This window comes from Polaromonas sp. 39-63-25 (genome assembly GCF_002278925.1).
Lineage (GTDB): Bacteria > Pseudomonadota > Gammaproteobacteria > Burkholderiales > Burkholderiaceae_C > Polaromonas.
On record NZ_NCJH01000027.1, the window covers coordinates 1 to 52,405 of the forward strand.

The following is a 52,405-nucleotide window of genomic DNA, read 5'->3' on the forward strand; positions in this document are numbered from 1 at the left end:
TCTGAGCCGAAGGCGAGTTCGAGCGAGACCCCGCTTTTGTCGAGCACCGCAGGCTGCCCCGGAGCGCAGCGCAGGGGACCCAGACCATCGGGTCGCCTTTCTTTTCCTTAGGTTTCTTTGGCGAAGCAAAGAAAAGTAAGTCGCCCGCCGGGGCGAGACCCGGCTAGCTGGCGGCACTACCCCAGATCAAGCAGACATAAAAGGCAGCCAACCTTCACCGCTGATTTTCCCCCCGCATGCGATTGATCTCGGTAGGCGTCACCGCGCTCGCCTGGTGGCCCCAGGCGCTGCGCAGGTACGTCAGCAGCTCGGCCAGTTCGGTGTCGTCGAGTACCAATACAAACGGGGGCATGCCGAAGGGACGCGGGTTGCCGGCTGTGGCCGGGGCGTAACCGCCGTTGAGCACGATCTGCACGAGGTTGGCGGTGGAGTCCATGGTCACGGCCCGGTTGCCGGCCAGCGGCGGGTAGGCGCCCGGCACGCCCTGGCCCTGATCGCCGTGGCACTGCGCGCAGTGCTGCTCGTACAGCTTGGCGCCGGCAGCCGGCAGGCGGGCTGCCGCTGCGGTGGAAGTGCGGGCCACCGGCGCAGGCGGCAGCGACTTCAGGAACACGGCCATGGCCGCCAGGTCCTGATCGCTCATGTGCTGGGTGCTGTGCAGCACCACCTCGGCCATGGGACCGAGCACCGAGCCGCGCGGCGACACGCCGGTCTTGAGCAGGGCCGCAATGTGTTCCGGCGTCCAGTCGGCCACGCCGGCCTCCGACGCCGAGGTCAGCGAGGGCGCGTACCAGTTCTGCATCGGGATCAGGCCGCCGGCCAGGTCCAGCGGGGTGTTGGTGGCGCCCAGCGCATTACGCGTGCTGTGGCAGGCGCTGCAGTGGCCCAGGCCGCGCACCAGGTAGGCGCCGCGGTTCCACTCGGCCGTCTGTTGGGCATCGGGCGCGTAACGCGCCGGGCTGAAGTACAGCGCACGCCAGACCGCCAGCGCGGCCTGCGTGCTGAAGGGCCAGCGCAGGCTATGGGGCGTGTTGGGCTGCGTGGCCGGCGGCAGGCTGTGCAGGTAGGCGTAGAGCGCGTCCGAGTCTTCGCGCGTGATTTCGGTGTAGTTGGTGTAGGGGAAGGCCGGGTAAAGCAGGCGGCCGTCCCGGGAGCGGCCATTGTGCATGGCACGCCAGAAATGGGTGGGCGACCACTGGCCAATGCCGGTGCTGCGGTCGGGTGTCAGGTTGCTCGAAAAAACGGTGCCGAACGGTGTGTCTATGCCGCGGCCACCGGCGTACGGCGTGCCGCCGCGTGTGGTGTGGCAACTCATGCAGTTGCCTGCGCGCGCGAGGTAGGCGCCACGTGCTATCCGTGCCGGCAGCGCGGCCGCGGTGGCCACGGGCGTCGTGACGTTGGGTTCATCGCGCACGTTGAGCAGCCAGACGAGGGCGGCCAGTGCCAGCGCCGCTGCGACGCTGACCAGGATCCAGATGATCAGCCGTTTCATGGCCGGGTGCCCCGCGGTGCGACGGCGCTGCCGCACGCCGGCACCACCTGGCCGGCGGGCGCGGCCGGCAGGGTTGCCGCCGGTTTGCTGCTGGCCGGCAGGGGCTGGGCCGCCAACCAGCTGGTGGCGGCATGGATGTCTGCGTCGTTCATCTGGCCGACGATGTTGGCCATGCAGTCCGGCGCGTGGGCGCGCCGCTGCCCGGTGCGCCAGGCGCCGAGCTGGGCGTTCAGGTAATCGCGCGGCAGCCCCAGCAGGCCGGGAACATGGGGGGCGACCCCGGTCATGGCCTGGCCATGGCAGGACACGCAGGCCGGCAGGCGCCGCCCGGGGTCCCCTTGCAAAACGAGCGCCTTGCCGCGCCGCAACACGTCAGGCGCAGCAGCCGGCGCGGCCGGGGGCGGATAGGGCAGGTCGAGGGCCGAAAAGTAGCGCGCAATTTCCATCAGGTAGTCGTCGGTCAGGGGATCGACCAGCTGTGTCATCAGCGCGTAGTGGCGCCGGCCGTCGCGGAAGTTCAGCAGCTGGTTGTACAGGTAGCCGGCGGGCTTGCCGGCCAGGCGCGGGTAATAACCGTCGGGGCCGGCGCGCCCCTGGGCGCCGTGACAGGCGGTGCAGGCCATGGTGCGTTGGGCGATGGTGTTTTCAAAAGGCGCGGCGCCCGCCGTCCCGGCAAGCAGCCAGATGGCCGCGGCCAGCAGGTGGGTCAGCGCGGTGGAAGGAAGGAATAAAAATGTTTTCACGGAGGCATCATGCCTTGGAGCAGGGGCGCCGGTCCCAGACGCGTTGCCGATGGTGATAAGTCAGCGCAGCGGCAGCGGGCGGTCCCTGCGGGTAGGTTAGCGTTTGGGGCTGCTGCGCAGGCAGGCCAGGAAGTGGTCCCAGCTGGCCTGCAGCTCTTTCATGCGCGCACCTTTGTCGAGCACGGCGCCGCTGGCCGCCTCGGTGCGTCTGACCACCTTGGCCAAGGCGCTGGCCGGCAGCGGCCCGACCTGCTGGCGCATGGCGTCGGCCTTGAGGCGCATGTCCGAGATATCGTCCCTGACCAGCGACTTGTTGGTCGCGCAGGCGATGCCGCCCACCAGTTCGGCCATCTCTGCCAAAGCCGGGTCCAGGTACCAGACCGCCGCCGTGCCGAGCGCCAGCGCCCAGATGCGCTTGTCCCGTGTGGGTGCGACGTGAATCGACCCGGCAGCGGGTGCTGCGGTCTCCTGGGCTTGAACGGTTGCGGTTGGCGTCTTCATGGAAGTGCTGAGCTTGGCAGGCAAAGCTGAATTTTCCCTGACTTGTCCGGGGCCTGCTGGCCGGCGCCTGCAAGACCCTGTGTCACGCCTGTGCGCTTTGACGGCCAGGGCGACGCCAGCGCTTATCGCAAAAGCGCGGGCTGCTATGAAAGGAGGAGCAATGTCATGGACCTGCCAGCCAGCGGGCAAGCTGCTGGCAGACTCCGCCGGCGCTGCCATGCGGCAGGACTGTCCCGCGGCGTTGCGTCAACGCCATGCGTTGCGCTATTTCAACGGATAAATCCCTTTGGCTCGCGCCTCCTGAATCGGCTGCCACGGACCGAACTTGTGTTGCTCGGCCGAAAAGCCCGGCGTGTAGGGCGGAAAGGCCGCATCGACCGGCTTGTTCTTGCGTGCCGGGAAATCCTTTTCAAGATCGCGCTTGACCGGCCGTGGCTGGCTGTTGATGAACGCGGCCACATCAAAGGCCTGCTCATCGGTCAACACCGCGTTCAGGTGCGTGATACCGCTGGGCATATTGCCCTTGATGAAGCCTGCGGCCAAGGTGATCCGGCCCATGCCGGCGCCGTTGTTGTAGCTGTCGGGGCCCCAGAGCGGCGGAAACAGGTAACCGTTGGCATCGCCCGCCTTGCCGCGGCGCACGCCCTGGCCCTTGTCGCCATGGCAAGCCACGCAGGTGTTCGCGTAAACCTGTTTTCCGGCCACAGGGTCGGCAGCGCGCGCCAGGGTTTTGAGTTTGAGCGTGCCACCGCCCTCAAGTTTGGAGCCCACTGGAATACCGGTCGACAGAAAATGCAGATAGGCCATCATGGCTTTCATTTCTTCGCTGTCCAGCGGCAGTTTTTTCCCGTTCATGCTGCGCTCCATGCAGCCGTTGATGCGCTCCTCGCTGGTCGAAACCGCGTCTTCGCGCCCGCGGTACTGGGGAAAGCTGGCAAAGGTGCCGATCCACGGGTTGCCGAACTTTCGCCCGCCGGCTTCCATGTGGCACGAAGTGCAGGCCAGGTTATTGCCGGCATAGCGCTTTTTCACATCCTTGACTTCAGGTCCGATGTGCTTGTAGGTTTCCTCCATCAGCAGCTTGCCCTGGCGCACCGACTGGCCGTACTTGTCGTCCGGCAATTTCGTGATGTCGGGCGCTTTCCAGTCTTTTGCGCCGGGCGGGGAAGCCGCTGAGGCAGGCGCGGCAGCGCCCATGCCAGTGTCAGTGGGTGGATTTTGCGCAACAGCGAGCGAACTCATGCCGACGCTGATGGCAGTGAGGGCCAGTGCTGTGAAGAGTTTGTTAACGCGTTTCAATGCAATCTCCAAAAAAATGATCTGTAAAACTGATTCGACAATCGTATGCCCCCACCGTGCTGCCTCACCATGCGCTAGCGCAACATGGCCCGATCTGGTTACAAGATTGGCAAAACCGGCGGGGAGCCTGCGCGGGCGTGTTTTGTTTGTATAAAAATGGTCGTTTCCCCAGGCCAAACGGGCGCTGCATGCTATTGAAAAAGTAGCATTTCCGTGTCCCTCTAAAGCCTACGCGCGCCCTGCAGGGGTCCCCGCCGGCGCGCTAGCTAGGGATCAGCCAGTCCGCCATGGTTTGGTGGGTCCATAGCGGGTCGTCGTGGCACAGGTCGTGGCCGGCCCAAGGGTGCTGGCCATGATGGGCGCCCCAGGCGGCGGCCAAGGTGGCCGAGCAGGCCGGGTCTACCAGCTGGTCGGCCCTCGACGACAGCAGCAGCACCGGACAGGCTGGTGCGAACGGCAGCGCCTGAAAGCGCGCCGCAGCCAGCAACTGGCGAAGGGCGTTGGCGCTGCTGACCGGCGCGCTGCGGCGGATATGTTCCCATAGGGCAACATCGGTTTGCAGGGTGTCTGTGTTCGCGCAGGTCAGTCGGTGGATGCAGTGCTCCACGCCCGCTGCATTCTTCCATTGCGCGGCGATGCGCAGCAGTTGCGGCCAACAAGTCGGCCGCAGGCGCTGCGTCAGCGGGTTGAAGGGCCGCATGCTGGTGTTGATGAGAACCAGCCGGCTGACCTCTTGCGGATGCTGCTGCGCCCAGTCGGTTGCCACCATGCCGCCCAGCGACATCGCCAGCAGCTTCCAGGGGGGCGCAACGCCCTGCGCCTGCAGCTGGCGGCGTGCCAGCGTCATGATGTCGCGCACCGAGGCCGGCGACGCCTGGCGGTGAAACACGCCGTTGCCAGCCAGGTCCAGCGTCACGACCCGGCCGGCGTCCGGGAGGCGGGCCAGTTGCTGCGGCAAGTTGCCCCAATGCCTCGCCTCGCGGGTCAGGCCGCGCAACAGGACCCAGCTCATGGCGCCCGCCTTGGGCGCCAGTGCGCCACCGCCAGTTGGGCGAGCTGCGCGCGCCGCTCGCCCGCGGGCAGCCAGCCCGGTGCGGCGTAGGCGGCGCGTGTGAGGAAGTCCAGCAGGTCGGCATGGCGGCGCAGCACCCGCTTGACGCGGTGCGCCTTGATCGGGTTGAACATGCCGTGGCGCGAGAACAACTGGCGCGGGTTCTTGCGTATCCACAGCCAGGAGCCGAGCTCGAGTGTCATCGGCAGAAACACGTGATGGGCCGGCGCCTGGTCATAGGCGTGGTCCCAGAGATCGCCGTGCAGCAGGTACTGGTTGCTTTGCGGCTCGAAGCTGTAGTCATGGTGCGGGTGCGATTGCTCGAGCATGGTCTTGAGCGCGAACATCTCGGGCAGGTGCGGCATCAGCCGCCGCGTCTTGGCGTAGGGAAACCAGAGGCTGTCGTCAAAGCCGTAACCCGAATGGCAGTCCAGCGCCAGGCTGAAGGGCCGGCTGGCCAGCTGCTCACGCACCAGCTTCAACAGCGCCGCGCTTTCGATTTCCATGGGTGCGCCGGGCCGGCCGCAATACCAGGGCAGCAGCGGGCCGAAGGTCTGCCCGCCGGCGAGAAAAGGCACGCGGCTTTCGGCTCTCTGCGGTGCGTTGCGCATCAGGTCCACGCCGTGCGGGTTGGCGCGTTTGTGCGCCCACATGCCGCCCGGGTTGACGATGGGCATGAACACCAGCCGCACCTTCCGCAGTTGCTGGTGCAGCAGCTCGTCCCACTCGAGGCGAAACAGCAACGCCCGCATCCAGGCCAGGATCAGCTGGGTGCCGATGCGCTCCAGGCCATGGATGCCGCCGAAAAAACCGACGGCAGGTGCCCGCGGGTCGCGCGAACCGATGCCGGCGGTGTACAGCGCGAAAGACGGGCCGCGGGTGGCAATTTCGCCGACGGCCTGGATGTCGAAATGGGTGCTGCCGGCCAGCAGGATGGCCTTGAGCTCTTCGTGTTCGGCAAAGGTGGCGGCGCTGTCGGGGGTGGCCGCCAGACGGGAGAGGTCAAAGCCGCCGGCAGGCGGGCACAGAAAGTCCATGTCTCCATCCTGACACAGCGGTGTGACAAAACGATGTGCGGCGCAACCGGTTGTGGCTGGCTTGGGTTAGCTATGAAAAACATAGCTGCTTGCGCCCGCCCTTGTTGGGCTGGAGGCCGATTCTGCTCATTTTTTTTGGCCGGCGTTCAGACCGGCCGCGTGATCACCAGGTCGGACACCGGGTAGGCGACACAGGGCAGGATGTAGCCGTCGGCCTTTTCCTCGGCACTCAGGCCCGGCCACTCGATGCGGTAGACCACCCGGCCGCTGGCCAGGCGGCAGATGCAGCTGCGGCAGGTGCCGTTGCGGCAGGAGCTTTCAAGCACGATGCCGGCCTGCAGTGCCGACTGCAGCAGGGGCTGCGAGGCGAGCGCAGCGAAGGGCGGGCCCTCAGATTCCAGGCGGGCCTGGAAAACGGCGTGGTCGTCGGGGGTGGCGGGCATGGTGCCAGTTTAGGCGCTGCCGCGCAGGCGACGGCCGGTCCCAGGCGGGACAGGTTCCGGCGTGGCCGTCCGTATGATTTTCCCTTTTGGCGTTTTAGGAACCCTCAGGTGCAAACATCATTCAAGGACAAGGTCGCCCTCGTCACGGGCGGCGGCGGCGGGATAGGGCGCGCCACCGCGCTGGCATTTGCGCGGGCCGGCGCCCGTGTCGTTGTGGCCGACATCGCCGCCGATGCCGGCCAGGAGACGGTGGCGCTGGTGCGGGCCGCGGGCGGCGAAGCGAGTTTCATCCGCACCGACGTGACGCAGGCGGACCAGGTGCAGGCCATGGTCGCCCACACGGTGGCCACTTATGGCCGGCTCGATTGCGCTTTCAACAACGCCGGCATCGAGGAAGAACATCTGCGCCTGGCCGACAGCAGCGAAGCCACCTTCGACCGCATCATGGGCATCAACGTCAAGGGCGTGTGGTTGTGCCTGAAGTACCAGCTTGCGCAGATGCAGCAACAGGGCGGCGGCACCATCGTCAACACCGCCTCGGTGGCCGGCCTGGTCGGCGCGCCCAAGATGGCAGCCTACAGCGCCAGCAAACACGCGGTGCTCGGCCTGACGAAATCGGCAGCGATCGAATACGCGCGCAAGGGCATACGCGTCAACGCCGTATGCCCCGGCGTGATCCGCACCGCGATGTACGAACGCGCCGTGGCGGCCGATCCGCAGATCGGCGTGGCCGCCGCGCAGATGCACCCGCTCGGGCGCCTGGGCGAGGTCGATGAAGTGGCGGCCGTGGTGCTGTGGCTCAGTTCGGACGCGGCCTCTTTTGTCACCGGGCATGCCCACACGGTCGATGGTGGCTTGACCGCGGTATGAATGCGATCTGAATGCAGCAGGGGGCCTGGACGTATTTGCTGCGACAATCCGGGTCCCCCAACAACGATTCCTCAGCGCGTCTTTTTTCATGTCCAGCTACCAAGTTCGCCCCGCCACCGTGCGCGATGCCAAAGCCATCGCCGAAATCAACGACGTCTCTTCCCGCGCCGCCTACAAGGGGCTGGTGCCCGATGACCAGCTGGGCACGCTGGCGGTGGACAAGCGCCAGCAGTTCTGGCGCGATGCCATCGAATACATGGAGCCACAGGTGCATGTGGCCACCGACGGCGAGCGTGTGATCGGGTTTGTCGGCTTTGACCGTTCGCGCGACAAGGGAACACCGTCCACCTGCGGCGAGATCTGGGCCATTTTTGTGGACCCGGCGCATTGGGACAAGGGCGTGGGCGTGGCCTTGTGGGATGCGGCCAATGACGGCCTCAAGGAAGAAGGCTGCACCAAGGTCACCATCTGGGTGCCGGTGCGCAACGAGCGTGCACTGCGTTTTCATGAACACGCAGGCTTCAAGCGCGAGATGACCTCGCTCAAGACCGTGGTGATCGGTTCCGTCAAGCTCGAGGAAATCCGCCTCAAGCGCGACGTGGGCTGAAGCGGCTCGCCGCCGGGTTCAGGACGGCACGTCGATCACGCGTTCGTCGTCCGGAATCACCGGCATGTCTTCTTCGGGAGTCAGCGGCAGGTCGTCGGTGTCGTCCTGGCCGGTGGTTTCCTCGGGGCTGTCCTGGTGACGGCGTCCGCTGTCGCTGGCGATCGATGAGGGCATCATGTGCTCCGCTGGGTTGTGGTGGAGGCCCATGTTGCGCCGTTTGCCACAACCAGCGTTTGGAAAAAACCTTGTTCGCCTGTCAGCGCAGGCCGACAGAGCGGCGCACCGGCGCAGCGCTTGGGGCTGGTTTTTATGCACGATTTTGGCCTCCAGCCCTTGTCTGTATTGCGCAACCTGCTATGCATTGAATAGCGCCGTGCGGCCAGCAGGGCGGCGCCCGGCGTGACCGGGCTGCGCGCTGTATTACGATGACTGCTTCCATGCGCACCGCCACCGCCACCCCTTTTTTCGCATTGTTCGACACCGCCATCGGCTGCTGCGGCATCGCTTGGGGCGACGCCGGCATCCAGGGTGTGCAATTGCCCGAGGGCGGGGCGCAGCAGACCCGCGATCGCATGCGTGAGGGTTTTCCCGACGGGCAGGAGGCGCCGCCGCCCGCCGACGTGCAGGCCGCCGTTGCAGGCGTGGTGGCGATGCTGCGCGGGCAGGCGCACGACTTCAGCACGCTGGTGCTCGACATGCGCGGTGTGCCCGAGTTTCACCAGCGTGTGTATGCCGTGGCGCGCGACATCGCACCGGGCCAGACCCTGACCTACGGCGAGGTGGCGGCCCGCCTGGGCGAACCCGGCGCGGCACGTGCGGTGGGCCAGGCGCTGGGACGCAACCCCTTTGCGCCCGTGGTGCCTTGCCACCGCGTGCTGGCGGCCGGTGACAAGCCGGGCGGCTTCTCAGCCAGCGGCGGCATCCGCACCAAGCTCAGGCTGCTGCTCATCGAAGGCGCCATGCGCGGCACGCCCGGCCTGTTCGACTGACTCGCCCGTCAGCGGACCCCGGACAGCGCGGGCCAGGCCCACTGGCTCCCTTGTCCTACAGCAGGCGCCTCCCCCTCCGCACACCGTGCGGGCGCTGCATGCGGGAAAGTGCACTGTGCGCCCCAGGCCATGCCCCGCCATGACCTGGGGACACGCAGAATTTTCTGATTCGCATCGCATTCACCAAAGGACTTCACCATGGAAAAATCCACCGCCAGCGCTTACCCCGGTTCCGCCACTTCGTCGAGCGAAAGCGCCCTGATGCGCGGTGTGGACCAGGCCGGCAGCACGCTTCACCACACGATTGACAAGGTGGCAGAACCTGCCCGCAACACCGTAGACCGTGCTGCAAGCGCCGCTCACGAGACGGTGGACAAACTGGCTAGCGGCGCCAACTCGGTGGCCGGCAAGTTCAGCGACCAGGCGCACCGCCTGAGCGACGCGCCTCTGCAAGCTATCGACCATTCCAAAGCCTACATCAAAGACCATCCCCTGCAGGCCGTCGGTTTTGCCGTGCTGGCCGGTTTTGTGCTGGGTCGGCTGACCGCCAGCCGCTACTGATCAGCCGCGCCGGCAGGTCTCACACAGGAATCAGCCGCAGGTGCGTGATTTCCGAGGGCGCGCCAAAACGTTTGGGCGGCCCCCAGTAGCCGGTGCCGCGGCTGGTGTAGATCCAGAGCTTTTCCAGCCGGTGCAGTCCGGCGGTGAAAGGCTGCTGGAAGCGCACGAAAAAATTCCAGGGCCAGAATTGCCCGCCATGGGTGTGGCCCGACAGCTGCAGGTCAAAGCCGGCTTTTTCAGCCTCGTGCGCGCTGCGCGGCTGGTGCGCCAGCAACACGCGCACCGGTGCATGCGCCGGTGCGCCGGCCATGGCCGCATGCGGATCGCTGCGGTGGCTGGCGTCGAAATGCCCGGCACTGTAGTCGGCCACGCCGGCCAGCACCAGCGCCTGCTGCGCATGCATCTGGCCGTGCTGCAACACCACATGTTCATTCATCAGCACCCGGATGCCCAGGCGCTGCAGTTCATCAATCCAGGCGTGTGCGCCCGAGTAGTACTCGTGGTTGCCGGTGACAAAGTAGGTGCCGTGGGTGGACGTCAGCCCGGCCAGCGGCGCCACATGGTGGGCCAGTTCGGCCACCGTGCCGTCGACCAGGTCACCGGTCACCGCCACCATGTCTACCTGCAGCGTGTTGACCGCGCGCACGATGGCCTGCAGATAGCCGTGCTTGATGGTGGGGCCGACATGGATGTCGCTGATCTGCGCGATCGCAAAGCCGTGCAGGGCGGCAGGCAGGCCGGTGATCGGCACGTCCACCTGCACCACGGTGGCCGTGCGCCTCGCATTGACGAATCCGACCAGGCTCATGAACAGCCCGGCCAGGGGAACCGCAGCGGCCGAGCCTCTTGCCGCGGCATCGAGCGAAAAGGCCGCAGGCGCCACGGCCAGCACCGCCAGGCCGGCCAGCAGGGCCGCGTCGCGCAGCAGCGTCAGCACAAACAGCGAGGAAAACAGGCCCATGGCCAGCAGGCCGGTCCAGGCCAGGCGGTCCGACAGCGGCTGCGACTTGAAGCGCCGGGCCGTCAACCCGAGCGGCGTCAGCACCGTGGAGGCCAGCAGGACCAACCCCAGCAGCAGTTGCGCGACCGGCCAGCCGCCCAGGGCGGGAACCAGTCGGATGCCCACGTAGGCATGCAGAAAGGAAGAGAACAGCAACAGCGAAAGCGGCATGGACAGGCCTGGAAGTGGAGCGCTTGCATCAACTGGCTGCAAAGCGGCCAAATACAAGAGTCCCAGGAGTTCCAGGAGTCGCAGGAGTCGCAGACCCTAGACGCGCGCTCCGCCCCGGGCGCGGGCAGCGAAGAAAGCCGCCGTGGCAGTTGCTGCCGTCAAGGCGGTGCCCCAGAGCATGTCCACCAGCGTCAGCTGCAGCGGCCAGCCCTGCAGGGTGGCCAGGTTGCTCAGGTCATAGGTGCCATACGCCAGCAAGCCCAGCAGCGCACCCAGGGCGACCGCATGTGCCCAGCTGGACCGCTCCAGGGCGGGCAGCACGGCAAACACCACCACGCCGACCGGGTAAAGCAGGTAAAACGCGGCGGCCGGCAGCAGCAGCGGCTGCGCACGCATCAGCGGGCCTATCCACGCCTGGTACTGCTGTGGCATCAGCAGCCCGAGCCAGATGCCGTCGGCCACGACGAGAAAGAGCAGGGCGGCGAGGTAGGCGGTCAGTGTTTTTTTCATGGCTGCGGCCATTCTCGGCGGATTTGCGATGGCCGGCACCGTGATGGCACATCCCGGACGACAATATGTTTTTTCCGTTCGCCCACTTTTCAGGAAGACCCCCATGGCCAGTAGCCTGTTTGCGCTGATTGACGACATTGCCACCGTGCTCGACGATGTGGCCCTGCTGACCAAGGTGGCCGCCAAGAAAACCGCCGGCGTGCTCGGTGACGACCTGGCGCTGAACGCCCAGCAGGTCTCCGGGGTGAAAGTGGACCGCGAGCTGCCGGTGGTGTGGGCGGTGGCCAAGGGGTCTTTCCTGAACAAGGCGATTCTGGTGCCGGTGGCGCTGACCATCAGCGCGTTTGCGCCCTGGGCCGTCACGCCGCTGTTGATGGTCGGCGGCGCCTTCCTCTGTTATGAGGGTTTCGAGAAGCTGGCGCACAAATTTCTGCACAGCCGGGCCGAAGACGAGGCCCGTGAAAAAGAATTGCTGGGGGCGCTGACCGACCCCTCGGTGGACCTGGTGGCGGTCGAAAAGGACAAGATCAAGGGCGCGATACGGACCGACTTCATCCTCTCGGCCGAAATCATTGCGATCACGCTGGGCACGGTGCAGGCCAGTCCTTTCATCACCCAGGTGACGGTTCTCAGCGGGATTGCAATTGTCATGACCGTGGGGGTGTATGGCCTGGTGGCGGGCATCGTCAAGCTTGACGATGCGGGGCTCTACCTGAGCCAGAAAACTGGCGACAGCGGGGCGGCCCGCTTGCGGCGCAGCTTCGGCCGCGGCATTGTGCTGACGGCGCCCTGGCTCATGAAAGCGCTGTCAGTGGCCGGCACGGCCGCAATGTTTCTGGTCGGCGGCGGCATCCTCACACACGGCGTTCCTGCGCTGGACCATGCCATCGAAGCGCTGGCCACGCGCGCCGGCAGCGTGTTGGGCGCGGTCACCCCCTTGCTGGCCGACGCGCTGGTGGGCATGGTCGCCGGTGCGCTGGTGCTGGGCGCCGTGACGCTGGTCCAGCGTATGCGGGGCCGGTCCGCGGCCTGAACGAGAACGGGCGGCCGCAATCGCCATAATGCAGGCGGGCAGGCGGAGCCGCGCAACAAGGGCCTCCTCCGATAAAAAAATACCAGCTCGCGCGGCGAGGAGGACGTCACATCATGGTTTATCCCGGAAAATTTGCGCTGCGCCTGCGGCCCAGCATCGTGGTGCTGTTTCTGCTGCTGTCGCTGCCATTGTTCATCGCCACTGTCTGGGTCAACTACGCCACCAATGACAGCATCGCGCGCGACACCGCCCACCAGCTGATAGAAAAAGCGCGTTTCGAGACCATCACCAGCGCGACCGAACTGGTGGACCCGATCAAGTCGCTGGTCAAGGTGGCGGCCAGCCTGGGGGAAGCCGAGCCTGATTTTTTCCGCCAGGAGCGGGCTGCCGCCTACATGACCGAGATGCTGGCGCACAGCAGCAACATGAGCAGCGTGTATGTTGCATTCGACGACGGCTCCTTCCGCATGAGCCTGGTGCTGCCGACGGGCGGCCGCATCCAGGACAAGGCCCTGCCTGCGCAGGCACGGCTGGCCACGCGCTGGCTGGACCGCAAGGCCGCCGGCCCGGCGCAGGACCGTTATGTATTTTTTGATGCGCAGGGCCAGCCGGTAGGGCGTTCCGAGGCGGCGGCCGTCTACGACCCGCGCGTGCGCCCCTGGTTCAAGGACTCGGTGGCGGCGGGGCGCCGGCTCTCGGTGTCCGACCCCTACATCTTTGCAACCACCGGCCTGCCCGGCATCACCATTGCCATGCCCTTTTTTGCCGGCGGCAAGGTGGCCGGTGTGGTGGCGGCGGACATCACGCTGGACAGCTTGTCGAAGTTTCTCGCGTCGCGGCCGGTCAGCCCGAATTCGCTGAGCCTGATTGTGGATGACGACGACCGCATCATTGCCCATCCGGACGCGAGCCAGGCGATCCGGCGCGAGGACGGCAAGCTGCTGCAAAACAGCCTGTCGCGCCTGTCGAGCAAACTGCCGGCGCTGGCCGTGGCGTCACGGCCCGACAAGGACAGCGAACGTTTCACCTTTGTCGATGCGCACAGCGGCAGGGAGTACGTGGCGATGTTTGCCAAATTCCCGCCCACGGTCGGCAAGGCCTGGCGCGTCATGATCATCGCGCCGCTGGCCGATTTCTCGCGCAAGTGGACAGAGAACAACCGCAAGGTGCTGATTTTCGGCGCGCTCGCGGTGGCCTTGCAGGTGGTGCTGATCTACTTTTTATCCATGCTGATTGCCAGGCCCATCGAGCAGCTGGAAAAGAAGGTGATCGATGTGCAGAACTTTGTCTCCAGCCCTTCCCGGCGGATTCACTCCCGCATACCGGAAATCAGCTCGTTGATCCACGCGGTGAACACGCTGGATTCGACCATCCACGCGTTTTCGGCTTTTGTGCCCAAAGGCTTGGTACAGCAGTTGCTGAGCTCGAACCAGCGGCTCGAACTGGGCGGCAGCAGCCGCTTCCTGACGATTTTCTTTTCCGACATCGAATCCTTTTCCACCCTGGCCGAGACCAGCCCGGCGCAGGAGCTGCTGCTGCGGGTGTCGGCCTATCTTGAAGCGGTGACGCGCGCGGTCAACCACGAGCAGGGCACCATCGACAAGTTCATCGGCGACGGCGTGATGGCATTCTGGGGCGCGCCCGCCATTTTGACAAACCACGCTTACCACGCGTGTGTGGCCGCCCTGCGCGTGCAGGCGAGCATGCGCAGGCTCAACCAGCAGTGGGTGCTCGAGGGCCTGCGGCCGCTCAATGTGCGCATCGGCATCCACAGCGATTCGGTGCTGGTCGGCAACATCGGCTCGGCCGAACGCATGAGCTACACGGTGATGGGCGACGGTGTGAACCTCGCCTCGCGGCTCGAAGGCGCGAACAAGGAGTTCGGCACCCAGGTCTGCATCAGCCAGACGGTGTTCAAGGAAGCGGGCGAGCATCTGTGGCTGCGCCCCATCAATGTGGTGACCGTCAAGGGCCGGCGCTCCGACATGGAAATCTACGAGCTGGTCGGCATACGCGGGGGCGATCCCGAACTGGAAGCCACGCCTGAGCAGATCCGCCTGTGCGTGCTGACGCAGCATGCCTACCAGGCCTTCAGCCAGGGCGATTTCGCCACGGCCCTGCACCGCTATACTGAAATCCAGCGCGAGTACCCCGACGATCCGCTGTCCCACAATATGGCGGCGCTGTGCCGCCAGCCGCAGGCAGCACGCCGGTCCCAGGGCTTGCCGGACCCGGCCGTTTGACCGGCCCCGCATTCAATTTTCTTTTTTTTCCTTTTTTTAGGGTTGAACCATGACGCTTTCGATGTACCAGGCTTCCGTGCCCGTTTTCAAACAGATGCTCGAAAGCCTGAGCGCCGTTCTGGCCAAGGCCGAGGCACACGGCACGGCCCGCAATATCACGCCCGCTGCCTTGCTGCAGGCGCGGCTTTGCCCCGACATGTTTCCCCTGCTCCGTCAGGTGCAGGTGGCCTGCGATTTTGCAAAAAGTGTGTCGGCACGCATCGCGGGTGTGGAGGTGCCAGGTTTTGAGGACAAGGAAGAAAGTTTCGCCGACCTGCAGGCGCGTATTGCCAAAACCCTGGCGTTCATCGACAGCCTCAGCGCGGCGCAGATCGACGGCAGCGAAGCGCGCCAGATCGTGACGCAGGCCGGCACGCCCAAGGAAAAGATTTTCAGCGGCCAGTCCTACCTGCTGAACTACGGCTTGCCGCATTTCTTTTTCCACACCACGACGGCCTATGCCATCCTGCGCCATAGCGGTGTGGAGATCGGCAAGAAGGACTACATCGGCAGCTACTGAGACCTTGTTCCAAGTCGGCGGCCGCTTATTTTTGTGGCGACGGCCGGTCGGGCTGGCCAGAAGACGGCCTGGCCGATGGCCGCGGCCACGGTGCCGAGGTTTCATCCAGGTGGTTTTGCGATCCTTCGGCAAAGGGCCAGCCCTTGTGGGGCGTCGCAGCGGCTTCGTCCGCCTGCGGGGTGACGGGAAGACTTCGGGGGGTGCTGCGCGCAGTACGGGAGGCGTCAAGCCGGACCATGGGGACTCCTTCAATGAAGCAGCCAATGTAGGCCTCTTGTGCAGCGCGGCATGTAAGACGTACCCGCGTCCCTTGTAGGACCAGCGTGCAGGGGCGGCAGTGCCTGCGGTGTCAGGCCCTACACCACGGCGGCTGGCGCGCGTACTGCGCGGACGGGGAGGGTGCTCTTGCGCTGGATCAGGTCGTGTTTGCCAAACAGCTCGGCGATCCAGTCCACGAAGACGCGCACCTTGTTGCTCAGGTGGCGGTTGGGCGGGTACACCACATGCAGCGGCACGGCCCCGCCGCACCACTCGGTGAACAGCGGCTCCAGCTCGCCGCTGCTGATGTGATCCTGCACCAGGAAGGTCGCTGTGTGCAGCACGCCCAGACCGGCCAGCGCGGCGACCACGCCGGCTCGCGAATCATTGACCGACAGCAGGTGGCGGCCGTCCAGCGCGATGGTTTCGCCGTCGCGGTAATACTCGAAGCTGTACATCTTGCCGTTGCGTGGCGAGGCATAACGGATCAGCTTGTGGTTGTTCTCAAGTTCCGTGGGGTGTTTCGGTCTGCCGTGGCGCTTCAGATAGGCCGGCGAGGCACAGGACATCAGGTAAAACTCCCCGATCCGCCGGGCGACCAGTGACTGGTCGGTGATCTCGCCGCCACGGACCACGCAGTCCACGTTCTCCGCAATGATGTCGACTTGCCGGTCGCTCACGCCGAGTTCGAGCTGGATGTCGGGGTAACGCGCGTAGAAGTCGGGCAGGGCCGGAATGATCACGGTCAGGCCCAGCGATGAGGGCACATCGATCTTGAGCCGCCCGCGCGGACTGGCCTTGGCCCGCGACATGCTCGATTCCAGCTCTTCCATGTCGCTCAGCAGGCGACCGGCACGCTCGAAATAGGCCGCGCCATCGGCCGTCACAGTCACCCGGCGGGTGGTGCGGTTGAGCAGTTTGGTGTCCAGCTCCTGTTCCAGGGTCTGGATCAACCGCGTCACCGTGGCCTTGGGCATGGCCATCGAGTCGGCGGCCTTGGTAAACGTGCCGGCCTCCACGACGCGCACGAAGGCCTGCATGGCAGAAAACTTGTCCATCCGGGAAGTCCTGTTGAGCTGGGCTGCGAAGAATAGCCCGAAACATGGGGCGTTTAAGGGCCGATTGTTCCATTTCTGGAACAAAGTAAACACGCTTTGCCTATTTATTGATCTGCTGATCGCGCCTATCTTCTGCTGCATTGCAACAAAGGAGCCGCTTGCGGTTCGAGATGATGACAAGCCAGCAGCATTCCAGTCAGGCCAGCCCGAAAGCCCCGCCGCCCTGCGTGGAAAAGCAGATCGACATCGGGCAGCGCGAGCCGCTGGCGGCCCGTTTTTACGGGCGCCGGCAAGGCGCGCATGGCTCGCCGCTGGTGCTTCACTTTCATGGCGGGGCCTTTGTTGGCGGATCGCTCGAAGGTGGCTCAAGCATCGCCGGCTTGCTCGCGGCCAGCGGTGCGGTGGTGATGTCGCTGGACTATCCGCTGGCGCCGGCCCATCCTTTTCCGCAGGCTGTCGAGGCCGGTTATGGCGCCCTGGTGTGGGCCTGGAAGGCCAGACACAAGCTGGCCGGACACGACGCCCCGATGTTTGTGGCCGGCGAGGAAGCCGGCGGCAATATTGCAGCGGCCGTGGCTCTGCTTGCACGGGACCGGCATGGCCCTGCGCTTGCCGGCCAGATTCTTCTGTCACCCATGCTGGACCCCTGTCTGGGAACGGCGTCGCTGCGCGATGTCCATGCCGGTCCGGTGGGGTGCATCTGGGCCGACGGCTGGCACAGCTACCTGCCTCGACTGGAAGACGCCAGCCATCCGTATGCAACGCCGGGTTCGGTCTTTCGCCTGTCGGGTTTGCCGCCCACGCTGCTGATCACGGCCGAGGACGATCCCCTGCGTGATGAGACACAAGCCTATGCAGAACGGCTGCGCGCTGCGGGGCTGTTTGCCCACGAGGCCGTGCTGCCCGGACCGACCGGATGGCCCTGCAGCTATCTGGAGGCGGGCCATGACCAGGCCGGCTGGCCGGCGGTGGTGCGCAAGCAGTTCGGTGATTTTTTTGCCAGCATGAGCGCCGCCCAAAACGTGCAAAGCAGCCTGCTGTCAGGTCCTTGATTCCCTTGATCCGCCTTTTTTCTGTTTTTCCTTTGGAGAAAACCGTCACGCCAAAACTATTTCCCCAAGAGGTATGGGGGTTTGGCCCCTATGGCTTGACCTTGCCATCGTTGGAAGGTTGAAAGTTCACTCCTTCTTTCATTGTCAAGGACGTTTATGACCGGATTTCCTGTTGACGCCATGAACCGCGGGCGCTGCGCGGTCCCGATGGCCAGGGCCGGTTAGCCGCCAGTTGCCCGTTTTCCTGTTCGCGGTCGGGGCATCGATATGTTTGCGTTGCCCGGACGCCGAGTTCCAAATTTTCTTCTTCCCCCATAAGGTGTTCACCATGTCATTGATTCAACTACACAACAACAAGCACCGTCTCCTGGCGGTCACACTGGGCATTCTGGTCATGGCGGGCATGTCTGCCGCCGTTTTTGGTGTGTCCGGCTCCGGTGCCCGCGCGGATGTGGCCACTGCGCCCCCCGCCATGCCGGTCTCCGTAGCCACCGTCGTGCAAACCGAAGTGGCCGCCTGGGACGAGTTCTCGGGCCGTCTGGAAGCGGTGGAGCGCGTGGACATCCGCTCGCGAGTGGCGGGCACCCTCCAGGCAGTGCATTTTCGTGAAGGCGCGCTGGTCCGGAAGGGCGAGTTGCTGCTGACCATTGATCCGGCACCCTATGCGGCTGAAGTGGAGCGTGCCGGCGCACAGGTTGCGGCCGCGCAGGCGCGACTGGCCCAGGCCAAAGGCGAGCATGACCGTTCACAGCGGTTGTGGAGCGAGCAGGCCATTTCCAGGCGCGAGTTTGACGAGCGTACCAACGGCAAAGGTGAAGCCGATGCCAACCTGCGCGCCACGCAGGCCGCGCTGCAAACGGCCCAGTTGAGCCTGGGCTACACCCAGGTGAGAGCACCGGTGTCCGGCCGGGTCGGCAAACTGGAGGTCACCGTCGGCAACCTGGTGGCTGCAGGCCCAAGTTCGCCTGTGCTGACCACGCTGGTGTCGGTCAGCCCGATCTACGCGAGTTTTGATGCCGACGAACAGGTGGTGGCCAAAGCGCTGAAGGATGTAAGCGCCGGCGGCGAACGCAGGCTCGAGCGCATCCCGGTGCAGATGGGAACGGCCGCCAGCACGGACACGCCGTTTGAAGGCAAGTTGCAACTGGTCGACAACCAGGTCGATGCCAAAAGCGGCACGGTACGCGCCCGCGCTGTGTTCGACAACAAGGATGGGCAACTGATGCCCGGCCAGTTCGCGCGCATCCGCATGGGCCAGGCGACGCAAGCCACGGCGCTGCTGATCAACGAACGTGCGGTCGGCACCGACCAGAACAAGAAGTTCGTGCTGGTGGTGGGCGCCGACAACAAGGCGGCGTACCGCGAAGTCACGTTGGGCGCTTCGGTCAACGGCCTGCGTGTCGTCAAGAACGGCCTGGCGCCCAACGAACGCATCGTCGTCAACGGCCTGCAACGTGTCCGGCCTGGTGCACTGGTCGCCCCGCAGCCGGTCGAAATGTCTGCCAAGGCGGAGCTCCTTCATGCCGACAAGCCCGTCAAGGTAGCGGCGAAGTCCTGAGGGCAGCGCTTGCCCCTGCCTTTACCTGACCAAGAAGAATTGCCATGAATCTCTCCAAATTTTTTATCGACCGGCCGATTTTTGCCGGCGTGTTGTCGCTGCTGATGTTCATTGCCGGACTGATCGCGCTGCGTTCGCTGCCCATCGCCGAATACCCCGATGTGGTGCCGCCCACTGTGGTGGTGCGCGCCAACTACCCCGGCGCCAACCCCAAGGTGATCGCCGAGACCGTGGCTACGCCATTGGAGGAGTCCATCAATGGCGTGGACGGCATGCTTTACATGAGCAGCCAGGCCACGACAGACGGCGTTATGACGCTCAACGTCACCTTCAAGCTGGGCACCGACCCCGACAAGGCCCAGCAGCTGGTGCAAAACCGTGTCTCGCAAGCCGAGCCGCGCCTGCCGGAAGAAGTGCGCCGCCTGGGCATCACGACCATCAAGAGCTCACCCGACCTCACGATGGTGGTGCACTTGCTCTCGCCCAACGACCGCTACGACATGACCTACCTGCGCAACTACGCGGTGCTCAATGTCAAGGACCGCCTGGCGCGCATCAACGGCGTGGGCCAGGTGCAGCTGTTCGGCTCGGGCGACTATTCGATGCGCGTCTGGCTGGATCCGCAAAAGGTGGCTGAGCGCGGTTTGTCCGCCGGCGACGTGGTGCGCGCCATCCGCGAGCAGAACATCCAGGCAGCCGCCGGTGTGGTGGGCGCATCCCCCGGCCTGCCCGGCGTGGACATGCAACTGTCCATCAATGCGCAGGGCCGCCTGCAAAGCGAAGAAGAGTTCGGCGACATCATCGTCAAGACCGACAGGGGCGGCGCCGTGACGCGACTGCGGGATATCTCCCGCCTGGAACTGGGCGCATCCGACTACGCCCTGCGCTCGCTGCTGGACAACAAACAGGCTGTGGCCGTGCCGGTGTTTGCCGCGCCGGGCTCCAACGCCATCCAGATCTCGGACGACGTTCAGGCCGTGATGAAAGACCTGAAAAAGAGCATGCCCGAGGGCGTGGACTATGAAATTGTCTACGACACCACGCAGTTTGTGCGCTCCTCCATCGAGGCTGTGGTGCACACGCTGCTTGAAGCCGTGGCGCTGGTGGTGCTGGTCGTGATCATCTTTTTGCAGACCTGGCGCGCCTCCATCATTCCGTTGCTGGCTGTGCCCATTTCCGTCATCGGCACTTTCGCGGTGATGCACCTGTTCGGGTTCTCGATCAACGCGCTCAGCCTGTTCGGGCTGGTGCTGGCCATCGGCATTGTGGTGGACGACGCCATCGTCGTGGTGGAGAACGTGGAGAGAAACATCGAGGCGGGCCTGAGTCCGCGCGACGCCACCTACCGCGCCATGCGCGAGGTGTCCGGGCCCATCATCGCCATTGCACTGGTGCTGATCGCCGTGTTCGTGCCGCTGGCTTTCATCACCGGTCTGTCGGGCACCTTCTACAAGCAGTTCGCCCTGACCATCGCGATCTCCACCGTGATCTCGGCCATCAACTCGCTGACCCTGTCGCCGGCGCTGGCCGCTTTGCTGCTCAAGAGCCATGACGCACCCAAAGACGCGCTGACACGCGGCATGGACAAGGTGTTCGGCCGCTTCTTCGCGGGTTTTAATCGCCTGTTCAGCCGGGGTTCTGAAAACTACAGCCGGGGCGTCAAGGGCGCAATCTCGCGCAAGGCCGTGATGCTGGGCGTGTACCTGGTGCTGGTGCTGGCCACGGCGGGCCTCTTCAAGGCCGTACCCAGCGGCTTTGTACCCGGCCAGGACAAGCAGTACCTGATCGGTTTTGCCCAGCTGCCTGACGGCGCCACGCTGGACCGCACCGAAGACGTGATCCGCCGCATCGGTGATATCGCGATGAAACAACCCGGCGTGGAGCACGCGATTGCCTTTCCGGGCCTGTCGATCAACGGTTTCACCAACAGCTCCAACTCCGGCATCGTGTTTGTCTCGCTCAAGCCGTTTGACCAGCGCACCACCGCCGACCTCAGCGCCGGCGCCATCGCCGGTCAGTTGAACGCCCAATTCGGCGGCATCCAGGAAGCCTTTATTGCGATGTTCCCGCCTCCGCCCGTGCAGGGCCTGGGCACCACCGGCGGCTTCAAGCTGCAACTGGAAGACCGCGCTTCGCTCGGTTATGCCGAGCTGGACAGGGTCACCAAGGCCTTCATGGCCAAGGCCTACCAGACGCCCGAGCTGGCCGGCATGTTCTCGAGCTTCCAGGTCAATGTGCCGCAGCTCTACGCCGACATCGACCGCACCAAGGCGCGCCAGCTCGGTGTGCCGGTGACGGACGTGTTCGACACCATGCAGATCTACCTGGGCAGCCTGTACGCCAACGACTTCAACAAGTTCGGTCGCACCTACAGCGTGCGGGTCCAGGCCGACGCGCCTTACCGCGCCCGCGCCGAAGACATCGGCCTGCTCAAGGTGCGCTCGACCACCGGTGAGATGGTGCCGCTGTCGGCATTGATGAAAGTCACGCCCAGCTTTGGCCCCGAACGCGCCATGCGCTACAACGGCTTCCTCTCGGCCGACATCAACGGCGGCGCCGCGCCCGGATATTCGTCGGGCCAGGCGCAGGATGCGATCGCCCGTATCGCAGCGGAAACCCTGCCGCCCGGCATCAGCTACGAGTGGACGGACCTGACCTACCAGGAAATCATTGCGGGCAACTCCGCCATGTGGGTGTTCCCGCTGGCGCTGCTGCTGGTCTTTCTGGTGCTGGCCGCGCAGTACGAAAGCCTGACGCTTCCCATCGCCATCGCGCTGATCGTTCCCATGGGCCTTCTGGCTGCCATGCTGGGCGTGAAGCTGACCGGAGGCGACAACAACATCTTCACGCAGATCGGCTTGATCGTGCTGGTGGGGCTGTCGGCGAAGAACGCCATCCTGATTGTGGAGTTTGCGCGCGAGCTGGAGTTTGCCGGGCGTACGCCGGTGCAGGCAGCGATTGAGGCCAGCCGCCTGCGCCTGCGCCCCATCCTGATGACCTCGCTGGCCTTCATCATGGGCGTGCTGCCGCTGGTGCTGTCCACCGGCGCCGGCGCCGAGATGCGCCATGCCATGGGTGTGGCGGTGTTCTCGGGAATGATCGGCGTCACGGCTTTCGGGCTGTTCCTCACGCCGGTGTTCTACGTCGCGCTGCGCCGCCTCACGGGCAACCGCCCACTCAAGCTGCATGGCGAGGTGCCCCACGTGGAAGCCTTTGCCGGCAGTTCGGCCAGCGGTGGCGGGGCGCTGCATGCGCAGCCGGCCGCTGCCCTCAAACACCACGAATAACAAACAAGCCTCAAACAAGCCTTTATGCGCCCCATCCAGGAGTTATCACCATGAGCCGCCTTCGTTTTTCCGCCCGTTCCGCACTGGCACCGCTGCTTGCAGCGCTGGTGCTGGCCGGCTGCGCCACCAGCCCCGCGCCCATCGATCCATCCAGCCTGCCGGTGACGCCCACCCTGTTTCGCGAAAGCGAGGCCGTGGCCGCCTCGCCAACTGCACCTTTCCAGGCGCAGTGGTGGAAGGTTTTTTCCGACCCCATGCTGGACCGGCTGGTGGACCAGGCCACACGCAGCAACAGCAGCGTGCAGGTGGCCGCCGCTCGCCTCGCACAGGCCCGCGCAATTGCGGGCGCTACCGACGCCAACCATTCCGTACAACTGGGACTGGGCGCGGGCGCGGTGCGCCAGACCGACGCCAACGCGAACAACCGGCTCAAAACCCTGGTGAGCGTGGGCGCCGACCTGTCCTACGAAGTCGACTTGTTCGGCAAGCTGGCGGGGGCCTCGGATGCGGCCTCGCTGGACGCACAGTCGCGCGAGGCCCTGCTGCGCAGCACGCAACTGCTGGTGCAGGCCGACGTGGCACAGACCTATCTCAACCTGCGCGCCCTTGACACCGAACGCGCGCTGGTGCGGGACACCTTGCAGGCCTACCGCGACACCCTGCGTTTGACCGAGGTGCGTTTCAGGGAAGGCGACGTGGCCGAGCTGGACGTGGCACGTGTGCGCACCGAAGTGGCATCGACCGAGTCGGAGGCGCTGACGCTGGACCGGCGCCGCGCCGAACTCGAACATGCACTGGCCGTGCTGGTCGGCGAGGTGGCCTCCAGTTTCCAGGTCGCGCCGGCCGAATGGGCCACGGCTTTGCCGGTGATTCCGGCCGGTGTACCCAGCACGGTGCTGGTGCGCCGGCCCGACGTGTCGGCCGCCCAGAGCAGCATGCAGGCGGCGCAGGCGCGTGTTGGTGTGGCCAAGGCCGCCTGGTTCCCCGTCTTTTCACTGACGGCCAACGGCGGTTATGCCGCGCCCGAGATCGGCGACCTGTTCAGGATGTCCACCCGCGCCTGGGGTGTGGGCGCGCTGCTGTCGCTGCCGATTTTCGACGGTGGCCGACGTGAAGCGGGCGTGCAGAACGCGAACGCCGAACTCGATATCGCCCTGGCCAACTACCGCGAGCAGATCCTGGTCGCCTTCAGGGATGTGGAGGACCAGCTCTCGGCCCTGCGCCTGCTGGCCGAGCAGTCCGAAGCGCAGTCGCGCTCGGTGGCATCCAGCAGCCGCGCCACCGTGCTGTCGGATTCGCGTTACCGCAATGGGCTGGTCAGCCAGCTGGAGCTGCTGGATGCCCAGCGCAGCGAATTGCGCAACCGCCGGCAGGCGCTGCAGGTGCGCGCCGCGCAATACCTGGCCACGGTAGGGTTAATTCGCGCGCTGGGTGGCGGCTGGGCCTGACGAGGCAGATAGACGTCTGGCACGTCTGGCGTTTGCGGTGCACTGTCCGAAGGTCACCGCCTTCAATAACCGGAGAAATTTATGATTGCGTTTCAGGTAGAAAACATGACCAGTGTGCATGGCGTCAACGCCATCACCCGGGCCGTCAAGGCGGCTGACAAAATGGCGAAGGTCGAGATTGATCTGGTCTCGCACCGGGTCTGCATCGAACCCGCAAAGACCGAAGTGTCCACACTGCGGCATGCCATCCGGCAAGCGGGCTACACGCCGGTGGACATTCAGGTGGCACCGGACCATCCGGTCACGGTCCCCATGTCGGCTCATGTCAGCCTTTGGTGGGGTTAGAAGCTGCGACCCGTTCACATTCGCCGGGCATCTGTTAAAACACCGGGATGCCCTTCTGTGTTCTGCCTGTCTGTCCCCGCCTGTCCGGTCCTGAGTCGTGACGATTTTGCTCGCGCCCATGGAAGGGCTGCTCGACTTTGTGCTGCGCGACATCCTGACGCGGGCCGGCGGCATTGACCGCTGCGTTTCCGAGTTCATCCGCATCACCGACCAACTGCTGCCCGAACGCGTTTTCACGCGCATCGTGCCCGAGCTGCACACCGGCGGGCGCACGCTGGCGGGTGTGCCGGTGCGTGCCCAGCTGCTGGGTTCCGATCCGGTGTGCCTGGCCGAAAACGCCGCCCGGCTCGCCACGCTGGGGCCGGCCGGCATCGACCTCAACTTCGGCTGTCCGGCCAAGGTGGTCAACCGCCATGGCGGCGGTGCCGCGCTGCTCGAGGAGCCCGAGACGATTGCAGCCATCGTTGCTGCCGTGCGGCGCGCCGTGCCGGCGCACCTGCCGGTGTCTGCCAAGATGCGCCTGGGTTTCAACGACGACAGCAAGGCGATTGACTGCGCGCAGGCGATTGCCGGCAGCGGCGCCGACGAGCTGGTGGTGCATGCGCGCACCAAGGCGCAGGCCTACCGGCCGCCGGCCTACTGGGAACGTATTGCCGACATCCGCGCGGCGGTCGACATTCCGGTGGTGGCGAACGGCGAGATCTGGACAGTGGATGATGCACGCCTGTGCCGGCAGGCCTCGGGCTGCGAGATGCTGATGCTGGGCCGCGGTGCGGTGGCCGACCCGGGTCTGGCGCTGGCCATCCGCGGCGGCGGGGGGCACGCGGGCCTGACCTGGGACATGCTGCTGCCGCTGATCGCCCAGTTCTGGGAGCTGGTATGCAGCCGGCTCGATGCGCACTCGCGCGCCGGCCGCCTCAAGCAGTGGCTCAACTTTTTGCGCCGCCGTTATCCCGAGGCGGAGGTGGCGTTCCAGGCGCTGCGCACCATCAACCAACCGGCTGCCATCACCCGCTGGCTAGCCGAACAGGGCCTCGAAGCCGGCGTCGGGTTCGAACCGCCTGTTGCGGTAGCTCAGGCGCGTGGGGCCGGGCAGGGCCTGCTCGCGCACTGAGTGGCGCGCATCGCCGGGGTAACAGATCACCCGGTTGCCTTCGTGGTCGAAGGGCTCGGGCTGGATCACCGGTGGCCGGCGCCCGCGGGCCTCGGCCAGAACACTGTCAACACCCGCGTGGCGCGACAGATGCGCCAGGCTCATGATCTGCGGCGGCGCCAGCTCGATCTGGCGATCCCAGTACTGCTGCAGCGCATGGCGCGGGCTCAGCCAGATGCTCTCGGTGGTCTCGAAATTGTCGTGGCTGGCCACCTGGCCGCCGGGCACGGCCGCCACGAAAAAACGCGTGTCGAAACGCTTGTTGGTCACCGAGGGCGTGACGGGCGTGATCCAGCGTGACCAGGGCACGACGTTGAGTGTCTGCAGGCGCAAGGCCATGTGGGCCAGCACGGCATTGAAGCCGTGGCCTTCGCGCAGCAGCGCGGCGGCCCGGTCCGCCAGGCCGGGCAGGGCCTGGCCCTGCGCGAACAGCACACCCGACTCCTCAAAAGCCTCGCGCAGCGCCGCCACATACACGGCGCCGGCCGTGCGCAGGTCGATGCCAGGCTCGTTCAGCCCGGCATGCAGCAGGTCCAGCGGCTGGTCCAGGTGGGCGGCCATGTCCAGCTCGGCGTCGGCGGCATCGATCTTGCCGCCGGGAAACACATAGGCGCCGCCCAGCACGTCGGACAGGCCATGGCGTTTCATAAGGAACACCTCCAGGCCCGCGGGCGCATCACGCAGCAACACCACGGTGGCGGCCGGACGCGGCGGGGTGGTGACGGTTTCGAGGTTGAGTTCCATGGCGGCTTTCAGGGGGAGGCGGGACGGTCCAGTACAGTACGACCTGGTTTCCGAGGCTATCAGACTTGCGGCAGACCAGGCATCACCAACACGACAAGGACAAGCAAATGGGTATTGATTTCAAGGGCCGGGTGGCCATCGTCACGGGCGCAGGCGGCGGACTGGGCCGGCAACATGCGCTGGCCCTGGCCAGGCGCGGCGCGAAGGTGCTGGTCAACGACCTGGGCGGCGCGCGCGACGGCTCGGGCGGCTCGGTCAGCGCCGCCGACGCGGTGGTGGCCGAGATCCGCGCGGCCGGCGGCGAAGCGATCGCCAACGGCGCCTCGGTGACCGACTTTGCGGCGGTGCAGGCCATGGTCCAGCAGGCCATGGATACCTGGGGCCGCGTGGACATCCTCGTCAACAACGCCGGCATCCTGCGCGACAAGAGTTTTGCCAAGATGGACCTGGCCGACTTCGCGCTTGTGATGAACGTGCACCTGATGGGCGCCGTGCATTGCAGCAAGGCCGTGTGGGACATCATGGCGGCGCAGAAATACGGCCGCATCGTGATGACCACATCCTCATCGGGCCTGTACGGCAACTTCGGCCAGTCCAACTACGGTGCGGCCAAGATGGCTCTGGTCGGGCTGATGCAGACCTTGGCCATCGAAGGCGCGAAAAACGACATCCGCGTCAACTGCCTGGCGCCGACGGCTGCCACGCGCATGACGGAAGGGCTGATGCCCGAAGAGGTGCTGCAGGCGCTGCAGCCCGAAGCCGTGGTGCCGGCCATGCTGGTGCTGGCGGCGCAGGATGCGCCGACACGCACCATTCTCTGCGCGGGCGCCGGCACTTTCGAGGCGGCCCACATCACGCTGACCCAGGGCGTGTACCTGGGCACGGGAGAGCAGGTGCCGGAGGCGCTGGCCGCGCGGCTGGCCGAGGTGACGGAACGCGCCGGCGAGATGGTGCCGCAAAGCGGCGATGCGCAAGGCAGCAACGAGGTCGGCAAGGCCATGGCCGGCAGACTGCCGGCGTAAGACGCAAAAGCCGGATGCCAAAGATGCCGCCGGGTTCGCTGGGCAATGTTCCGACGTTTCGCCAAAGGGCGGAAGTCCGATACCTGTCTTTGTAGCGCGAACCCGGCGGGCACGGTGCCAGTGTCGTTGTGCACGGCCGGTCCGTGTTGCAGGCCGGCGCTGATGAACGCTGTAGGCCGTGTCCGGCGTGGCACCGGAAGCCCTGAATAGAAATGGCGATGGGCGCCGGGGCGCCGTGAGGCAGAGAGGCCCGCCCGCGATGACAGGTCCATTCGATACGCTATTGAATATGCAGCGCCGGGCTGCGGACCGGACCAGTCCTACAGGCGCACGCGGGTGAGGCCCACTCCAGCGGCATGAGGGCCGTCCTAAATTGGAACCAGTCGGCCCTCCGGTCGGCATACACCCCATCGCCCCTTACCGGGGTTTTTCATTCAGGAGCTACTCATGAAATTCAATCAAACCTTGACCGCTGCCGTCACTGCTGCCGCACTCGTTGCCGGCGCTGGTTTTGCCTATGCCCAATCCGGCACAACACCCGGTGCCCCCGGTGACCTGAACAGCCAGCGTGCCGCAGAGATGAAGGCACCTGACGTCAACCCCGCCGCCGGCACGACCATGCAGGCTCAGCCCGCTACCAGCAGCACGACCGGTACTTCGGTGGACAACAGCGCCACGATGCAAAGCGGCACCGTCATGCCCGAGCCCCGCGCTGATCGCAACTAAGCCTGCGTCTCCCTCATGCGCAAGGCTTTCGCAGGGACGTCCCATGTTGTCATGGCGCGTCCCTGCTTCCGTTTGCGCGTGCAACCTGACATCCCGATATGTCTGACATGACCCCGGCAGACGCTTCACCCTTCGACGCCATCCTCAAGGGGCTGGGCATGGGTTGTGCCGTGCTGGCTCTGGTGCTGCCGGGACATGTCACGTCGACACAGAGCCGGCAAAGTGCCGTCGTGTCCGCCGTGGACGGCCTCCCCCGGGTGGCAGATTTTCTGTCCCACGAGCCTTCGCTGCAAGCGCGCCAGATGGCCGACTGGGTGATGGCATCGCGCGATCACCGTGGCATGCCATTTGTCATCGTCGACAAGCAGCATGTCAGGGTGTTTGTTTTTCAACCGAACGGACAACTCAGCGGCGCCACCCCGGCCCTGATGGGTTCTGCCGTCGGCGACGATTCGGTGTCCGGCATTGGTGAGCGTGAAATGTCGGCCATCCTGCCGCACGAACGCACCACGCCTGCAGGCCGGTTCGTTTCCCTGCCCGGCGTGAACTCCTTTGGCGAAGACATTGTCTGGGTGGACTACGCGGCGGCAGTGTCCATGCATCGCGTGCGGGCGAAAGACCCGAAAGAGCGCCGGCTGGAGCGGCTCGCATCCGCAACACCGGACGACAACCGCATTTCCTTTGGCTGCATCAATCTGCCGGCCGGGTTTTATGACACGGTGGTCAAGCCCGCGCTCGGCACGCGACGCGGCGTGGTTTATGTCCTGCCTGAAACGCGGCCGCTGCAGTCCGTGTTTGGCGACCTGGTTGCCACGCGCCAGCCGTCCTGAACCGGGGTCGTGCTGTCAGACGGCGCCTACATCCCGCCCGGCCGCTGATCTGCCCACTGCAGATTAAATCCCACCCCAGCCCTTTTTAACAAAGGGCCTACTGCTATCAAAATAATCTTTTCAGATCCGGACCTGATTCGGGCTTGCCAGTTTGCGGCCTTGCCGTGTAGGATGTTTCCTACATCTTCGGGAAGAAGCCCGGTGATGTGTCGTCACAAACACACCGGGGAACTGGATGAGCATCAAGAGCCGCATGCGGCGCGCCGCGCTGGCGCTGGGAGTCCTGGCCCTGTTTGCCGCCCCCTTGGCGAAAGCGGGCACCCGAGCTCAGCCCGTGCTGGCGGCAGACTTTGCGGGGGAGGCAGCGTCTGCCGAAGCCCGCTACGCCGCAAGCCGGGTGCTGGCCGCGTCCGACCACCAGGGGCTGCCCTTTGTCATTGTCGACAAGAAAAACGCGAGGATGTTTGTGTTCGGGCCGGGCGGTCGCCTGCGCGGCGCCTCGGCCGTGTTGCTGGGTCTGGCCAGCGGCGACCACGCGGTGCCCGGCATCGGCGAGCGCGAGCTGTCGCGCATCCTGCCGGCGGAACGTACCACCCCCGCCGGGCGTTTTGTGTCGCAGCCCGGGCGTAACCTGCAGGGCGAGGAGGTGGTGTGGGTCAACTACCGGGAAGGTCTGGCGATTCACCGCTTGCGTCCCGGCAGCAGCCAGGAGCAGCGTGCGCAGCGACTGGCCTCCGGCAGTCCGGCGGACAACCGCATTTCGCTGGGCTGTGTGGTGGTGCCGGTGGCTTTTTATGAAGCCGTGGTGGGCCCGACGCTGGGCCGAAATCGGGGCGTGGTGTATGTGCTGCCGGACGACTCGCCGGTGCACGCGTTTTTTGATGCGCACTCGCAGTAAGCACCGTTCACCCGGTCACCTTGCTTGAGGGACGTTAGTTCCGGGCCTCTTTGTACGGCCGGTTCCTGGGTGACATCATGGCCTCTCCGGGCCCTGCCGCGTAAGCCACGCTGCCGCCCACCGAATCCCTGATATTGCTGCGCGTCAGGTTGACCGGCGGGCACGAGGTGTCGGTGATGGAAAACACCATGTGGCCACCGGGAAAAATCGCGGGCAGGGTCTGGTGCAATTGGTAACGCATGTCAACCGGGGCCTGCGCGGCATGGTAGATCACCTGGTTGGCGCGGTTGTAGACGGTGTAGCAGGCCAGCGCCTGGCCGCCGGACAGGGCAGGCAGCAGGGCGGCGAGGGCGTATTTCAGGGCGGTGTTCATGCGCAGGCCTTTCAAAGAGGTCATTGTCCGCCCGCAGCCGTGGCGGCAGCGCAGGCGGGTGGCCGGTTCTTGTGTCAGCCGATGCGCTGGCTGCTGCCGTGTTGCACGTTGTTTGCTATCAAATAAATAGCTTGTCCCGCAGGTGGGATATGGACCGGAGGCCGATTTGATGCTCAATCGCCGCGGTCGGCCATCAGGCGGGCGCCTGGCCTAAGGAAGCGCTGAATAAGTCCTTGCGGAGGCGCGGCAGCCGGATCGGGATGGGATGCAAGGCGGATTTCGCAGCCAATAGCTGGCTATTGGCAAGAAATTCCCGGAAGGCTGCGTGGGCTGGAAGTCGGCAGGGGCGCCCGCTGCCGCCTCCTGCTCGATGCTGGCGTCGCGTGCCGCAAACATGTTTTGCAGGTCCTTCAGGTCGCGCATCACATCGTCTTCGGCCTCATCCGCCGGCACGGCCGGTGCTGCTGCCATGACGGCTGCGGGTGCTGCAGCGGCAAGCGCAGCGGGCGCGGCGGCACGTGCCGGCGGCCCCCAGATGGCCGGGTCGGGCATGTCGGGGAAGGGGCAGCTGTCCCCGACCTTGAATTCCCAGGAAATCCCATGCAGCCAGGTCCCGGACTGTGGCTCGAACTGGGTGATCGCGGCGAGCAGCTCGTTCTGGAAAGCGAAGGCATAGGTCATCAGGCGTGCGTCCCAATGACGCAGCACCAGCCGCACGTACACGCCGGGGCCGCGGCTGCGGCTGTTGACCACCAGCATCTGGCATTCCACCCAGTCCGCCGCAATGCCATGCCTGCGCAGGCAGTCGCGCAGCAGCATCTGCACGAGCTGGCGGCGCGTGCCGTTGTCGGAGTTGTCCTCGATGGTGTGCTGGCTGTCCCGGGTGGTTGTCGCCGGCGTGCGGGCCGCCGGTTTCAGCCCGGAATCCTGACCGTCGGCCGTCTTGTTCTTCAGCCCCAGCAATCGCTCGAACACTTGTCTCATGTGGTGAACCCTTCGCGGCCGGCCCTGGCCAGAGCGCTCTGGCCGTTCGGTGCCGGCTTGTCAATTGATGGTCGTCCAAGTGGGAAGGCAAGTCAAGCATCCAGCCTGTGCAGCGCTTCTTCCTCCCACCAGGCGGCCGCAGCGTAGTAACTTTCCCACACGCAGCCGTTGCAGCCGGGGCCGCAGCAGGTCGTGGGTTCGGACGGCGGCGTCCGCGAGGCCATGCCCGCGTCGGGGCTGGCAGGGGCGGAAGATGTTGTCATGGGTGGGGCAAAGTCGTGCGCGGCCACGTCCTACCTGAGGATCAGCGTCGGGTGCTTATGTGATAGCCCGTCGGGTGCTAAAAACAGTCATCGCGATGTCAACGCGACTTCAACGCGACCTCATCACGGGCTTTTCGAAGGATTTTCATGGACAGCAGCAGCGCCGCCTGGTACGCCCAGTTGAGCAAGCCTTTTTTTGCGCCACCGGCAGGGGTGTTTGGCCCGGTGTGGACGGTTCTCTACGTCATCATCGCCATCAGCTTCGGGTTTGTGCTGCTGCAATATCTCAAGCGCCGCCTGCCGTTTCGCGTGCTGCTGCCTTTCATCCTGAACCTGCTGTTCAACCTGGCGTACACGCCCATCCAGTTCGGCCTGAAAAACAATGCGCTGGCCAGCCTCGACATCCTGCTGGTGCTGGCCACGCTGGTCTGGGCCATGGTGGCCATCCGGCAGCGCGCGCGCTGGGTGGTGGGGGTCAACATCCCCTACCTGGTGTGGGTGCTGTTTGCGACAGTGCTGCAGCTCAGCATCACCTGGTTGAACCGGGGCGCCTGAAGAAGATGCGCCAGTGCAGGCTCACAGGCCCAGCAATTTTTTGGCGTTGCCCAGGGCCTTCATCGATTCGTCGTGTTTGCCGGCCTTGTGGAAGGTCTCTCCTTCGGCACGCAGGGCCTTGACCTTGCCCATGTCGGCGGCGGCCAGTTTGGGGTTGCTGGCGAGCTTGGCGTCTATCGCCTTCATTTCATTGGGGCAGTTGTGGGCCAGGGCCAGTGACGAGGCGGTCAGGGCCGCGGCAGCAAGGATGAGTTTCATGCAATCTCCCATGTCCAATGTGCGTCAGAAAATGCTGACAGTAAATGCTAACAATGATCGCCCCGTGGCGGCAAGCGTTTGACCGCAAGGCCGGCCGGGGCATTGCCATAAAATCAGCAGCTTGCGCCCGCTGCCTGCATGCACCGACCTGCGGCGGCCGGCTTTCCCACCGACTACCGGGTTGACCCATGTCTCTTGAAGTTACCGAAGCCCAGACGGGCGAGCAGCCCGTCGCCACCATCCTGATCATGCATGGCCTGGGTGCCGACGGCCGCGATTTTGTTCCCGTGGCCGAGCAGCTTGATTTGTCCAGCGTGGGCCCGGTGCGGTTTCTGTTTCCCCACGCGCCGGTGATTCCCGTCACCATCAACGGCGGCTACCAGATGCCCGCCTGGTACGACATCCTGGGTGCCAACCTGACGGCGGGCCAGGACGAAACCGGCATGCGCCAGACCCAGGCCACCATCAACACGCTGCTGGAACGCGAGGTCTCGCGCGGCATTCCGGCCAGCCGCATCGTGGTGGCCGGTTTTTCCCAGGGCTGCGCGATGGCGCTGATGACGGGCCTGCGTTATCCCGAACGCCTGGCCGGCATCATGGGCCTGTCGGGTTATCTGCCGCTGGCGCATACCGTGGCGGCAGAGCGCAGCCCGGCCAACGAAGGTCTGCCGATTTTCCTGGCGCACGGCAAGCGCGACGGCGTGGTGCCGCTGGCCGCGGCCACCGGGGCACGCGAAGCGCTGACGGCATTGGGTTATCCGGTGGAATGGCACGACTACGACATGGAACACTCGGTCTGCATGGAAGAGATCGCCGACATGAACCAGTGGCTGCTGCGGGTGTTGTCCTAACGTCTCGAGCGAAATCCGGCAGCCGTAAGGGCTTTCCCGTAAGGGGGCCGCGCCGGGTTTCAGGTCCGCCGGCTGCGGACGGCTGTATTTTTAAACGAAATCGTGCTCTGGCCCAATCAGGACGGGCGCGACCAGCTATCAAAACAATAGTAACTCGTACGGACCGAAAACGGCAGGCCTCGCCGGGCTGCGCGGCACGGCCAAGCGCCAGGCCGCGCCGCCTGCAAACAACCCCGGCCTGTGATACCTTGCACGCCACGAAAGATTCAGAGGGAAAACTATATGACCAGCTTGCATGCGCGATCTGCCGCGCTTCTGGGAGACCGCCTCCAGGCGCTCGGCCCTGCCAGGCTGAAAGGCATGCGTCGCGGCATCGAGAAGGAAAGCCTGCGCGCCCAGCCCGGCGGCGCGCTGGCGCTGACGCCGCACCCGGTCGCGCTGGGTTCGGCCCTGACGCACCCGTGCATCACCACCGACTTCAGCGAGTCCCAGGTCGAACTGGTCACCGCCGCGCACAAGGGCCTGGGCGACGGCGCGGACGCCGCGCTGCGCGAACTCACGCAGATTCACCAGTTCACCTACCGCGCGATGCAGGCGGTTGGCGACGAAATGCTCTGGGTTTCCAGCATGCCCTGCGGCCTGCCGACCGACGAGACGATTCCGATCGCGCGTTTCGGCTCTTCCAATGTCGGGCGCGCCAAAAGCGTCTACCGCATGGGCCTGTCGCACCGTTATGGCCGGCGCATGCAGACCATCTCGGGCATCCACTACAACTGGTCGCTGCCCGAGGTGACCAGCGAGCAGTACTTTGCGCTGATCCGCAACTTCCGCCGCCATGCGTTTTTGCTGCTTTACCTGTTCGGCGCCTCGCCGGCCGTGTGTTCCTCTTTTGTCGCCGGGCGCCAGCACGAGCTGCAGCAGCTCTCGGACAGCACCATGTACATGCCGCACGGCACCTCGCTGCGCATGGGGCGCCTGGGCTACCAGAGCGATGCGCAGGCCTCGCTGGCCGTCAGCTACAACAGCCTGGAAGGTTATGGCGCGTCGCTGCAGGACGCACTGACACGGCCTTACCCGGCCTATGAGGCGGTGGGCATCCAGAACCCCGGCGGCGACTACAACCAGCTGGGCACCACGCTGCTGCAGATCGAAAACGAGTTCTACGGCACCATTCGCCCCAAGCGCGTGATTTTCCCGGGCGAACGCCCCTTGCATGCCCTGCGCGAGCGCGGCGTCGAATACATCGAAGTGCGCCTGATGGACCTGGACCCGTTCGAGCCGGTCGGCATCAACGCCCAGACCATGCGTTTTCTCGATGTGTTTTTGCTGCACTGCCTGCTCAGCGACAGCCCGCCGGACACGCCGCAGGAAATCGCCGAACTCAAGCACAACCAGCACCACACGGCGGCGCGCGGGCGCCAGAGCGGCCTGCTGCTCAAGCGCGCCGGGCGCGAGGTACCTTTGACCGGCTGGGGTGCCGAGGTGGTGGCGCAGTGCGTGCCGATTGCCGCCGCGCTGGACGCGGCGAACGGGGGCACGCAGTACAGCGACACCCTGCTGGCCGCCGAGGCGGCACTGCTGGACCCCGCCACCCTGCCGTCGGCCCGCGTGCTGGCGGCCATGGCGAAGGACCACGAGAACTCTTTTGTGGCGTTTGCGCGTTCCCGCTCGACCCTGACCAAAGAGGCGCTGCTCGGCCTGCCATTTTCCGCAGAGCAGCAGGCCGCGTTCGAGGCGCTGTCGCGCCAGTCCGTCGCCGAGCAGAAAAAGATAGAAGCGGCCGACACCATGCCTTTCGAGATCTACCGCCAGCAGTATGTCTCTGCCGACCGGCTGGGCTTGCCCCGCCGCGAGGCCGCTGCCGCCGTGTAAGCGGCGGCTTTTCTTGCGCGCAGGCCCCTCGGGGCTCAGGCCGGCAGCAGGGCCAGTTGACGCAGCACTTCATGGGCCGCCGCTTCGGACGAGGCCGGGTTCTGCCCGGTGATCAGGTTGGCGTCGTTCACCACATGGGACTGCCAGTCGGCGCCCTTGCTGTAGTCGCCGCCGTTGTTGCGCAGCATGTCTTCCACCAGGAAGGGCACGACATCGGTGAGCTGCGCCGCCGCTTCCTCGGTGTTGGTGAAACCCGCAACCTTTTTGCCCTGGACCAGCGGTGCGCCGCCGGCGGCCTTCACGTGGCGCAACACACCGGGTGCGTGGCAGACCGCGGCCACCGGTTTGCCGGCGGCGAACATGCGCTCGATCAGCACGATCGAGTCCCTGTCTTCGGCCAGGTCCCACAGCGGGCCGTGGCCGCCGGGGTAGAACACGGCGTCAAAGTCCGCCTCCTTCAGGCCGGCCAGCTTGACCGTGTGCGCCAGCGCCTGCCGGGCCTGGGGATCTTCCTTGAAGCGGCGTGTGGCGCCGGTCTGCGCGTCGGCAGCGTCGCTTTTCGGGTCCAGCGGCGGTTGCCCGCCCTGGGGGGAGGCCAGCGTGATGTCCGCGCCGGCATCCTTGAAGACGTAGTAGGGGGCTGCAAATTCTTCCAGCCAGAAGCCGGTTTTTTTGCCGGTGTCGCCGAGCTGATCGTGCGATGTCAAAACCATCAGTATCTTCATGGGTACTCCTTGAAAGCGCGGACGGGGCTGCGCGGTGAAAATGGGGTCAAGCCGCCATGGCGCGACCAGTTCACCATCTTCCCGCGCCAGGGCCGGTCGCCGCGTAGGCGAGGGGAAGGTCTGCCTGTCAGGCCGGGTCGCCCGGGTGGGTGACAATCCCTGCTGGCCGGCTGCATCGAGCTGCAGCGTCCTGCCAACGAAAAGAAAGAACACTCAGACAATGGCTATCCAGTGGTTCCCCGGTCACATGCACCTGACCAAGAAGGCGATCAGTGAGCGCATCAAGGAAATTGATGTGGTCATCGAGCTGCTGGACGCGCGCCTGCCCGGCTCCAGCGCCAACCCCATGCTGGCCGAATTGACCGGCGCCAAGCCCGCGCTCAAGGTGCTCAACAAGCAGGACCTGGCCGACCCGGCGCGCACGCCGCTCTGGCTCGCGCACTACAACAGCCTGCCCGGTACCAGCGCGATTGCGCTCGACGCCAGCGAGACCACGCCGGCGCGCCGCCTGATCGACGCCTGCCACGCGCTGGCGCCAACGCGCGGCAGCATGGTCAAGCCCATGCGGGTGCTGATCTGCGGCATTCCCAACGTCGGCAAGTCCACGCTGATCAACACCCTGACCGGCAAACGCGCCACCAAGACCGGCGACGAGGCCGGCATCACCAAGCTCGAGCAGCGCATCGTGCTGGCCGACGGCTTTTACCTGTGGGACACGCCGGGCATGCTCTGGCCGCGCATCATCGTCGCCAAGAGTGGCTACAACCTGGCCGCCAGCGGCGCCATCGGCCGCAATGCCTTCAACGAGGAAGAGGTGGCGCTGGAACTGCTGGACTACCTGATCCAGGCCTACCCGGCCCTGCTGGAGGCGCGTTACAAGCTCAAGCTGACGCCTGGCATCACCGACGAGCAACTGCTCGAGGAGATCGGCCGCAAGCGCGGTGCGGTGTTGTCCAAGGGACGCGTGAACCTGCAGAAAGCCGCGGAGATCGTGATCTACGAGTTCCGCGCCGCCACGCTGGGCCGCGTCACGCTGGAAACGCCCGAGGAGTTCGCCCAGTGGCTGGCCGCTGGCCAGCTGCTTGATGCCGAGCGGCAGGTCAAGAAGGACCGTATAGAGACCGACCGCCTGGTGCGTTTCAAGAAAATCCCGCGTCCTCCGCGCGAGGACTGACGACGGCGCGCAGCGGATCGGGCGCCGGCCTTTCAGGAAGGCCCCGGCGTGGCGACTTCGGAAAGGGTATCGCCGCCCTTGAAGGCTGCGTAGTAAAACGGAATTCTCGACAGCGCGTGCCGCGCCGCCTGGTCACGGATGTCATTACGCGCGCCGTTGAATCGCCGGGTCTCGGTGAACAGCCTCGGTGGCTGGCCGTCCTTTCCTGAAAAGAGCCAGGCAAAACATTGCGTGCCGGCGGGAATCGCCGGGTCGATGTTGTCGGTCACGCCCGTATTGGCCACCGCCAGGTTGGCCTGGCTGCTGCGCAGTGCGCCCTGCGCCATCTCGGCGGCCACCTGCTCGCTGGTCAGGTTGAAGCGCGCAATGGTGTCCGGGCTGACCCCCAGGCGGCGCTGCTTGGCTCCGGGCGAATAGGTGACGCAGGCACTTTCCAGCAGTTCACCCGCACCCGGCACGTCGGCAAGGTGGGACGCAATCAGGCCGGCGGTGCATGACTCGGCGGTGGTCAGAAGCAGTGATTGCGCCGTCATGAACCGGGCGACTTCTTTCAGCGGCGTGCTGGACATGAAACCTCGCGTAAGTTGCAGAAGATATCCCACGATGGCAGACATGTGACGGGCCGTGTGTCGCTGGAAAAACATGCCGCCTGTAGGAAAAAAGCGAATCCCGACGCGGCTGGCGGAATTGAAAAATCCCGCAGCCGGGCTCTTGAAACGCGGCGCGCCAGCCACTATGTCCCTGCCGTCAGGGGTCGTCCATGCGTGGACGACCGCGGTTTCAATAACGCCGGGGCTGTGCCCCGGCCGGCTGGCAGCCCACCTGACCTGCCGCCCCTTCATGATTTTCACGAAAGGAGATTGTCATCATGAACGGATTGAACCTGTACGGCGACATCTTCGCCGAGCTCAACCGCCTGCAGCAGAACTTCGAGCAGGTTTTCCGGCGCGAGGGCGCGCGCAGCATACGCGCCATGCCGCGCGACACCTTCCCGGTGATCAATGTGGGCAGTACGCCCGAAGCCATCGAAGTGCTGGCGCTGGCGCCGGGCATCGACCCCGCCGCGCTGCAGCTCACCGTCGACAAGGGTCTGCTGGTCGTGGCCGGCGAACGCAAGGCAGAACAGCCGGCCAATGACAAGGTGGCGGTTTACGCCAAAGAGCGCTTCGAAGGCGCTTTCCGGCGCGTGATCTCGCTGCCCGAAGACGCCGATCCCGCAGCCATCAACGCCAGCTACCGCGATGGCCTGTTGCGCGTCACGGTGGCGCGCCGCGAGTCGTCCAAGCCGCGCCAGATCCAGATCCACTGAACCCCTGAACCTTTTTATTTCCTTCAAGGAGCATGTGATGAACCAGAACACAGCTTTGCGCCAGAGCAACCCCGCCCGCGATGTGGCGCCAGCGACCCCGGACGCAGACAGCGCGCAAGGTGCTGCATCGCAGCGCACGACGGCGGTGCTGCCGCCTGTGGATGTTTTTGAAGATGATGCCGGCTTCACCGTGCTGGCCGACCTGCCCGGCGTGGCCAGGGACCGGCTGGCCGTGCGGGTGGACGGCGACAGCCTGGTGATTGAAGGGGCTGCGGCGGCGCCGGTGGGGGCCGACATGACGCTGATCTACGGCGAGGTACTGAACCCGCTGTACCGTCGCACCTTCACCTTGAGCCGGGAACTGGACCCGGCAAAGATCGAGGCGAAACTCGACAACGGGGTGCTCAGGTTGACCATTCCCAAGGCCGAAGAGGCCAGGCCGCGCCGCATCGAGGTGGCCCTGGCCTGAATCTCCTGAGTCTCCTCCTGAGGCTCTTCAGTGCGGGCGCGTGCAGTAGGCCAGGAACTGGTCGAGTTCGGTGGACTTGTCGAACACCGCATCTGCACCGCCCGCCAGGCAGCGCCGGCGGATGTCATCCGTGGCGTAGTTGGACAACACCACCACGCGTTGCTGCCGCGAGCGCTGCCCGCAGCCCCTGAGCACACCCAGCCCGCTGCCCTGTTGCAGGAAAAGATCGACGACCAGCAGTTGCCAGTCGCGCGGGTGCTGGGCCAGCCAGGTGCAGGCACCTAGTTCGGTTTCCGCGTAACCCACCGTCTGCACGCCGGCCAGCTCGGTCAAGGTTTCCACCAGGTTGTCCCGGATGACCGCGTTGTCCTCAACGATATAGGCTTTCAACGCCGCGGGGCGTCGGGCGGGGGAAGGGTGACCGGTTCCCTGGAGGGTTCCGGCGGCAAGGTTCATGGGAGTCACGTAGCCAGTCTCCCGCGATGACCGCGGGACTGGCGCAAGGGATTGCACTGCAGCGGTGTAGGACAGTGCGCTTCAAGTGCCGGAGGGCCTGTGCCGATCGCCAGGGGCGCCGGCTTTGCATGCCCCTACAGGTACCAGCCCTTGCGCTGCGGACGCCTCAAGCTACAAAAAAAGTAGCACCTCGGAGTGGCGGAACTGTGCCGAAGCTACAGCGGACCCGACGGGCCGGTCCTGCCGGCCAGCCGCCGGCGCACATACACGCCGATAAAACCAAGGCCCAGCACCAGTGCAAACCAGCCTACCAGGGAAGAGTTGGCCACGATGCCCTGCATGCCCGGCGAAGTGATGAAGTAAGGCGATACCAGCACGGCCAGGCCGATCAGGGCGCACAGGAGTCCCTTGACCAAAAGTTCGTTGTTGGCCTTGTTGCTGTGCCTGCGGATGGGGGGGGGAGGTAGGGGCATGGCCTGATTGTCGGCCAAATGCGAAGGGCAGGGCGCCCCGGGGGGCTTGCCGGCATCGCGCCGGACGGATCGGTGCAATGGACTTATAGTGGCTGCTACCTATTTTCTTTCGGTCCGGGACCATTTTCAGGAGCTTTTTGTGTCCACCACGCCCGCAGCAGCCATTCAACCGACCCGCTTTGGCAGCGGGCAGGCCGTTCGCCGCCTCGAAGACGATGCCTTGCTGGCCGGTGCCGGCCAGTTCACCGACGACGTGACCCAGCCCGAGCAGGCGGCCCTGTTTTTTGTGCGTTCACCGTACCCGCACGCACGCATCGTGGCGGTGGACAGCGCCGCCGCGCTGGCCATGCCGGGGGTGCTGAAGATCGTGACCGGCGCCGACCTGGCAGCCGCCGGAGTCAAGCCGATTCCCGGCTCCAGCGGTTTTCCCAGGGCCGACGGCTCACCCGGGGTCTCGCCCGTGCGCCGCGTGCTGGCCCATGAACGGGTGCGTTTCGTCGGCGAGGCGGTTGCCGCCGTGGTTGCGCAGACCCTGCAGCAGGCCCGTGACGCGGCCGAAGCCGTGATGGTGGACTACGACGAGCTTCCCATGGTGGTGGACATGAACGACGCCACCGCGCCCGGCGCCCCCGCACTGGTGCCGCAAGCGCCCGACAACATCGCCTGCGAAACGCGTTATGGCAGCGTGGAAGCCACCGCCGCGGCCTTTGCCAAAGCCCGCCATGTGGTGGCGCTGGACATCGTCAACCAGCGCCTACATGCGTTGAGCCTGGAGCCGCGCTCGGTGCTGGTCGCGTTTGACCAGACCTCGCAGCGCCTGACGATACGCATGAGCACGCAGATGCCCACCGGTGTGCGCAACTCGGTGTGTGACGCGCTGGGCATGGCGCAGGAGCAGGTGCGGGTGGTGGTCGGCGATGTGGGCGGCGGCTTCGGCATGAAGACCGGCGTTTACCCCGAAGACATTGCCGCCGCGTATTGCGCCCGGGCCCTGCAGCGACCGGTCAAATGGGTGGCCGAGCGCAGCGAGGAATTCACGTCCGCGTACCACGGCCGCGACGTGCAGAGCCGCGCCGAACTGGCGCTCGACGAGCACGGGAAAATACTCGCCTTGCGCCTGGCCTCGCTGGCCAATGTGGGTGCGTATGCCACCGGCGCGGGTGTGGCCATCCAGCTGCTGATCGGCCCCTGGGTGCAGACCAGCGTCTACGACATCCAGACCATAGACTTTCATTTCAGCGCCGTGCTGACCAACACCGCACCCACCAGCGCCTACCGCGGCGCGGGTCGGCCCGAAGCGATTTTCACGATGGAGCGGCTGATGGACGAGGCCGCGCGCCAGACCGGCATCGACCGCATTGAACTGCGCCGGCGCAACTTCATCCAGCCCGCGCAGATGCCCTACAAAAACCCCATGGGCCAGGTGTATGACACCGGCAAGTTCGAGTCGGTGATGGACCAGGCGCTGGTGCTGGCCGACTGGAAAGGGTTTGATGCGCGGGCGGCCGCGTCGGCCGCGAATGGAAAAATGCGCGGCCTGGGCATTGCCACGTTTCTCGAGTGGACCGGCGGCAATGCGCTGGAAGAAACCGTGACGGTCGCGGTGCAGGCCGACGGCATGATCGAAGTCTTCACCGCCGTCAACGCCATGGGGCAGGGTATTGCCACCACGCTGACCCAGCTGGTGGTCGATGCCTTTGGCGTGCCCGCGGACCAGGTGCGGGTGGTGATGGGCGACACAGACCGCGGCAACGGTTTTGGCAGCGCCGGTTCACGCTCGCTGTTCACCGGCGGTTCGGCGGTACGCGCCGGTGCCGACAAGGCGATTGCACTGGGCAAGCAGCTTGCGGCCAAGGAGTTCGAGGCCGCCGCGGAGGATGTGGTTTACGCCGGTGGCGACTTCACGGTCGCCGGCACCGACCTGCGTATCGGTCTCTTCGACCTCGCAGGGCGTCAGAGCGACCAACGCATTTTTGTGGATTCCACCACCACGGTGGCCGGGCCGACCTGGCCCAATGGCTGCCACATCAGCGAGGTCGAGGTCGATCCGCAGACCGGCCATGTGGCGGTGGTGGCCTACGCCTCGGTCAACGACGTGGGCCGCGTCGTCAACCCGATGATTGTGCGTGGCCAGCTCGACGGCGGCGCCGTGCAGGGCATCGGCCAGGCGCTGTGCGAGCGCATGGTCTACGACCGCGAGACCGGCCAGCCCGTGACCGGCAGCCTGATGGACTACGCCGCGCCGCGTGCCGACACCGCGCCCGACTTCAGGACCGAGATGGACCAGTCCACCCCCTGCCTGAACAACCCGCTGGGCGTCAAAGGCGTCGGTGAGCTCGGCACCATTGGTGCCGGCCCCACGGTGGTCAACGCCGTGGCCGACGCACTGGCCCGCCGCGGCATGGCCGCCCAGGCCAGGGCGCTGCAGATGCCGATCTCACCGGCGCGGCTCTGGGAGCTGATGCAGGCTCCATCGTGAGTGTGTGCGATTCTCCTGATTGAAAATAAGCTATAGACCTTGTGCGACGGGCGTGAGAAGCTATCAATAACAGAGCAGTTTCAGGCGCCACCTGCCACATGGTTTCCACCATGTGAATCTTCTGCGTCTGCATGAAGTGCTCGTTCACGGCGGAGCAAAGCAGGGGTGGTCGTGGCTGGTCCTGGCCGTGTTGTTTGACCTTGATCAAAGTTTGGTCGGACCCCTGCCTGCGCGGCAACAAGGATGAAGCCATAATCCAAGTAATTGATTAATTACTTGGATGCCCATGCATGCAGAAGCAACCGGCAAGCGCCTCAAGCAGGCCACGGAAGTCCGCCAGGCTGGCTTGGTGGAGGCCGCCCTGCAACTGGCCGCGCAGCGCAGCCCGGCTGACATCACGACGGGCGATCTGGCGCAGGCCGTGGGCATCAGCCAGGGCGCGGTGTTCCGGCACTTTGCCAGCAAGGAGGCCATCTGGCTGGCCGTGCTGGACGGGGCTTCCGACACGCTGATGGCCCGGCTGCAAACGGCCGCTGGCGCGGCGCCCACCCCGATGGCAGCGTTGCAGGCGATGTTCATGGCGCATGTGGACTTTGTGGTGGCCCATCCCGGCGTTCCCCGGCTCATCTTTCAGGAGCTGCAGCACGCGCAGGACACCGCACTCAAGGCCGGCGTGCGCAGCTTGATGCAGAAATACCGGAGCTTGCTCATGGGTGTGTTGCAGCAGGCGCAGGACCAGCGCTTGCTGGCGCCGGGCACGGACCTGCAGGCTGCCGCCGTCCTGTTCATTGGTTCGGTGCAGGGCCTGGTCATGCAATCGTTGCTCAGTGGCGATGTCCGCGCCGTGACCACGCATGCTCGCGGCGTGCTCACGATTTACCTGCGCGGGCTCGCCGCCGGGAGAGGCCGGACAGCGGCGACAGACAGACATGCCCCCGCCTTGAAGGAGACCCCATGAAAAGCAAACTTCCGTTTTCACGCCGCATCACGCTGGGCGCCCTGGTCGTGGTGCTGGTGGGCGCGTTGGCCTGGGTGGCGCTGCGCACCGGCCCGCTGGCGGCCACGCGCATCACGGTCATACGGGTGCAGGAGGGCCGTCTGGCCCCCGCGATTTTTGGCATCGGCACCGTGGAGGCGCGGCGCAGCTGGATGGTGGGCCCGACGGCGGCGGGCCGGGTGCTGGCTGTCCGGGTGGACGTGGGCGACACGGTCAAGGCCGGGCAGTTGCTAGCCGACATGGACCCGGTGGATCTCGACCAGCGCCTCGCGGCCCTGGATGCCTCGCTGGCCCGCGCGGGCAGCACGCAGGCAGCGGCGCAGGCCCAGTTGAAGGACGCTGCGGCCCGGCGGGAACTGGCCGCCATCAATGCCAGACGCAACGAGGAGCTGGCCGCGCAAAATTTCATCAGTGCCGCTGCGCTTGAATCCCGCATGCAGGAAAAAGCGTCCGCTGACGCTGCTCTGCAGGCGGCCCAGGCCAATCTGGCCGGCGCTGGCCAGGACGTGGCCCGCCAGAAGGCAGAGCGCGCTGGCCTGCAACAGCAACGCGGCAACGTCCGTCTGCTGGCCCCGGCCGATGGAGTGGTTACCAGCCGCGACGCCGAAGCCGGCACCACCGTGGTGGCCGGCCAGCCTGTGCTGCGCCTGATCGACCCGGCCAGCCTGTGGGTGAAAATGCGGGTGGACCAGGGGCGTTCGGCCGGCCTCGCGCCGGGCTTGACCGCCAGCATCGTGCTGCGTTCGCATCCGGGTGCGCCCATGCCGGGCCAGGTTGCGCGCGTGGAGCTGCTGGCCGACAGCGTGACCGAGGAGCGTATCGCCCAGGTGGCCTTTGCGCAGGCGCCGACTGCCAGCGCGATGGGTGCCTCCGTGGGTGAGCTGGCCGAAGTCACGCTGCAGCTGCCCGAAACAGCTTCCTCACTGCTGGTGCCCGGTGCCAGCATCCAGCATCGCCAGGGTGAAACCGGTGTCTGGCGCATCGAACATGGCAAGCCGGTGTTCGCGCCGGTGCGGCTGGGCGTTCGCAGTCTGGATGGCCAGGTGCAGGTGATGGCCGGCCTCACAGCCGGTGACGAGGTGGTGGTGTACAGCCAGAAGGCCCTCACCCCCGGCGCCCGCGTGCAGGTGGTCGACACGCTGGTCAAGGACGGACGCAAAGGGACCTCACCGTGATCAGTCTGGCCGGGCGCGACATTGCGCACAGCTGGGGCAAGTTTGTGCTCACGGGCCTGGGCCTGGGCCTGCTGATCGGTGTGACGCTGACCATGGCCGGTGTCTACCGCGGCATGGTCGATGACGCACAGGCCCTGCTGACCAACAGCCGGGCCGACCTGTGGGTGGTGCAAAAAGACACGCAGGGGCCGTATGCCGAATCGTCGAGCCTGAAAGACGATGTGGTGCGCAGCGTGCGCGGCATGCCCGGTGTGGCGCAGGCAGCCAACGTGACCTACTTCACCATGCAGGTTCAAAGCCACGACGGCGACGACATTCGCGCCATGGTGGTCGGGATGGAATCCGGCCAGCCTGGCGAGCCGGGCCATTTGGTGGCGGGCCGCCAGCTCACACGCGGCCATTACGAAGCCGTGGCCGATGTGAAAACCGGCTTTGCCCTGGGCGAGCGCATCCGCATCCGCCGCCACGACTACACCGTGGTGGGACTGACGCAACGCATGGTGTCCTCGGGCGGCGACCCGATGGTGTTCATCCCGCTCAAGGACGCCCAGGAGGCGCAGTTCCTGAAAGACAACGACGCCATCGTCAACGACCGCACCCGAACCGCCACCAACCCGGCCTTCAACCGCCCCGGCGTGCCGGGCCTGCTTGATGCAGTGCAGGCGCTGCAGACCAGCAGCCACAACGTCAATGCCGTGCTGGTGCAACTGGCACCCGGGTTCGAGGCCGGGCAGGTGGCCGAGCCGATTCGCCGCTGGAAGCACCTGGAGGTGTTCACGCGGGACGGCATGGAGGAAATTCTGGTCGCCAAGCTGATTGCCACTTCGGCCAGACAGATCGGCATGTTCCTGGTGATTCTGGCGGTGGTCAGCGCAGCCATCGTGGCCTTCATCATCTACACCATGACACTGGGCAAGATCCGCGAGATCGCGGTGCTCAAGCTCATCGGCACGCGCAACCTGACGATCGCCAGCATGATCCTGCAGCAGGCGCTGGGCCTGGGGTTGATTGGTTTTGTCGTCGGCAAGGTGAGCGCCACCCTCTGGGCGCCGGTGTTTCCCAAGTTTGTGCTGCTGCTGACGCAGGACGCCATGATGGGTCTGGGCGGCACGCTGCTGATCTGTGCGCTGGCCAGCACCCTGGCCATCCGCGCGGCACTCAAGGTCGATCCTGCAGAGGCGATCGGATGACCCCGGCAACTCCGGCAAGCGCCGGCGGCATCCGCATTGAAGGCCTGCGCAAGGTGTATGGGCAGGGCGACACCGCCGTCGAGGCACTCAGGAACGTCAACATGACCGTGGGCCCCGGCGAGGTCGTGGGACTGGTGGGCCCCTCGGGCTCGGGCAAAAGCACGCTGCTCAAATGCCTGGGTGCCATCATTGAACCCACGTCGGGGCGCATGACGCTGGGCAACGATGTGATTTACGACAACGGCTGGACCACCTCCGACCTGCGTGCCCTGCGGCGCGACCGCATCGGCTTTGTGTTTCAGGCACCGTACCTGATTCCCTTTCTGGACATCACCGACAACGTGGCCCTGCTGCCCATGCTGGCTGGTGTATCCAACGCCCAGGCAAGGGCCCGGGCGCTGGAACTGCTGACCGCGCTGGATGTGGCCCACCGCGCCAGGGCCGAGCCCTCGCAACTGTCGGGCGGTGAGCAGCAGCGCGTATCGATTGCGCGGGCGTTGGCGAATCGTCCGCCTGTGATCCTGGCCGACGAACCCACCGCCCCGCTGGACAGCGAACGGGCGCTCGCCGTGATGCGCATCCTCAACCAGATGGCCCGGCAGGCCCAGACCGCGATCATCGTGGTGACCCACGACGAAAAAATCATCCCCACGTTCAAGCGCATCTATCACATCCGTGATGGCCAGACGATTGAAGAAGCCGGCCAGGGGCTGAGCTTTTGATGACTGGATGGGTGCGCGCCGGACGCATAAAAGGTCCTTGCATGAACACTTCCAGACTCCTCAGGATTCTCGCCGCTGCGGCCGTCAAACCATCACACTGAGACGGGCTGGCGGGAGTATGTAAAAAGTGCCCACAGCCCTTTTGGAACGGGCGGAAGCAGCTATCAATAGCAGAGCAGTTTCAGATGCCAGACGCCCGCTCAGGCATGGCCGGCGGCCTCCTTGGCGCGCATCTTGGCGCCTATGTATTCGCCATGCGTGACATGCAGCAGGCCGGCAATCTTGCTGATCAGGTGGTTTTCGTGCGCGTCGAGGTGGGCGTCTGAATACGCCACCTGCCACATGGTCTCCACCATGTGGATCTTTTGCGCCTGCGTGAAGTGCTCGTTCATGGCGGAGGTGAAGCGGTGGTAGTCGTGGCTGGTCCTGGCCGTGTCCTCGGCCAGTTCCAGCAGCCGGGCCAGCTCGTCGTCGGCGAGCGAAAATTTTCCGCGCAGCGTGTCCAGTACCGCGGCCCTTTCGGCGGCGTTGATGGTGGGGTCGGCACGCATGACCTCCACCAACAGCACGGCGGTGCCCAGCTGCAGCGCATGTTCGCGCTCGCCGGGGGATTGCGCCCGGGCGGGCGCCGCGAAAGTGTCAAACAGGTCTTTGAGGGTTCTGAGCATGGGCTTCCTTGGGGGCTTTGCGGCCATGCGCGCAAACGCTTGCACGATGGAGCCGGCTGGCGCGGATTGGTTCCCGCCTCGGCGGGGGGAGGGGAGTCTCCCGCACGCTCGACATGGACAAAGGTGCGTGCTGCTGCAGGGCGGTAACAGCTGGGCTAAAACTAAAAAACATTCTGCAATGCCCCCTGATCCATGTCATGGCCGGGCGGTCCCCGACGTGGAACACTGGACACCACGCAACAAGCTTTTCATGGAGTGCCGTGCCCGCGATGAACTGGTTGAAAAAACTCCCGAACTCCCGGCGCGCCGCCAGCGGCCTGGAATGGACGCTGTGGCGCAAGCTGCCGCTGATTGCCGCGGTGGGCACGCTGCTGCCCCTGTTGGTGCTGGGGCTGGTGTACCTGTTCAACGATCCCGCCGCCGGTGCGGCCCAGGCCCGCTGGGAGCAGATGGTGGGCTACATCGTGCTGGGCGCCATCCTGTTTCACTGGTCCATGGTGGTCACGGTGGCTTTTGGTTGCGTCATCGTGATGATCATGAAAGGCCCCGGTTATGTGGCCGACGGCCTCTGGGTGTCGCACACCGACCGGCCGAGCGAGCACATGGAAAGCGCCGAAGAGGCCGCCAGCCGCCGGCCGCCGACCGGGGCGGCGCCCCGGGACTGATCCCGGGGAAAGGCCATGCCGCCGCCGGGCGACAATCGGAGGGCCATGAAAACCATACTCCCCCTGCAACTGCTGGTTGCGCCCGACAGAAACGACCCGCAGCCCCTGATCCTGTACCACGGCCGCGGCTGTCCGGACGGCTTTGCCGCGGCCCTGGCCGCCTGGCTGTATTACGAAGGCCGGGCCGAGCTGGTGGGGCTGGACCACGGCGACACGCGCTCGATTGATGACCTGCCGGCGCTGGCCGGGCGCGCGGTGTACATCCTCGATTTTTCGTTTTCTGCAGACATCCTGCGCGGCATCGAAGAACGGGCCGCCAAACTCGTGATGCTGGACCACCATAAAAGCGCCGCAGAAAAACTCACGGGTTTTGCCTGCCGTTGCGGTGTGGTGCACTTCGACATGGACAAATGCGGCGCCCGTCTGGCCTGGGAGTTTTTTCATCCCGCCACCCCCTTGCCGGACCTCGTGCGTTACATCGAGGACCGCGACATCTGGGTCTGGCGCCACCCCGAGAGCCCGGCCTTTCTGGCGGCGCTCGACATGGAGCCGCACGACTTTGCGCGCTGGGCGGCGATTGCCGCATTCAGCCCTGAACAGGTGGTGGCCTTCATGGCGCGCGGCCAGGCCATGGACGAAAAATTCAGCAAACTCGCGGCCGGCATCGCCGAGAACGCCCAGCCTGTGACCTTCAACGGCCAGCACGGCCTGATGGTCAACGCACCCGGCGTGTTTCACAGCCTGGTGGGCGACCTGCTTTCAAGACAAAGCGGCACCTTTGCGCTGATGTGGACGGTGGCCCCCGGCGGCGTGGTCAAGGCCGGACTGCGTTCGCAACGCGGCTTCGATTGCATCGCGCTGGCCGAGAGCATGGGCGGCGGCGGCCATGCGCAGGCCTGCGGCTTCAAGATGCGCATCGATCGCTTGCCGGAACTGCTCAGCGGCGTCTTCGACGCGGCCGCAGCGCCGGGCACCGAAGCCCGTTAACCCTCCAACCAACGCCTCCAACGGACACCCCAGCCATGCCACGCCTTGCACCCCTGCCGCCCGACACCACGCCGGCGCTCAAGCCGCATTTCGACTTCTTCCTGACCACGCTCGGTTTCACGCCCAACAGCGTGCTGACCATGCAGCGCAAGCCCAAACTCGTGCAGGCGCTGGCGCAGCTCAACGGCGCGGTGATGGACCCCGAAGGCGAGGTGGACCTGGGCTTTCGGCGGCTGATCGGCCATGTGGTGAGCAAGGTGGCGGGCTGCCTGTATTGCCAGGCCCACACCCTGCTGGGCGCCAGAAACTTCGGCATCAGCGAAGCCAAGCTCGCCGATGTGTGGACCTATGCCAGCAGCCCGCTCTACAGCGAGCGCGAGCGCCTGGCCCTGGACTTTGCCCTGGCCGCGGCCAGCCAGCCCAACGCCGTGACCGACGAACAATTTGCACAGCTGCAGCAGCACTGGAACGACAATGAAATCACCGAAATCCTCGGCGTGGTGGCGATGTTTGCCTTTTTGAATCGCTGGAACGACACCATGGCCACGCCGCTCGAAGCCAGCCCCACGGCCGTGGCCACGCAGGCCCTGGGTGCCCAGGGCTGGACGGCGGGCAAACACGGGTGAAGCTGCGGCCCTAGGGCCTCAGCATTACGCGCCACCACGAGGCGTCCGCCAGCAGCAGGCAACCGCCACCGGCCAAAGCGGTGAGCCGTTCGACGCGTGCCGGCAGCGGTCTGGGATCGGCAAGCTCTGTCCATTGTCCCGGCGCGTCCCAGCGCAGTGCATGCAGGGCCGCAAGCTGCATGTCCGGCACAACGATCGTGGGCCGGCTGCCAGGCTGTTCAACCGTCACCGCCAGTTGCTGCTCCAGCGCGCCCATGCGATGGTTGGAGACATCCATCGCCCTGGCGTAGGCCTCGAGCCGGGGCGGGCGAAAGTGGTACAGCGTGAGCACGCCGCCCACATGGGGTGTGGTTACGCTGGCAATGTCAGGCTTGCCGTCGCCATCGAAGTCGGCAACGCCCACCGGGTTGAGCCAGCGGAAGGTGGCGCCGGCATGAGGGCTGCGGGCCACTTCGGACAGGGTCCGGCCTGAATCCGCATCCCTGGCGGCGCGGGGCTGCTGGCTGGCGCGCAACCCCAACACCACCACAGCCGCACCACGCAGCGCGTCGGCTTCGACAAGAATGATTTCATCGCGTCCGTCCGCATCCAGATCGGCGAGCCGGGGCACCCTGTCTTCAAACACCCGGTGCAGCGGCAGGTGGTACACCAGCTCTTGCGGCGCACCCGATGCGCCGGACACCAGCACATGCAGGCTGGCCGCGTGGACCGGTGAACCCAGCGCCGCGTGCGGGTAACGTGCAGTGGGTGAGCCCAGCCAGGCCCACAGAATGTCTTTCTGCCCCTGCACGGCCTGACTTTGCGGCAGGCGTTGCATGGCCGCTGCGGGTGGCGCAGGCGGGGCCGGCGCATGAACGCCACACTGGGCTGACGACGCTTCCACCCGGAGCTCCATCGCCAGGGACGTGCCGGCCAGCGCCCATGAGGCCAGCAACAGGGGTACGCCGCGGTGCAGCAGGTGGGGGCGGCGGGCTTGGCCCGGGGAGGTGCATGTCATGAAGGTTGGTCGTGCCGGGCTGACTGTTCTTACAGGAATCATGCCCACGTTTGCACGGGTGTGTGCGCCGGTCCCCACGCGCATCTGGATACCACTGCAGTCGCGCGGTAAATGCCCGGTAAATCTCCGTTTCCCTTACACGGCCTTCACAAAGCCAGGCCAACAATGGCCTCACTGAATCACACACAAGCCTTCAACAAGCAGTGATTCGGGCGCAGCTCCCACTGTCGCTTGCCGACCCTGGAATCCCTTCCAGCCACTGCAAGCTGCCCACCGGGCTGCGGGTTATTCATCCGCATCGCAGGAGAACCTCATGAAATCGAAACTGTTGACCGCTTCCCTGTTGGCATCCGCCTTGTTCGCCGGTCTGGGCATGGCCCCGGCGATGGCGCAAGGCAATAACAACACCCCCGGCATCGACCAATCACAGCAGTCGATCAGCGCACGCATCCAGCAGGGCCTGGCGTCCGGCCACATCACGCCTTCCGAGGCGCAGGCACTGTACCAGCGTGACCGCGAGATCGAAGCCCGCGAAATGCGCTACAAGGCCAACGGCAGTGCCAATCCGCAGGAGCGCCAGCAGTTGCGGGCCGACCTGGGCGCCCTGAGCGCCGACGTGGAGCGCATGATGGCCAACAATGTTTACAACGCGCCCCCCGTCGCTGGCGGCAATACCCACGGCATCGACAGGCTGGAGTACAAGATCAGCCAGCGCATCGACGAGGGTGTGCGCGCCGGCCGCATCACCCAGCGCGAAGCGCGCAGGCTGCACAGCCGCGAGCGTGTCATCGAGCGCCATGAGGTCGCCTTCAAGGCCGACGGCGTCGTGACACAGCAGGAGCGCCGGCAACTGCGCAGCGAGCTGACCGCGCTGCGCGACGAGGTTGAGCGCATGATGCGCAACGACCGCCGCAACGGCCGCGGTTAAGACCACGGTTAGTGCAGGCCCCGGGCGTTCAGAGCGTCCAGACAGAAAAGCCAGGCACTGCCTGGCTTTTTTCGTGCTTGGTGATAAAAATGACCGCCAGCCCAACAGTGGTGGGCGTAAGCAGCTATCAAAAACGGAGCGAATTCAAAGCCGGTGCATTTGACCGGGAGCTCAGGCCACGTATTTCTGTTCGCGCAGCCACGCGGCCAGGCGTTCGGCAAACACCTTGTAGCCCTCGGCATTCGCGTGAATCTGGTCCGAGCGCAGCTCGGGCCGTGACAACACATGCGCCCAGCCGCCGGCAAACAGCGGCACGCCGGTGGCGCTGGCGACTTCGGCGTACACCTCATGGTCTTTCAGCGCGCCGGTGGCCAGCGCCATCAGCGCCGGCTCGGGCTGCGCAATCAGCACCACCTGCGCACTGGCCGCGGCCGTCTGCACGATGGACGTGAGCGCGGCCCGTGTGCGCTCCGGCGGTAGCCTGCGCAAAAAGTCGTTGCCGCCAATCGATACCAGCACCAGGCCTGGCGTGTTGGCCTGCAGCAGCGCCGGCAGACGCGCCAACGCGCCTTCGGCCGTGTCGCCGTTGATGCCCGCGTTCTGCACCACATGGCCGGTCAATTGCTCGAGCACGGGCGGATAAGCGGTGCCCGCCGGCGCGCCATAACCGAAGGTCAGCGAGTCACCGAGGCACAGCAAGGTGGCGTCCTTGGGCAGTGTTTTGGCGGTGGGTTTTGCCGATTTCGAGCAGCCGGTGGCTAGCAGCAGCGCGCCGGCCAGGCCGCCAAGCTGTGCAGGACCACGATCATGGGGGAAACGGGATAAGGCGGGATCAGGTGGGCCGAGGCGGGACAAAACCAATGAAATCAGGCCTTTACAGCCGTTTTCAGGGGTTCAAGCTCCAACCGGGTCGGGCCACGATAAATCGGGCCGTGTGGGGCGATCTGGCGGGCCGTCTTCCCAGCCCGGCGGGATTGAAATAACCCCCTGACCCGCTCGGCTTCAAAGCTCTTTAAAGCCCCATTGAGGACGCTTGACGCTGGTAGGCAGGCCGCAGCGACTGCGGCTTGGCCTGGTGTGGCGGCTGGTGGGCGATGAGCGGGCATGGCGGCAATGCTACACCGGCAATTCGGAACACCACTTCCGAATTGGCTACCAATGGCGGCTCCAACCAATTCGGAAGCGAAGTCCATCTTAATTGCCCTCCCCGCTGCCTGTGGATAACTTCGCCTCGACCAGGTGAACCTCCTCAAAAAGACCTGGCTGGTTGCGGGCGCGCATCTCGGCCAGGACGCGCTTGTAAATCTGGTAAATCCGCACGTAGCTCAGGTCGAATTCCTTCGCCAGTTCATAGGCGTTTCCGCGCTCCATGCGCTGGTAAATTTCATGGTCGCGCTTGCTCAAATAGAACTGGGTGTCGGCGTTGAAATAGATATGCTGGCCGCGCCAGTTTTTAGCCAGAAAATCGGCCAGCTCGTTGCCCACGTCGCAGGCCTTTTCCTTGTCCAGGCCGTGGACCTTGATCAGGTGTAGCGCGGCTTTCTCGGCCATGTCGGCCAGCAGGTGATGGCGCCTGATGGTGGATTGGTTATCGCTGTGATCTGTGCTCATTTTGTGGCCGCTCCTGTGCGTTTTTGCTGATAGGTCAAAGCCTGGGAAATTCGCTCCAGGTCGCGGATCGGGCACCACTCGAAAAACTGTGGCGCTTCGTCGCCGAACAT

General features: G+C 65.5%; 57 protein-coding genes (1 of these 57 cut by a window edge). 32 read left to right on the forward strand and 25 right to left on the reverse strand.

Annotated features, from left to right (window positions below):
• Positions 1 to 214 precede the first annotated feature (214 nt).
• The 7 genes from B7X65_RS21365 to B7X65_RS21395 all read right to left on the reverse strand — a co-directional run bounded on the left by B7X65_RS21365 (position 215) and on the right by B7X65_RS21395 (position 6,566).
• The gene (locus B7X65_RS21365) at positions 215 to 1,492 is read right to left on the reverse strand and encodes a cytochrome c (protein WP_293596265.1); all 1,278 of its coding nucleotides are present in this window, start codon (positions 1,490 to 1,492) and stop codon (positions 215 to 217) included.
• Positions 1,489 to 2,178: a c-type cytochrome gene (locus B7X65_RS21370; RefSeq protein ID WP_293596405.1), complete on the reverse strand. Its 690-nt coding sequence runs from the start codon at positions 2,176 to 2,178 to the stop codon at positions 1,489 to 1,491. Before B7X65_RS21370 ends, B7X65_RS21365 begins: the two co-directional genes overlap by 4 nt.
• A 153-nt stretch (positions 2,179 to 2,331) precedes the next feature.
• Positions 2,332 to 2,736 carry a hypothetical protein gene (locus tag B7X65_RS21375; RefSeq protein ID WP_293596266.1) on the reverse strand — a complete coding sequence of 135 codons (405 nt, stop codon included), beginning with the start codon at positions 2,734 to 2,736 and terminating at the stop codon, positions 2,332 to 2,334.
• A gap of 264 nt (positions 2,737 to 3,000) precedes the next feature.
• Entirely contained in the window at positions 3,001 to 4,035 is a 1,035-nt protein-coding gene (locus B7X65_RS21380) for a c-type cytochrome (protein ID WP_293596267.1), read from the reverse strand.
• A gap of 262 nt (positions 4,036 to 4,297) precedes the next feature.
• Positions 4,298 to 5,047 carry an alpha/beta hydrolase gene (locus tag B7X65_RS21385; RefSeq protein ID WP_293596268.1) on the reverse strand — a complete coding sequence of 250 codons (750 nt, stop codon included), beginning with the start codon at positions 5,045 to 5,047 and terminating at the stop codon, positions 4,298 to 4,300.
• Positions 5,044 to 6,123: a M14 family zinc carboxypeptidase gene (locus B7X65_RS21390; protein ID WP_293596269.1), complete on the reverse strand. Its 1,080-nt coding sequence runs from the start codon at positions 6,121 to 6,123 to the stop codon at positions 5,044 to 5,046. The genes B7X65_RS21385 and B7X65_RS21390 overlap by 4 nt, the downstream gene beginning before the upstream one ends.
• A gap of 146 nt (positions 6,124 to 6,269) precedes the next feature.
• A complete protein-coding gene (locus B7X65_RS21395; RefSeq protein ID WP_293596270.1) occupies positions 6,270 to 6,566 on the reverse strand; it encodes a 2Fe-2S iron-sulfur cluster-binding protein in 297 nt (98 codons plus the stop codon).
• Between the two features lie 108 nt (positions 6,567 to 6,674).
• Here B7X65_RS21395 and B7X65_RS21400 point away from each other — a divergent pair, with 108 nt between their 5' ends.
• Complete coding sequence (locus tag B7X65_RS21400) at positions 6,675 to 7,436, forward strand: SDR family oxidoreductase (RefSeq protein ID WP_293596271.1); 762 nt, start codon at positions 6,675 to 6,677, stop codon at positions 7,434 to 7,436.
• A gap of 88 nt (positions 7,437 to 7,524) precedes the next feature.
• Complete coding sequence (locus tag B7X65_RS21405; protein ID WP_293596272.1) at positions 7,525 to 8,043, forward strand: GNAT family N-acetyltransferase; 519 nt, start codon at positions 7,525 to 7,527, stop codon at positions 8,041 to 8,043.
• An 18-nt stretch (positions 8,044 to 8,061) separates the two neighbouring features.
• On the opposite strand, the gene B7X65_RS21410 is transcribed toward B7X65_RS21405, so the two are convergent.
• Complete coding sequence (locus B7X65_RS21410) at positions 8,062 to 8,217, reverse strand: hypothetical protein (protein WP_293596273.1); 156 nt, start codon at positions 8,215 to 8,217, stop codon at positions 8,062 to 8,064.
• 263 nt (positions 8,218 to 8,480) lie between these two features.
• Here B7X65_RS21410 and B7X65_RS21415 point away from each other — a divergent pair, with 263 nt between their 5' ends.
• Both B7X65_RS21415 and B7X65_RS21420 read left to right on the forward strand, forming a co-directional pair.
• Positions 8,481 to 9,032, forward strand: coding sequence for a methylated-DNA--[protein]-cysteine S-methyltransferase (locus tag B7X65_RS21415; protein ID WP_293596274.1), 552 nt, complete (start codon positions 8,481 to 8,483; stop codon positions 9,030 to 9,032).
• Between the two features lie 198 nt (positions 9,033 to 9,230).
• Positions 9,231 to 9,593: a hypothetical protein gene (locus tag B7X65_RS21420; protein ID WP_293596275.1), complete on the forward strand. Its 363-nt coding sequence runs from the start codon at positions 9,231 to 9,233 to the stop codon at positions 9,591 to 9,593.
• 19 nt (positions 9,594 to 9,612) lie between these two features.
• Here B7X65_RS21420 and B7X65_RS21425 read toward each other — a convergent pair whose 3' ends face one another.
• Together B7X65_RS21425 and B7X65_RS21430 are read right to left on the reverse strand one after the other, a co-directional pair.
• On the reverse strand, positions 9,613 to 10,764 hold the full coding sequence (locus tag B7X65_RS21425; protein ID WP_293596276.1) for a metallophosphoesterase: 1,152 nt from the start codon (positions 10,762 to 10,764) through the stop codon (positions 9,613 to 9,615).
• Between the two features lie 96 nt (positions 10,765 to 10,860).
• Positions 10,861 to 11,274: a DUF2177 family protein gene (locus B7X65_RS21430; RefSeq protein ID WP_293596277.1), complete on the reverse strand. Its 414-nt coding sequence runs from the start codon at positions 11,272 to 11,274 to the stop codon at positions 10,861 to 10,863.
• Positions 11,275 to 11,377: 103 nt separating this feature from the next.
• Between B7X65_RS21430 and B7X65_RS21435 the strand changes: the two genes are divergently transcribed.
• The 3 genes from B7X65_RS21435 (at position 11,378) to B7X65_RS21445 (ending at position 15,109) form a co-directional block, all read left to right on the forward strand.
• On the forward strand, positions 11,378 to 12,307 hold the full coding sequence (locus B7X65_RS21435) for a DUF808 domain-containing protein (protein WP_293596278.1): 930 nt from the start codon (positions 11,378 to 11,380) through the stop codon (positions 12,305 to 12,307).
• A 113-nt stretch (positions 12,308 to 12,420) separates the two neighbouring features.
• The gene (locus B7X65_RS21440) at positions 12,421 to 14,550 is read left to right on the forward strand and encodes an adenylate/guanylate cyclase domain-containing protein (RefSeq protein WP_293596279.1); all 2,130 of its coding nucleotides are present in this window, start codon (positions 12,421 to 12,423) and stop codon (positions 14,548 to 14,550) included.
• Positions 14,551 to 14,599: 49 nt separating this feature from the next.
• A complete protein-coding gene (locus B7X65_RS21445) occupies positions 14,600 to 15,109 on the forward strand; it encodes a DUF1993 family protein (protein ID WP_293596280.1) in 510 nt (169 codons plus the stop codon).
• 356 nt (positions 15,110 to 15,465) lie between these two features.
• Here the strand turns inward: B7X65_RS21445 and B7X65_RS21450 are convergent, their stop codons facing one another.
• On the reverse strand, positions 15,466 to 16,425 hold the full coding sequence (locus B7X65_RS21450) for a LysR family transcriptional regulator (RefSeq protein ID WP_293596281.1): 960 nt from the start codon (positions 16,423 to 16,425) through the stop codon (positions 15,466 to 15,468).
• Positions 16,426 to 16,598: 173 nt separating this feature from the next.
• On the opposite strand from B7X65_RS21450, the gene B7X65_RS21455 reads away from it, so the two are divergent.
• The 6 genes from B7X65_RS21455 to B7X65_RS21480 all read left to right on the forward strand — a co-directional run bounded on the left by B7X65_RS21455 (position 16,599) and on the right by B7X65_RS21480 (position 25,229).
• Positions 16,599 to 17,477 (forward strand): alpha/beta hydrolase, encoded by an 879-nt coding sequence (locus B7X65_RS21455; RefSeq protein ID WP_293596406.1) that lies wholly within the window; start codon positions 16,599 to 16,601, stop codon positions 17,475 to 17,477.
• A 328-nt stretch (positions 17,478 to 17,805) separates the two neighbouring features.
• Complete coding sequence (locus B7X65_RS21460) at positions 17,806 to 19,035, forward strand: efflux RND transporter periplasmic adaptor subunit (RefSeq protein ID WP_293596282.1); 1,230 nt, start codon at positions 17,806 to 17,808, stop codon at positions 19,033 to 19,035.
• Between the two features lie 44 nt (positions 19,036 to 19,079).
• Complete coding sequence (locus B7X65_RS21465; protein ID WP_293596283.1) at positions 19,080 to 22,322, forward strand: efflux RND transporter permease subunit; 3,243 nt, start codon at positions 19,080 to 19,082, stop codon at positions 22,320 to 22,322.
• Positions 22,323 to 22,372: 50 nt separating this feature from the next.
• Positions 22,373 to 23,770: an efflux transporter outer membrane subunit gene (locus B7X65_RS21470; protein ID WP_293596284.1), complete on the forward strand. Its 1,398-nt coding sequence runs from the start codon at positions 22,373 to 22,375 to the stop codon at positions 23,768 to 23,770.
• An 81-nt stretch (positions 23,771 to 23,851) separates the two neighbouring features.
• Positions 23,852 to 24,115, forward strand: coding sequence for a heavy-metal-associated domain-containing protein (locus B7X65_RS21475; protein ID WP_293596285.1), 264 nt, complete (start codon positions 23,852 to 23,854; stop codon positions 24,113 to 24,115).
• A gap of 97 nt (positions 24,116 to 24,212) precedes the next feature.
• Positions 24,213 to 25,229, forward strand: a complete 1,017-nt coding sequence (locus B7X65_RS21480; RefSeq protein ID WP_293596286.1) for a tRNA-dihydrouridine synthase — start codon at positions 24,213 to 24,215, stop codon at positions 25,227 to 25,229.
• On the opposite strand, the gene B7X65_RS21485 is transcribed toward B7X65_RS21480, so the two are convergent.
• Positions 25,134 to 26,012: an NUDIX hydrolase gene (locus tag B7X65_RS21485; protein WP_293596287.1), complete on the reverse strand. Its 879-nt coding sequence runs from the start codon at positions 26,010 to 26,012 to the stop codon at positions 25,134 to 25,136. The genes B7X65_RS21480 and B7X65_RS21485 overlap by 96 nt on opposite strands.
• 107 nt (positions 26,013 to 26,119) lie before the next feature.
• Between B7X65_RS21485 and B7X65_RS21490 the strand changes: the two genes are divergently transcribed.
• From B7X65_RS21490 to B7X65_RS21505, 4 genes are all read left to right on the forward strand, one after another.
• Positions 26,120 to 27,034: an SDR family NAD(P)-dependent oxidoreductase gene (locus B7X65_RS21490; RefSeq protein WP_293596288.1), complete on the forward strand. Its 915-nt coding sequence runs from the start codon at positions 26,120 to 26,122 to the stop codon at positions 27,032 to 27,034.
• A gap of 447 nt (positions 27,035 to 27,481) precedes the next feature.
• Positions 27,482 to 27,760, forward strand: a complete 279-nt coding sequence (locus B7X65_RS21495; protein ID WP_293596289.1) for a hypothetical protein — start codon at positions 27,482 to 27,484, stop codon at positions 27,758 to 27,760.
• Between the two features lie 98 nt (positions 27,761 to 27,858).
• A complete protein-coding gene (locus B7X65_RS21500) occupies positions 27,859 to 28,590 on the forward strand; it encodes a hypothetical protein (RefSeq protein WP_293596290.1) in 732 nt (243 codons plus the stop codon).
• Between the two features lie 235 nt (positions 28,591 to 28,825).
• The gene (locus B7X65_RS21505; protein ID WP_293596291.1) at positions 28,826 to 29,488 is read left to right on the forward strand and encodes a hypothetical protein; all 663 of its coding nucleotides are present in this window, start codon (positions 28,826 to 28,828) and stop codon (positions 29,486 to 29,488) included.
• 34 nt (positions 29,489 to 29,522) lie between these two features.
• On the opposite strand, the gene B7X65_RS21510 is transcribed toward B7X65_RS21505, so the two are convergent.
• From B7X65_RS21510 to B7X65_RS21520, 3 genes are all read right to left on the reverse strand, one after another.
• Positions 29,523 to 29,861, reverse strand: a complete 339-nt coding sequence (locus tag B7X65_RS21510; RefSeq protein ID WP_293596292.1) for a hypothetical protein — start codon at positions 29,859 to 29,861, stop codon at positions 29,523 to 29,525.
• A 210-nt stretch (positions 29,862 to 30,071) separates the two neighbouring features.
• A complete protein-coding gene (locus B7X65_RS21515) occupies positions 30,072 to 30,845 on the reverse strand; it encodes a hypothetical protein (protein WP_293596293.1) in 774 nt (257 codons plus the stop codon).
• Between the two features lie 92 nt (positions 30,846 to 30,937).
• Complete coding sequence (locus B7X65_RS21520) at positions 30,938 to 31,108, reverse strand: oxidoreductase-like domain-containing protein (protein WP_293596294.1); 171 nt, start codon at positions 31,106 to 31,108, stop codon at positions 30,938 to 30,940.
• Between the two features lie 147 nt (positions 31,109 to 31,255).
• On the opposite strand from B7X65_RS21520, the gene B7X65_RS21525 reads away from it, so the two are divergent.
• Positions 31,256 to 31,663, forward strand: coding sequence for a TspO/MBR family protein (locus B7X65_RS21525; RefSeq protein ID WP_293596295.1), 408 nt, complete (start codon positions 31,256 to 31,258; stop codon positions 31,661 to 31,663).
• Positions 31,664 to 31,684: 21 nt separating this feature from the next.
• Here the strand turns inward: B7X65_RS21525 and B7X65_RS21530 are convergent, their stop codons facing one another.
• Positions 31,685 to 31,921, reverse strand: a complete 237-nt coding sequence (locus B7X65_RS21530) for a hypothetical protein (RefSeq protein ID WP_293596296.1) — start codon at positions 31,919 to 31,921, stop codon at positions 31,685 to 31,687.
• 188 nt (positions 31,922 to 32,109) lie between these two features.
• Between B7X65_RS21530 and B7X65_RS21535 the strand changes: the two genes are divergently transcribed.
• Positions 32,110 to 32,772 carry an alpha/beta hydrolase gene (locus tag B7X65_RS21535; RefSeq protein WP_293596297.1) on the forward strand — a complete coding sequence of 221 codons (663 nt, stop codon included), beginning with the start codon at positions 32,110 to 32,112 and terminating at the stop codon, positions 32,770 to 32,772.
• Between the two features lie 282 nt (positions 32,773 to 33,054).
• Positions 33,055 to 34,644, forward strand: coding sequence for a glutamate--cysteine ligase (gene gshA, locus B7X65_RS21540; protein WP_293596298.1), 1,590 nt, complete (start codon positions 33,055 to 33,057; stop codon positions 34,642 to 34,644).
• Between the two features lie 35 nt (positions 34,645 to 34,679).
• Here gshA and B7X65_RS21545 read toward each other — a convergent pair whose 3' ends face one another.
• A complete protein-coding gene (locus B7X65_RS21545) occupies positions 34,680 to 35,369 on the reverse strand; it encodes a type 1 glutamine amidotransferase domain-containing protein (protein WP_293596299.1) in 690 nt (229 codons plus the stop codon).
• Positions 35,370 to 35,589: 220 nt separating this feature from the next.
• Between B7X65_RS21545 and ylqF the strand changes: the two genes are divergently transcribed.
• Positions 35,590 to 36,543 (forward strand): ribosome biogenesis GTPase YlqF, encoded by a 954-nt coding sequence (gene ylqF / locus B7X65_RS21550; RefSeq protein ID WP_293596300.1) that lies wholly within the window; start codon positions 35,590 to 35,592, stop codon positions 36,541 to 36,543.
• Between the two features lie 32 nt (positions 36,544 to 36,575).
• Here ylqF and B7X65_RS21555 read toward each other — a convergent pair whose 3' ends face one another.
• Positions 36,576 to 37,112, reverse strand: coding sequence for a CinA family protein (locus B7X65_RS21555; protein WP_293596301.1), 537 nt, complete (start codon positions 37,110 to 37,112; stop codon positions 36,576 to 36,578).
• Between the two features lie 299 nt (positions 37,113 to 37,411).
• Here B7X65_RS21555 and B7X65_RS21560 point away from each other — a divergent pair, with 299 nt between their 5' ends.
• The gene (locus tag B7X65_RS21560) at positions 37,412 to 37,852 is read left to right on the forward strand and encodes an Hsp20/alpha crystallin family protein (RefSeq protein ID WP_293596302.1); all 441 of its coding nucleotides are present in this window, start codon (positions 37,412 to 37,414) and stop codon (positions 37,850 to 37,852) included.
• 37 nt (positions 37,853 to 37,889) lie between these two features.
• A complete protein-coding gene (locus B7X65_RS21565; RefSeq protein ID WP_293596303.1) occupies positions 37,890 to 38,321 on the forward strand; it encodes an Hsp20/alpha crystallin family protein in 432 nt (143 codons plus the stop codon).
• A 27-nt stretch (positions 38,322 to 38,348) separates the two neighbouring features.
• Here the strand turns inward: B7X65_RS21565 and B7X65_RS21570 are convergent, their stop codons facing one another.
• The gene (locus tag B7X65_RS21570) at positions 38,349 to 38,777 is read right to left on the reverse strand and encodes a response regulator (RefSeq protein ID WP_293596304.1); all 429 of its coding nucleotides are present in this window, start codon (positions 38,775 to 38,777) and stop codon (positions 38,349 to 38,351) included.
• A gap of 215 nt (positions 38,778 to 38,992) precedes the next feature.
• A complete protein-coding gene (locus tag B7X65_RS21575) occupies positions 38,993 to 39,250 on the reverse strand; it encodes a hypothetical protein (RefSeq protein ID WP_293596305.1) in 258 nt (85 codons plus the stop codon).
• Between the two features lie 139 nt (positions 39,251 to 39,389).
• Between B7X65_RS21575 and B7X65_RS21580 the strand changes: the two genes are divergently transcribed.
• The 5 genes from B7X65_RS21580 (at position 39,390) to B7X65_RS21600 (ending at position 45,813) form a co-directional block, all read left to right on the forward strand.
• Complete coding sequence (locus B7X65_RS21580; RefSeq protein WP_293596306.1) at positions 39,390 to 41,729, forward strand: xanthine dehydrogenase family protein molybdopterin-binding subunit; 2,340 nt, start codon at positions 39,390 to 39,392, stop codon at positions 41,727 to 41,729.
• A gap of 286 nt (positions 41,730 to 42,015) precedes the next feature.
• Complete coding sequence (locus B7X65_RS21585) at positions 42,016 to 42,687, forward strand: TetR family transcriptional regulator (protein ID WP_293596307.1); 672 nt, start codon at positions 42,016 to 42,018, stop codon at positions 42,685 to 42,687.
• Positions 42,684 to 43,901, forward strand: coding sequence for an efflux RND transporter periplasmic adaptor subunit (locus tag B7X65_RS21590; protein ID WP_293596308.1), 1,218 nt, complete (start codon positions 42,684 to 42,686; stop codon positions 43,899 to 43,901). The genes B7X65_RS21585 and B7X65_RS21590 overlap by 4 nt, the downstream gene beginning before the upstream one ends.
• The gene (locus B7X65_RS21595) at positions 43,898 to 45,091 is read left to right on the forward strand and encodes an ABC transporter permease (protein WP_293596309.1); all 1,194 of its coding nucleotides are present in this window, start codon (positions 43,898 to 43,900) and stop codon (positions 45,089 to 45,091) included. The genes B7X65_RS21590 and B7X65_RS21595 overlap by 4 nt, the downstream gene beginning before the upstream one ends.
• Entirely contained in the window at positions 45,088 to 45,813 is a 726-nt protein-coding gene (locus B7X65_RS21600; protein ID WP_293596310.1) for an ABC transporter ATP-binding protein, read from the forward strand. Before B7X65_RS21595 ends, B7X65_RS21600 begins: the two co-directional genes overlap by 4 nt.
• A gap of 200 nt (positions 45,814 to 46,013) precedes the next feature.
• Here the strand turns inward: B7X65_RS21600 and B7X65_RS21605 are convergent, their stop codons facing one another.
• Positions 46,014 to 46,481 carry a TerB family tellurite resistance protein gene (locus tag B7X65_RS21605; RefSeq protein WP_293596311.1) on the reverse strand — a complete coding sequence of 156 codons (468 nt, stop codon included), beginning with the start codon at positions 46,479 to 46,481 and terminating at the stop codon, positions 46,014 to 46,016.
• 269 nt (positions 46,482 to 46,750) lie between these two features.
• Here B7X65_RS21605 and B7X65_RS21610 point away from each other — a divergent pair, with 269 nt between their 5' ends.
• The 3 genes from B7X65_RS21610 to B7X65_RS21620 are packed head-to-tail and all read left to right on the forward strand — an operon-like array spanning position 46,751 to position 48,759.
• The gene (locus B7X65_RS21610; RefSeq protein WP_293596312.1) at positions 46,751 to 47,146 is read left to right on the forward strand and encodes a hypothetical protein; all 396 of its coding nucleotides are present in this window, start codon (positions 46,751 to 46,753) and stop codon (positions 47,144 to 47,146) included.
• A gap of 45 nt (positions 47,147 to 47,191) precedes the next feature.
• A complete protein-coding gene (locus tag B7X65_RS21615; protein ID WP_293596313.1) occupies positions 47,192 to 48,133 on the forward strand; it encodes a DHHA1 domain-containing protein in 942 nt (313 codons plus the stop codon).
• A gap of 35 nt (positions 48,134 to 48,168) precedes the next feature.
• On the forward strand, positions 48,169 to 48,759 hold the full coding sequence (locus tag B7X65_RS21620) for a carboxymuconolactone decarboxylase family protein (RefSeq protein WP_293596314.1): 591 nt from the start codon (positions 48,169 to 48,171) through the stop codon (positions 48,757 to 48,759).
• 10 nt (positions 48,760 to 48,769) lie between these two features.
• Here B7X65_RS21620 and B7X65_RS21625 read toward each other — a convergent pair whose 3' ends face one another.
• A complete protein-coding gene (locus B7X65_RS21625; protein ID WP_293596315.1) occupies positions 48,770 to 49,756 on the reverse strand; it encodes a VCBS repeat-containing protein in 987 nt (328 codons plus the stop codon).
• Positions 49,757 to 50,069: 313 nt separating this feature from the next.
• Here B7X65_RS21625 and B7X65_RS21630 point away from each other — a divergent pair, with 313 nt between their 5' ends.
• Positions 50,070 to 50,684, forward strand: a complete 615-nt coding sequence (locus tag B7X65_RS21630; RefSeq protein WP_293596316.1) for a hypothetical protein — start codon at positions 50,070 to 50,072, stop codon at positions 50,682 to 50,684.
• Positions 50,685 to 50,855: 171 nt separating this feature from the next.
• Here B7X65_RS21630 and B7X65_RS21635 read toward each other — a convergent pair whose 3' ends face one another.
• From B7X65_RS21635 to B7X65_RS21645, 3 genes are all read right to left on the reverse strand, one after another.
• Positions 50,856 to 51,545 (reverse strand): GDSL-type esterase/lipase family protein, encoded by a 690-nt coding sequence (locus tag B7X65_RS21635; protein WP_293596317.1) that lies wholly within the window; start codon positions 51,543 to 51,545, stop codon positions 50,856 to 50,858.
• Between the two features lie 333 nt (positions 51,546 to 51,878).
• Complete coding sequence (locus B7X65_RS21640) at positions 51,879 to 52,295, reverse strand: Mor transcription activator family protein (protein WP_293596318.1); 417 nt, start codon at positions 52,293 to 52,295, stop codon at positions 51,879 to 51,881.
• Positions 52,292 to 52,405, reverse strand: the 3' portion of a protein-coding gene (locus tag B7X65_RS21645) for a regulatory protein GemA (protein ID WP_293596319.1). Its footprint extends 333 nt past the window's final position; 114 of the gene's 447 nt are visible here — the last part of the coding sequence; its start codon lies beyond the right edge, outside the window; the stop codon is at positions 52,292 to 52,294. The genes B7X65_RS21640 and B7X65_RS21645 overlap by 4 nt, the downstream gene beginning before the upstream one ends.

Excerpts from the sequence above, each read along its gene's own strand:
- B7X65_RS21450 (WP_293596281.1), bottom strand. The coding sequence starts at position 16,425 with ATGGACAAGTTTTCTGCCATGCAGGCCTTCGTGCGCGTCGTGGAGGCC.
- B7X65_RS21605 (WP_293596311.1), bottom strand. The coding sequence starts at position 46,481 with ATGCTCAGAACCCTCAAAGACCTGTTTGACACTTTCGCGGCGCCCGCC.
- B7X65_RS21575 (WP_293596305.1), bottom strand. The coding sequence starts at position 39,250 with ATGCCCCTACCTCCCCCCCCCATCCGCAGGCACAGCAACAAGGCCAAC.
- B7X65_RS21420 (WP_293596275.1), top strand. The coding sequence starts at position 9,231 with ATGGAAAAATCCACCGCCAGCGCTTACCCCGGTTCCGCCACTTCGTCG.
- B7X65_RS21520 (WP_293596294.1), bottom strand. The coding sequence starts at position 31,108 with ATGACAACATCTTCCGCCCCTGCCAGCCCCGACGCGGGCATGGCCTCG.
- B7X65_RS21465 (WP_293596283.1), top strand. The coding sequence starts at position 19,080 with ATGAATCTCTCCAAATTTTTTATCGACCGGCCGATTTTTGCCGGCGTG.
- B7X65_RS21560 (WP_293596302.1), top strand. The coding sequence starts at position 37,412 with ATGAACGGATTGAACCTGTACGGCGACATCTTCGCCGAGCTCAACCGC.
- B7X65_RS21415 (WP_293596274.1), top strand. The coding sequence starts at position 8,481 with ATGCGCACCGCCACCGCCACCCCTTTTTTCGCATTGTTCGACACCGCC.
- B7X65_RS21430 (WP_293596277.1), bottom strand. The coding sequence starts at position 11,274 with ATGAAAAAAACACTGACCGCCTACCTCGCCGCCCTGCTCTTTCTCGTC.
- B7X65_RS21495 (WP_293596289.1), top strand. The coding sequence starts at position 27,482 with ATGAAATTCAATCAAACCTTGACCGCTGCCGTCACTGCTGCCGCACTC.
- B7X65_RS21445 (WP_293596280.1), top strand. The coding sequence starts at position 14,600 with ATGACGCTTTCGATGTACCAGGCTTCCGTGCCCGTTTTCAAACAGATG.
- B7X65_RS21385 (WP_293596268.1), bottom strand. The coding sequence starts at position 5,047 with ATGAGCTGGGTCCTGTTGCGCGGCCTGACCCGCGAGGCGAGGCATTGG.
- B7X65_RS21405 (WP_293596272.1), top strand. The coding sequence starts at position 7,525 with ATGTCCAGCTACCAAGTTCGCCCCGCCACCGTGCGCGATGCCAAAGCC.
- B7X65_RS21500 (WP_293596290.1), top strand. The coding sequence starts at position 27,859 with ATGTCTGACATGACCCCGGCAGACGCTTCACCCTTCGACGCCATCCTC.
- B7X65_RS21630 (WP_293596316.1), top strand. The coding sequence starts at position 50,070 with ATGAAATCGAAACTGTTGACCGCTTCCCTGTTGGCATCCGCCTTGTTC.
- B7X65_RS21470 (WP_293596284.1), top strand. The coding sequence starts at position 22,373 with ATGAGCCGCCTTCGTTTTTCCGCCCGTTCCGCACTGGCACCGCTGCTT.
- B7X65_RS21410 (WP_293596273.1), bottom strand. The coding sequence starts at position 8,217 with ATGCCCTCATCGATCGCCAGCGACAGCGGACGCCGTCACCAGGACAGC.
- B7X65_RS21565 (WP_293596303.1), top strand. The coding sequence starts at position 37,890 with ATGAACCAGAACACAGCTTTGCGCCAGAGCAACCCCGCCCGCGATGTG.
- B7X65_RS21485 (WP_293596287.1), bottom strand. The coding sequence starts at position 26,012 with ATGGAACTCAACCTCGAAACCGTCACCACCCCGCCGCGTCCGGCCGCC.
- B7X65_RS21515 (WP_293596293.1), bottom strand. The coding sequence starts at position 30,845 with ATGAGACAAGTGTTCGAGCGATTGCTGGGGCTGAAGAACAAGACGGCC.
- B7X65_RS21460 (WP_293596282.1), top strand. The coding sequence starts at position 17,806 with ATGTCATTGATTCAACTACACAACAACAAGCACCGTCTCCTGGCGGTC.
- B7X65_RS21440 (WP_293596279.1), top strand. The coding sequence starts at position 12,421 with ATGGTTTATCCCGGAAAATTTGCGCTGCGCCTGCGGCCCAGCATCGTG.
- B7X65_RS21610 (WP_293596312.1), top strand. The coding sequence starts at position 46,751 with ATGAACTGGTTGAAAAAACTCCCGAACTCCCGGCGCGCCGCCAGCGGC.
- B7X65_RS21435 (WP_293596278.1), top strand. The coding sequence starts at position 11,378 with ATGGCCAGTAGCCTGTTTGCGCTGATTGACGACATTGCCACCGTGCTC.
- B7X65_RS21505 (WP_293596291.1), top strand. The coding sequence starts at position 28,826 with ATGAGCATCAAGAGCCGCATGCGGCGCGCCGCGCTGGCGCTGGGAGTC.
- B7X65_RS21395 (WP_293596270.1), bottom strand. The coding sequence starts at position 6,566 with ATGCCCGCCACCCCCGACGACCACGCCGTTTTCCAGGCCCGCCTGGAA.
- B7X65_RS21535 (WP_293596297.1), top strand. The coding sequence starts at position 32,110 with ATGTCTCTTGAAGTTACCGAAGCCCAGACGGGCGAGCAGCCCGTCGCC.
- B7X65_RS21555 (WP_293596301.1), bottom strand. The coding sequence starts at position 37,112 with ATGTCCAGCACGCCGCTGAAAGAAGTCGCCCGGTTCATGACGGCGCAA.
- ylqF (WP_293596300.1), top strand. The coding sequence starts at position 35,590 with ATGGCTATCCAGTGGTTCCCCGGTCACATGCACCTGACCAAGAAGGCG.
- B7X65_RS21455 (WP_293596406.1), top strand. The coding sequence starts at position 16,599 with ATGACAAGCCAGCAGCATTCCAGTCAGGCCAGCCCGAAAGCCCCGCCG.
- B7X65_RS21365 (WP_293596265.1), bottom strand. The coding sequence starts at position 1,492 with ATGAAACGGCTGATCATCTGGATCCTGGTCAGCGTCGCAGCGGCGCTG.
- B7X65_RS21525 (WP_293596295.1), top strand. The coding sequence starts at position 31,256 with ATGGACAGCAGCAGCGCCGCCTGGTACGCCCAGTTGAGCAAGCCTTTT.
- B7X65_RS21545 (WP_293596299.1), bottom strand. The coding sequence starts at position 35,369 with ATGAAGATACTGATGGTTTTGACATCGCACGATCAGCTCGGCGACACC.
- B7X65_RS21585 (WP_293596307.1), top strand. The coding sequence starts at position 42,016 with ATGCATGCAGAAGCAACCGGCAAGCGCCTCAAGCAGGCCACGGAAGTC.
- B7X65_RS21615 (WP_293596313.1), top strand. The coding sequence starts at position 47,192 with ATGAAAACCATACTCCCCCTGCAACTGCTGGTTGCGCCCGACAGAAAC.
- B7X65_RS21620 (WP_293596314.1), top strand. The coding sequence starts at position 48,169 with ATGCCACGCCTTGCACCCCTGCCGCCCGACACCACGCCGGCGCTCAAG.
- B7X65_RS21425 (WP_293596276.1), bottom strand. The coding sequence starts at position 10,764 with ATGCCGCTTTCGCTGTTGCTGTTCTCTTCCTTTCTGCATGCCTACGTG.
- B7X65_RS21625 (WP_293596315.1), bottom strand. The coding sequence starts at position 49,756 with ATGACATGCACCTCCCCGGGCCAAGCCCGCCGCCCCCACCTGCTGCAC.
- gshA (WP_293596298.1), top strand. The coding sequence starts at position 33,055 with ATGACCAGCTTGCATGCGCGATCTGCCGCGCTTCTGGGAGACCGCCTC.
- B7X65_RS21390 (WP_293596269.1), bottom strand. The coding sequence starts at position 6,123 with ATGGACTTTCTGTGCCCGCCTGCCGGCGGCTTTGACCTCTCCCGTCTG.
- B7X65_RS21570 (WP_293596304.1), bottom strand. The coding sequence starts at position 38,777 with ATGAACCTTGCCGCCGGAACCCTCCAGGGAACCGGTCACCCTTCCCCC.
- B7X65_RS21375 (WP_293596266.1), bottom strand. The coding sequence starts at position 2,736 with ATGAAGACGCCAACCGCAACCGTTCAAGCCCAGGAGACCGCAGCACCC.
- B7X65_RS21510 (WP_293596292.1), bottom strand. The coding sequence starts at position 29,861 with ATGAACACCGCCCTGAAATACGCCCTCGCCGCCCTGCTGCCTGCCCTG.
- B7X65_RS21640 (WP_293596318.1), bottom strand. The coding sequence starts at position 52,295 with ATGAGCACAGATCACAGCGATAACCAATCCACCATCAGGCGCCATCAC.
- B7X65_RS21590 (WP_293596308.1), top strand. The coding sequence starts at position 42,684 with ATGAAAAGCAAACTTCCGTTTTCACGCCGCATCACGCTGGGCGCCCTG.
- B7X65_RS21600 (WP_293596310.1), top strand. The coding sequence starts at position 45,088 with ATGACCCCGGCAACTCCGGCAAGCGCCGGCGGCATCCGCATTGAAGGC.
- B7X65_RS21490 (WP_293596288.1), top strand. The coding sequence starts at position 26,120 with ATGGGTATTGATTTCAAGGGCCGGGTGGCCATCGTCACGGGCGCAGGC.
- B7X65_RS21530 (WP_293596296.1), bottom strand. The coding sequence starts at position 31,921 with ATGAAACTCATCCTTGCTGCCGCGGCCCTGACCGCCTCGTCACTGGCC.
- B7X65_RS21475 (WP_293596285.1), top strand. The coding sequence starts at position 23,852 with ATGATTGCGTTTCAGGTAGAAAACATGACCAGTGTGCATGGCGTCAAC.